The organism is Atopomonas hussainii, from assembly GCF_900109735.1.
GTDB classification, from domain to species: Bacteria; Pseudomonadota; Gammaproteobacteria; order Pseudomonadales; family Pseudomonadaceae; genus Atopomonas; species Atopomonas hussainii.
Genome location: NZ_FOAS01000006.1, coordinates 54,923 through 112,593, shown reverse-complemented (window position 1 = coordinate 112,593; position 57,671 = coordinate 54,923). Strand labels below are relative to the sequence as shown.

Genomic DNA, 57,671 nt, shown 5'->3' with positions numbered 1-57,671 from the left:
GCGGTATGGCTGATTTCATCCGACATGCTGGTGATGGTGGAAATCGTCGCACGCATCACGCTGTCGCCTTGCTGCGCCGCGCCATTGGCTTTTTCGGCGGCGCCTGCGGCGTCGCTGGCATGGCGTGCCACCTCTTGCGCGGTGGCGGACATTTCCTGCATGGCGGTGGCCACTTGATCGGTACGCGAGAATTGCTCTTCCGTGCCGTGGCGCATTTGTTGGGCGATGCGCGAGAGAACTTGGCTGTTTTCGCTCAGGCTGCGAGAACTGTTGTTCAGGCTCTCGGCGGTGTCGCTGAGGAACAGCCGCAATTTTTCTGCCGCTTGGGCGAGACGGCCCAGCTCGTCACTGCGCTCTAAGGTGAGGGTCTGGCTAAAGCGGCCTTCGCTTAAGTCGTGAATATGTTCGATCAGATCGCGGGTGGGGTCGATCACCCGACGGTTGATCAGCCACAGGCTAACCATGCCCACCAGTGCGCAGCCAAGAATCAGCGCTAGGCTGCCAATCCAGTTGGTCTTGCGGCTTTGTTGGGAAATGCTTGCGGCGCTGGTGGCTACTTGCTGATGCAGCTCGCTGACGATGGCCGAGAGTTGGTCGCTGGTGGCGCGGTCAATGCCTTTGACGGCAGCGTCACCGGCGGCGGCATCGAAATTGGCTTGCACGAAGGCTTGTTGGCCTTGGCGATAGGCCTGTCCCATGCTCGCATGTTCACGTTTGAGTGCTTGCGCCTGACTGGCCAGTTTAGGGTAGTTGCGCAGCGTGCTGCTTAGCGCCTCAAGACTGCGCTGAACTTCGGCTTCTTGTTTTTGGAAGGCGCCCCAGTACTTGTCCATGGCGCTGCTGTCGGCGCCGCGCAGGAGTACGTTTTTCCATTCCTGCACCTGAATTTTAAAGTTCAGGTTCGCTTCGTCGGCCAGGGTGGCGGCGGCGACTTCTTCGTCGAGCAAGGTGCGGTAGGCGCGCACATCGCCCGCTAGCAGGCTAAAGCAGAGTAGGGCGATGACAATGGCGGCGATCAGCCCGCCAGCAATTAAGGTCAGCAGCTGACCACGCAGAGACTGAAGCATGGGGGGAACCTCAAGGCAGACGTATCAGCAGTATAGGTCGGCTTGCTGAGTCTGCACTTGAGGGCTTATTTATGCGGTTAATCCAGCAGTGAGGCCGTGCTGGGGCTGATGCCGTTGTCTTCCACGCGCAAGCTAAGCTCGCCTTGGCCTAACCGTGCGCTTAGGCGTTGGCCGGGCTCGGTTTGGCTGGCACGCTGAATAGCGCGGCCTTGGCTGTCGAGCAAAATGCTGTAGCCCCGCCCCAAAGTGGCCAGTGGGCTGACCGCTTGCAGCGTGGCGGCCAGTACGTGCAGGCGCTCTGCGTGTTTATGCAGACGCCGCTCGATAGCGCTGGGTAGCCGTTGGCTGAGGTGCTGCAAACGTTCTTGCAGCGCTTGCAGTTGGCGAGCCGGGTGTTGCGCCTGCAAGCGCATCTGCTGGCGCTCGAACTGTTGCTGACTGCGTTGCAGTTGCTGTTGGATGGCGCGCTGCAGGCGCAGTTCAAGGTCATCCAAACGCTGGCCTTGGCGCTGCAATTGCTCGCGCGGGTGACGCAGGCGCTGGCTTAGGCTGGTTAAACGCAGTTGTTCGCGTTGTAGGCGCTGATTGATCTGTAGCCACAGTTGCCGGCGTAACTGATCAAGGCGCTGCTGGGCTTCGCGCTGATCGGGCGCCAGCAGCTCGGCGCCGGCCGAAGGCGTGGGCGCGCGTACGTCGGCCACAAAGTCGGCGATAGTGACATCGGTTTCGTGCCCCACGGCGCTGATGATCGGCGTTTGGCAGGCGGCAATAGCGCGGGCCACGGGTTCTTCGTTAAAGCACCAGAGGTCTTCCAGCGAACCACCACCACGGGCGAGGATCAGCGCATCAAAGCCTTGGCTGTCGGCCAGTTGTAAGGCACGCACGATCTGGCCAATCGCTTCGCGGCCTTGCACGGCGGTGGGGATTAAGGTCAGTTCAATACCCGGCGCGCGGCGGGCGAACACATGGATCATGTCTCGAATCACTGCGCCGCTGGACGAGGTGATCAAGCCCACCCGTTGCGGGCGGCTGGGCAGTGGCTGTTTGCGCTCGGCGCTGAACAAGCCTTCCGCGGCGAGTTTTTCTTTTAATGCCTCAAAGGCTAAGCGCAGAGCACCGTCACCGGCGGGCTCCAGCGAATCGACGATTAACTGATAGTCGCCACGGCCTTCAAACACCGACACCTTGCCGCGTACTTTTACCGCCAAACCATCGCGCAGCGCTTGGCGCACGCGGCTGGCGTGCTGGCGGAAGAACGCACAACGCACCTGCGCTTGGCTGTCTTTTAAGGTGAAGTACACGTGCCCAGAGGACGGCCGCGCAAGGTTAGAAATCTCGCCCTCGACCCAAACCTGCGGGAACACATCTTCCAGCAGGCTGCGCGCGCGCTGGTTGAGTTGGCTGACGCTCAGCACCTCACGTTCGAGGCCCAAGCGCTGAAAAGGATCGTTCATCATGCGCGCATCATACCTAAGCGCGTACCTGTGCGGCGCTGTTATCCCTGTGTGTTGCGCCTGCTAAGGGCAAGAAACCGCAATATCTAGTGGTTTTATCCGTCTGATTGCGTTGAGCGAGCGGCTTTGGCTGGGTATAATGCCGCGCTTCTTAATTTTCCCGCTTGGGAGCCCGCCATGCTGCGTATCAGCCAAGAAGCTCTTACCTTCGACGACGTTCTGTTGATCCCCGGTTATTCCGAAGTTCTGCCCAAAGATGTGTCATTAAAGACCCGTCTCACCCGTGGCATCGAGCTGAATATCCCGCTGTTATCCTCGGCCATGGATACCGTGACCGAAGCGCGCCTCGCCATCGCCATGGCGCAGGAAGGTGGCATCGGCATCATCCACAAGAACATGACCATCGAGCAGCAGGCTGGTGAAGTTCGCAAGGTGAAGAAGTTCGAAGCCGGCGTGGTGCGTGATCCGATCACCATCGAAGCCGAAGCCACCGTGCGTGATCTGCTGGAACTGACCCGTCAGCACAATATCTCGGGCGTACCGGTGCTGCTCAACGGCGATCTGGTCGGCATCGTCACCTCGCGTGATATCCGCTTTGAAAACCGCCTCGAAGCGAAAATCAGCGAAGTGATGACCCCTAAGGATCAGCTGGTCACCGTCAAAGAAGGTGCCGATCCGAAAGAGGTGCGCGAGCTGCTGCACAAGCACCGCATCGAAAAAGTGCTGATCGTCGATGACGCCTTTGCCTTAAAAGGCATGATGACGGTTAAAGACATCGAAAAAGCCAAGGCCTACCCCAATGCCAGCAAAGACGATCAAGGTCGTCTGCGTGTGGGCGCCGCCGTGGGCACAGGCGCGGAAACCGGTGACCGTATCACTGCGCTGGTCGCTGCCGGTGTGGACGTGATTGTGGTGGATACCGCCCACGGTCACTCCAAGGGCGTGATTGATCGCGTGCGTTGGACCAAAGAAAACTTCCCGCAGGTACAAGTGATTGGCGGCAACATCGCCACCGCAGAAGCCGCCATTGCTTTGGCTGAAGCCGGTGCCGATGCGGTGAAAGTCGGTATTGGCCCGGGCTCGATCTGCACCACGCGTATCGTTGCCGGTGTCGGCGTGCCGCAGATTTCTGCGATTGCTAACGTGGCTGCGGCGATGAACGAGCGCGGCGTACCGGTGATTGCCGACGGCGGCATTCGTTTCTCCGGCGATTTGGCCAAAGCCATCGTCGCCGGTGCTTCTACCGTGATGATGGGTTCGATGTTTGCCGGTACTGAAGAAGCGCCGGGCGAAGTCGAGCTGTTCCAAGGCCGCTCTTACAAGGCTTACCGTGGCATGGGGTCGTTGGGCGCCATGGCACAGAGCACGGGCTCTTCCGATCGTTATTTTCAAGACGCCTCCGCCGGTGCCGAGAAGCTGGTGCCGGAAGGTATCGAAGGCCGCGTGCCGTATAAAGGCTCGCTGGCGGCGATTATCCATCAGCTGATGGGCGGTCTGCGTTCTGCCATGGGTTACACCGGCAGCGCCAGTATCGAGGACATGCGCACCAAGCCGCAGTTTGTGCGCATCACTGGCGCCGGCATGGCTGAGTCGCATGTGCACGACGTGCAAATTACCAAGGAAGCTCCGAACTACCGCGTCGGTTAATGGGGGCTCACTAAGCCGGAAGTCAGGTTTCTTTGATTCAGGACTTCCGGCTTTGATTTATCTGGAGCGGGCCTAAGGCGCGCTTTCTTTACTTAGTCAGAGGCTGTTATGGCTCACAAAGACATTCACGCACACCGTCTGTTGATTCTCGACTTCGGCTCCCAGTACACCCAGCTGATCGCCCGCCGCGTGCGCGAAATTGGCGTTTACTGCGAAATCCACCCGTGGGATATGGAAGCCGAGGCGATTCGTGAGTTCGCCCCGCGTGGCGTGATCCTCGCTGGCGGCCCTGAGTCGGTGACTGAAGCCGGTTCGCCGCGTGCGCCGCAGCTGGTGTTTGAGCTGGGCGTGCCGGTGCTGGGCATTTGCTACGGCATGCAAACCATGGCCGAACAGCTGGGCGGCAAAGTGCAGGGCTCCGATCTGCGCGAGTTCGGCTATGCGCGTGTGGATGTGGTGGGTAAGAGCGCCTTTATTGACGGCATCGAAGACCACATGGGTGAAGACGGTGTGTTGGCCTTGGACGTGTGGATGAGCCACGGCGACAAGGTGGTGAGCATTCCAGAAGGCTTCCACGCTGTAGCCAGCACCCCGAGCTGCCCGATTGCTGCGATGAGCGACGAAAACCGTCGTTTCTACGGTGTGCAGTTCCATCCAGAAGTAACCCACACCAAGCAGGGCGGCCGTATTCTGTCGCGCTTCGTGGTAGATATCTGTGGCTGCGAAACCCTGTGGACGCCGTCCAATATCGTGGAAGACGCCATTGCCACCGTGCGTGCGCAAGTGGGCGACAAGAAAGTCCTGCTGGGCTTATCCGGTGGTGTGGATTCGTCGGTGGTGGCTGCGCTGTTGCACAAAGCCATTGGTGATCAGCTGACCTGCGTGTTTGTGGATAACGGCCTGCTGCGTCTGCACGAAGGCGATCAGGTGATGACCATGTTTGCGCAAAACATGGGCGTTAAAGTGATTCGCGCCAACGCTGAAGACAAGTTCTTAAGCCGTCTGGCAGGCGTGGCGGATCCTGAGCAAAAGCGCAAAATCATCGGCCGCACCTTCATCGAGGTGTTCGATGAAGAAGCTACCAAGCTCACCGAAGTGAAGTTTTTGGCACAAGGCACCATCTATCCGGACGTGATCGAATCTGCTGGGGCCAAGACGGGCAAAGCGCATGTGATCAAGAGCCACCACAACGTGGGCGGCCTGCCAGAAGACATGCAGTTCGAGCTGGTTGAGCCGCTGCGCGAGTTGTTTAAAGACGAAGTGCGCAAACTGGGTCTTGAGCTGGGGCTGCCCTATGACATGGTGTATCGCCACCCGTTCCCAGGCCCAGGCTTGGGTGTGCGTATCTTGGGTGAGGTGAAGAAAGAGTACGCCGATATCCTGCGCCAAGCCGACCATATCTTCTTGGAAGAACTGCACAAAGCCGATTGGTACCACAAGACCAGTCAGGCATTTGTCGTGTTCTTGCCAGTGAAGTCGGTCGGTGTGGTGGGCGATGGTCGCCGTTATGAGTGGGTGGTATCGCTGCGCGCGGTAGAAACCATCGACTTTATGACCGCACGCTGGGCGCACCTGCCGTACGAGTTGCTGGAAAAAGTCTCCAACCGCATCATCAACGAGATCAGTGGTATTTCCCGCGTGGCTTACGACGTGTCGAGCAAGCCGCCCGCGACGATCGAATGGGAATAAGAATGATCTGCGACAATAAGGGCAGCTGAGGCTGCCTTTATTGTTTGTGCGTTCGAATAATGGAGTGATGGCGGTGAGTATTTCGCGTCGGCAGTTACTGATGGGTGGGGCTGGTTTGGCCGGTTTAGCCGGGCTGGGTGCGGGTGTGGGGCAGTGGTTGCAACGGCCCTCGCTTGATCCGCGTTATGCCTATCAGTTGTCGGCAGCACCGCTGGATCTGCAACTGGTGCCCGGCTTTATCACCCAAGCTTTGGGTTATGGTGGGCAAGCGCCCGGCCAGTTGCTGCGTGCTAAACAGGGCGAGCGCCTGCGGGTGCGTTTTACTAATCAGCTAGAGCAAGCCACCACGATTCACTGGCACGGTATTCGGCTGCCTATTGAGATGGATGGCGTGCCGTATGTCTCGCAATTGCCCATGCTGCCTGGCGAAACCTTCGATTACGACTTCGTCGTGCCGGATGCCGGTAGCTATTGGTATCACCCGCACAAAGCCAGTGGCGAGCAGCTGGGGCGGGGCTTGGTCGGCCCGCTGATTGTTGATGAGGCCGAGCCGACCGAGTTTCAGCATGAACGCGTGCTGGTGCTAAAAAACTGGCACATCGATGAGCAGGGCGCCTTTACCGACTTCTCAGTGCCGCGCGAAGCAGCACGCGGCGGCACACGAGGCAGGCTGAGTACGGTCAATGGCCAGCATTTGCCGAGTATTGATCTGCCAGCCGGCGAGATCGTCCGGCTGCGGGTGCTTAATTTAGATAACACAGTGACTTACCGGCTTAAGTTAGCCGGTGCAGAAAGCCGTATTTACGCGCTAGATGGCAATCCCATCGTGCCAGTGCCGTTCAAAGAGTACTGGTTAGGCCCCGGTATGCGCATTGACTTGGCGGTCAGAGTGCCGCAAAACGGTGCGGCGGTGGTGCTGCGCGATGGTCTTTTCCGCTTGGCGGACTTTGTTGTGCATGGCTCAAGCACCGCTTTGGTGCAGGCGCCGTGGCCGCGCGCATTACCAGCCAACCCCGTGGCTGAGCCTGATCTGCAGCGTGCGGAGCGGCTTACCTTTAATTTTGAGTGGGTCGGTGGCTTGTCAAAAAGCGCCGGCAAGACGGGCGACTTTAGCTTCTGGCAGGTCAATGGTGTGGCGTGGGATGGCAACGATAGAAGCTGCTTAGATCGTCCCGCAGCGCGCTTACGCTTAGGGCAAAGCTATATTTTCGAAATGCGTAATCTGAGTCAGTACCAGCACCCGATTCATATCCATGGCATGACCTTTAAGGTGCTTTCCTCCAACCGTAAGGCGATTACGCCGTACTTCACCGACACTTACCTGCTGGGGCGCAATGAGAGCGCCAAGGTGGCGTTGGTGGCGGACAATCCGGGATTGTGGATGTTCCACTGCCATGTGATCGACCATATGGAAACAGGCCTGATGACGGCTATTGAGGTGGCCTGATGGCGAGACAGCCGCTAATTATCGACCGTAGCTGTGATGAGGCGTTCATGCGTCTTGCCATGGCGCAAGCCGAGCAGGGCGCCGCCTTGGGCGAGGTGCCGGTGGGTGCGGTGCTGGTACGCGATGGCGAGGTGCTTGGCGCAGGATTTAATCAGCCGATCTCGCTGCACGACCCGAGTGCTCACGCTGAAATGCTGGCGATTCGCCAAGCGGCACAATCGCAGGGAAACTACCGTCTGCCGGGTAGCACGCTGTATGTCACGTTAGAGCCGTGCCCTATGTGTGCCGGTTTGTTGGTGCATGCGCGTATCGCGCGGCTGGTGTATGCCGCCACCGAGCCTAAGGCAGGAGCGGTGATTAGTCGGGGCGAGTTTTTGCGCCAAGATCATCTTAATCACAAGGTGCTGGTTGAAGGTGGTTTGTTGGCTGAGGAGTGCAGTGCGCTGTTAAGTCGTTTCTTTGCCGAGCGCCGTAAAGCAAAAAGTTAAAGCCCAGAAAAGCAAATGCCCCGCCTAGGCGGGGCATTTGAACTGGAGAACCAGCAGCAATTACTTGCGGCTAGCTTTTTCCAGCATGCGCAGAGCGCGCTCGTTAGCTTCGTCAGCAGTCATCTGAGCTTTCTGAGCAGCAGACAGAGCTTCTTCAGCTTTGCCGTAAGCTTCGTCAGCACGAGCCTGAGCGCGAGCAGCAGCGTCTTCAGCAGAAGTCAGACGAGCTTCGGTTTCTTTGGACATGCTGGAGCAGCCAGTAGCCAGAACGGCAGCCAGAGCCAGAGCAGAGAATTTGATTACGTTGGTCATGATGTTCCCCTCTAAGGTGGTATTTCCACAAAAGCTATTCCCGCTCCGAGCGGGACATTCGCCGGCGTAAATAGTACCGATTACTTGTAGTAAGTAAACGGGGCTGATGCAAGTTTGCGCAAAAAAAAAGAGATTTATTGCAAGGTCTTAGCAGGGCTGGCTTGTTTTGGTTAAAAAATGAACAAGTGCGGTGTTCGAAAGCAGGTGTTTAGCTGGGTTGTGCCTGCTAAGGTTAATAACCAGTTTGCCGTAGGTAGTCGCTGCAATGAGTTTGACCCTGACAATAGAGCATGACCAAGAGGCGTGCCGCTTTGCCATTAACTGCGATGGCGTTGAGGCTTATTTGTCTTATATGAATTTGGGCCAAAATACGCTCGATATCTATCGCACCTTTGTGCCCACCGCTTTGCGCGGTAAGGGGTTGGCGAGTCGTTTGAGTCAGGCTGCCTTAGATTATGCGCATGACGCAGGTTTTCAGGTGATACCGTCGTGCTCTTACGTTGAGCGCTATATGCAGCGGCAGGCTAGGCATGCTGCGACTCGCTCTGAGCTGTAGGCTTTCAAGCTGCCGTAAAAACAACAAGCCCCGCATTGGCGGGGCTTGTTGTTTTTTGGCTTAGCGCTTGTCGATTTCGACGTAGTTGCGCTGTGCCTTGCCGGTGTACAGCTGGCGCGGGCGGCCAATCTTGTACGGGCCGGCGAGCATTTCTTTCCAGTGCGAGATCCAGCCGACGGTACGTGCCAGAGCAAAGATCACGGTGAACATGCTGGTCGGAATGCCGATTGCTTTCAGGATGATGCCTGAGTAGAAGTCGACGTTCGGGTACAGGTTGCGCTCTTTGAAGTAGGGATCGTTACGGGCGATCTCTTCCAGCTTCATAGCCAGTTCCAGCTGCGGGTCGTTGATGCCCAGCTCGGCCAGTACTTCGTCGCAAGTCTGCTTCATCACTTTGGCGCGCGGGTCAAAGTTCTTGTACACGCGGTGACCGAAGCCCATTAGCTTGAACGGGTCGTTCTTGTCTTTGGCCTTGGCGATGAACTTGTCGATGTTCGATACATCGCCAATTTCTTCCAGCATTGTCAGTACGGCTTCGTTGGCGCCGCCGTGTGCGGGGCCCCACAGTGCGGCGATACCTGCAGCGATACAGGCGAACGGGTTGGCACCCGAAGAGCCAGCCAGGCGCACGGTAGAAGTAGAGGCGTTCTGCTCGTGATCGGCGTGCAGGATGAAGATCTTGTCCATGGCCTTGGCCAGTACTGGGCTGATCTTCGGCGTTGGGCCGTCGCACGGAGTGGAGAACATCATGTGCAAGAAGTTTTCCGAGTAACCCAGGTCGTTACGCGGATAGATCATCGGCTCGCCTTTGGAGTACTTGAAGCACATGGCGGCGATGGTCGGGATCTTGGCGATCAAGCGAATCGCGGAGATTTCGCGGTGCTTGTAATCGTTGATGTCCAGCGAGTCGTGATAGAAGGCGGACAGTGCGCCCACCACGCCACACATGATGGCCATCGGGTGTGCGTCGCGACGGAAACCGTTGAAGAAGTTCTTCAGCTGCTCGTGAGCCATGGTGTGGCTCTTCACGGTGTTGACGAACTTTTCTTTCTGCTCGGCAGTCGGCAATTCGCCGTACAGCAGCAGGAAGCAGGTTTCTAGGTAATCGGAGTTTTCGGCAAGCTGCTCGATCGGGTAGCCGCGGTGCAGCAAAACGCCTTTTTCGCCATCGATAAAGGTGATAGCTGATTCGCAGGAGGCGGTGGACATGAAGCCCGGGTCAAAGGTATAGCGACCTTCGGCGGTCAGGGCGCGCACGTCGATAACATCAGGGCCCATAGTGCCGGATAGCACTGGTAGCTCGATAGGCGCAGCACCGTCAATGCTCAACTGCGCTTTCTTGTCAGCCATTGATGGCCTCCTTTATTTAATTCTTTAAACCTTGTGAACTGCCCCCCACGCAGGGCCGGCATCACTATAAGGTGATATGGCGGATTGTCAATTCGCCGTCTCTGCTCTCTGGAATGCCCGTTTGTGGGGCGAGAGGTTCCAAAAAAGAGCATAGTTTTCATTATTGGTTTGTCTAAGCAATTAGCCGTTTGGCGCAGGCGTTTTCATTGTTTTCAGCAAGTTAACTGACTATACTCTGCGACCGACTGAAAGACGGGTTTGCGCCTGTCTGGCTCGTCAACTTTCCGGTGTTGGGTGCCTGCCCGAGATATCCCGACAATTCCGCCTCCGCTAGAGAGGCATCTAAAGCGAAAGATAGCCGTGAATAGCCAAAGACCTGTCAATCTTGACCTTAGGACCATCAAACTCCCCATTACTGCCTATACCTCGATCCTGCATCGAATCAGTGGCGTGCTGCTGTTTATTGGCGTTGCCGTCCTGCTTTATGCGTTGGATTTGTCGCTGGCCTCTGAAGAAGGCTTTGCGCAGGTAAAAGAGTGCCTGCAAAGCCCATTGGCCAAGCTGGTGATCTGGGGCTTGTTGTCAGCGCTGCTGTATCACTTGGTCGCCGGTGTGCGCCACCTGGTGATGGATATGGGCGTTGGTGAAACGCTGGAAGGCGGTAAGCGCGGCTCGCAGATTGTGATTGTGGTTTCGGCCGTTCTGATCGTGCTTTTGGGGGTGTGGGTATGGTAACTAACGTCACTAACTTTTCCCGTTCAGGTCTGTATGACTGGATGGCGCAGCGTGTGTCGGCGGTGGTGCTGGCTGCGTACTTCCTGTTCCTGCTGGGCTTTTTGGTGTTCAACCCGAATTTGGGTTACGCCGAATGGCGCGAGCTGTTCTCGTGCAACTGGATGCGTATCTTCAGCCTGTTGGCGTTGGTAAGCATTGCTGTGCATGCATGGGTTGGCATGTGGACGATTTCCACTGACTACCTGACCCCAATGGCCTTTGGCGCTTGGGCGACCGCTATTCGTTTTCTGTTCCAGGCTGCGTGTGGCGTTGCCATGTTCGTATTCTTCGTCTGGGGCGTAATGATTTTCTGGGGTGCATGATCCATGGCTAATATCCGTACACTTTCTTTTGACGCCATCATTGTTGGTGGTGGTGGTGCGGGCATGCGTGCCGCACTGCAGTTGGCTCAGTCTGGTCACAAGACCGCTGTAGTTACCAAGGTTTTCCCGACGCGCTCGCACACAGTGTCTGCGCAGGGTGGTATCACCTGTGCCATCGCTTCGGCTGACCCGAATGATGATTGGCGCTGGCACATGTACGACACCGTTAAGGGCTCCGATTACATCGGTGACCAAGACGCGATCGAATACATGTGTTCCGTAGGCCCAGAAGCGGTGTTTGAGCTTGAGCACATGGGCTTGCCGTTCTCGCGTACCGAGCAGGGTCGTATTTACCAGCGTCCGTTCGGCGGCCAGTCGAAGGGCCCGGATAATCCGACTCAGGCAGCGCGTACTTGCGCCGCAGCTGACCGTACCGGTCACGCGCTGTTGCACACCCTGTACCAAGCCAACCTGAAGAACGGCACCGTATTCCTCAATGAGTGGTACGCCGTTGATCTGGTGAAGAACCAAGACGGCGCGGTAGTGGGTGTTATCGCCATCTGTATCGAAACCGGCGAAACCGTGTACATCCGCTCGAAGGCCACCGTATTGGCCACTGGCGGTGCAGGTCGTATCTACGCCTCGACCACTAACGCATTGATCAACACCGGTGACGGTGTCGGCATGGCGCTGCGTGCTGGCGTGCCGGTACAAGATATCGAAATGTGGCAGTTCCACCCGACCGGTATTGCCGGTGCCGGTGTGCTGGTGACCGAAGGTTGCCGTGGTGAAGGTGGCTACCTGATCAACGCCCATGGCGAGCGTTTCATGGAGCGCTACGCGCCGAACGCCAAAGACTTGGCCGGTCGTGACGTGGTAGCTCGTTCGATGGTTAAAGAGGTTATCGCCGGTAACGGTGTTGGCCCGAACAAAGACCACGTACTGCTGAAACTTGATCACCTGGGTGAAGAAGTGCTGCACAGCCGCCTGCCAGGCATCTGTGAGCTGTCCAAGACCTTCGCGCACGTTGATCCGGTTAAAGCACCGATCCCGGTTATCCCGACCTGTCACTACATGATGGGTGGTATCGCCACCAATATTCATGGTCAGGCGATCACTCAAGACGCAAACGGCAACGACACCGTTGTTGATGGCCTGTTCGCCGTGGGTGAAGTGGCTTGTGTATCAGTACACGGCGCTAACCGTCTGGGCGGCAACTCGCTGCTCGACTTGGTGGTGTTCGGTCGTGCGGCTGGTCTGCATCTCGAAAAAGCTCTTAAAGAAGGTATTGAGCGTCGCGACGCTAGCAATACCGATTTGGACGTTGCGCTGGCTCGCCTGTCGGGCCTGAACGAGCGCAGCAGTGGCGAAGACGTTGCGCCGCTGCGTAAAGAGCTGCAGCAGTGCATGCAGAACTACTTCGGTGTATTCCGTACTGGCGAATACATGCAGAAGGGTATTGCGCAATTGGCTGATCTGCGTGAGCGCATCGCCAAAGTAAAAATCGAAGACAAGAGTCAGGCCTTCAACACCGCGCGTATCGAAGCGCTGGAGTTGCAGAACCTGCTGGAAGTGGCCGAAGCCACCGCGATTGCCGCCGAAGAGCGCAAAGAGAGCCGTGGTGCTCACGCGCGTGAAGACTTCGAAGATCGCGATGACGATAACTGGTTGTGCCACAGCCTGTATTTCCCGGGGGAGAAGCGCGTTGCTAAGCGTGCTGTGAACTTTGCGCCTAAGACTGTGCCGGCCTTCGAGCCGAAAGTGCGTACTTACTAAGGGGAAATGACTATGTTGCAAGTCAGTGTTTATCGCTACAACCCGGAGCAGGACGCCGCCCCGTTCATGCAAGAGTTCCAGGTCGACACCGATGGCAAAGACATCATGGTGCTTGACGTACTGGCCTTGATCAAAGAACAGGACGTGACCTTCTCCTACCGTCGTTCCTGCCGTGAAGGCGTGTGTGGTTCTGACGGCATGAACATCAACGGCAAAAACGGTTTGGCGTGCGTCACACCGTTGTCCGAAGCTGGCCTTAAAGGCGGCAAGCTGGTGATTCGTCCGTTGCCGGGCCTGCCGGTCATTCGTGACCTGGTGGTGGATATGAGCATCTTCTACAAGCAATACGAGAAGGTGCAGCCGTATCTGCAAAACAACACGCCGGCGCCGGCTATCGAGCGTCTGCAATCGCCTGAAGATCGCGAGAAGCTAGATGGTCTGTACGAGTGCATTCTGTGCGCGTGCTGCTCCACCAGCTGCCCGTCCTTCTGGTGGAATCCTGACAAGTTCCTCGGTCCGGCAGCGCTGCTGCAGGCTTACCGTTTCTTGGCTGATAGCCGTGACAGTAAAACCGAAGAGCGTTTGGCAGCCATGGATGACCCGTTCAGTGTCTTCCGCTGCCGCGGCATCATGAACTGTGTGAACGTGTGCCCGAAGGGTTTGAACCCGACCAAGGCTATCGGTCATATCCGTAACATGCTGCTGCAAAGCGGAACTTGATAGTTCCGCTACACTGAAAAGCTGTACCTGCTGCGGGGGGCATACCCGCCTCTCGTAGCAGTTTGTTATCGAGCCGTAGCCCACAAAGCCACGGCTTTAGTTGAAAAAAGAAAGTAATAGCAGGGACTACCGGAAGTGACCGGACTATCTGCGTAACCGTGGTGGCTTTACCCAAGTCGCTGCACTTGACCAAAGCTTCCGATGCGGTCCACGCCAGGTGGTGTCCCCCGATCGAGGGTGACCAAGCATGCATCAAAGCGCTATGCAGCGCATGTGGAGCAGTTCCCACTTATCCGGTGGTAACGCTGCCTACGTCGAAGAGCTCTATGAGCTCTATCTGCACGATCCTAACTCTGTGCCTGAACAGTGGCGCAGCTTCTTCCAGCAACTCCCGATTGACGGGAGCGTCGCCCCCGATATTTCTCACTCGACGGTACGTGACCAGTTCCGCTTGTTGGCGAAGAATCAGCGTCGCGCACAACCGTTGGCGACCGGTTCGGTCAGCACCGAGCATGAGAAGAAGCAGGTTGAAGTCCTGCGTATGATTCAAGCCTTCCGGATGCGCGGCCATCAGCAGGCCAAGCTCGACCCGTTGGGTTTGTGGCAGCGTAATAAGCCGGCGGATCTTGAGGTTAACTACTACAACCTCACCAACGCAGATTTAGATTCCACCTTCCATGCCGGTGCTTTGTATATCGGCAAGGAAGAAGCTTCGCTGCGCGAAATTCGTGACGCGCTCAAAGCTACCTACTGCGGCTCCATCGGTGCCGAGTACATGCACATTGTCGATTCCGAGCAGCGCCAGTGGTTCCAGCAGCGCATGGAATCTGTGCGTGGTCGCCCAGCGTTCTCTAAGGAAGTGAAAGCTCACTTGCTGGAGCGCTTGAGCGCCGCAGAAGGCTTAGAAAAATACCTTGGCTCCAAGTATCCGGGCGTTAAGCGCTTTGGTCTTGAGGGCGGCGAAAGCTTGATCCCCATGCTGGATGAAATCATTCAGCGCGGTGGTGCTGGCGGTATTCGCGAAATGGTTATCGGCATGGCCCACCGTGGTCGCCTCAACGTGCTGGTCAACACGCTGGGTAAAAACCCGCGTGAATTGTTTGATGAGTTTGAAGGCAAGCATTTGTCTTCTACCTTGGGCTCTGGTGACGTTAAGTACCATCAAGGTTTCTCCTCCAACGTAATGACCGCCGGTGGCGAAGTGCACTTGGCGCTGGCGTTTAACCCGTCGCACCTTGAGATCGTTGCGCCAGTGGTCGAGGGTTCGGTACGGGCCCGTCAGGATCGTCGCGAAGACGTCGACGGCTCCTTGGTTATGCCGATCATTTGTCACGGTGACGCGGCTTTTGCCGGTCAAGGCGTGGTGATGGAAACCTTCCAGATGTCGCAAACGCGCGGCTTCAAGACAGGTGGCACCATCCACATCGTGATCAACAACCAAGTTGGTTTCACCATCAGCAAGCAAGAAGATGCGCGTTCGACAGAGTACTGCACCGACATCGCTAAGATGGTGCAGGCGCCGATTCTGCATGTGAATGCGGATGACCCGGAAGCCGTGCTGTTCGCTACGCAAATTGCGGTGGATTACCGCCAGCAGTTTAAGCGTGACGTGGTGATTGACTTGGTGTGTTACCGTCGCCGCGGCCACAACGAGGCCGATGAGCCGTCCGGTACTCAGCCTTTGATGTATCAGCAGATCTCCAAGCAGCGTACTTCCCGTGAGCTGTATGCCGAAGCGCTGATTGCTGAAGGCTCGTTAAGCGCTGAAGATGCGCAGGCGAAAGTCGACGAATACCGCAATGCGCTGGATAACGGTCTGCACGTCGTTAAGAGCTTGGTTAAAGAACCAAACTCAGAGATGTTCGTCGATTGGCGTCCATACCTGGGGCATGCGTGGACGGCGTATCACGACACGCGCTTCGACCTGAAAACCCTGCAGGAGCTTTCCCAGCGCCTGCTGAAAACCCCCGAAGGTTTCGTTATTCAGCGTCAAGTCGGCAAGATTTACGAAGACCGGCAGAAGATGACCGCCGGTGCGTTGCCGATTAACTGGGGCTTCGCTGAGACCATGGCTTACGCCACCCTGTTGCATGAAAAGCACTCGATTCGCTTGATTGGTCAGGACATTGGTCGCGGTACTTTCTCGCACCGCCACGCAGTACTGCATAACCAGAAAGACGCTTCGGTCTACGTGCCCCTGCAGCACTTGGCTGATGACCAGCCAGAATTCGATATTTACGACTCCTTCCTTTCGGAAGAAGCCGTGTTGGCTTTCGAATATGGCTATGCCACCACCACGCCGAATGCGCTGGTGATCTGGGAAGCGCAGTTCGGTGACTTTGCTAACGGCGCCCAGGTGGTGATCGACCAGTTCATTACCTCGGGTGAGCATAAGTGGGGTCGCCTGTGTGGTCTGACCATGCTGTTGCCGCACGGCTATGAGGGTCAGGGTCCTGAGCACAGCTCGGCGCGCCTTGAGCGCTACCTGCAGCTGTGTGCTGAGCACAATGTGCAAGTCTGTGTGCCGACCACCCCGGCGCAGGTTTACCACATGCTGCGTCGTCAGGTGATTCGCCCGCTGCGTAAGCCGCTCATCGCCCTAACGCCCAAGTCGTTGCTGCGTCATAAGTTGGCGATTTCGACCTTGGAAGAGCTGGCCGAAGGCGGCTTCCAGACTGTGATCCCTGAGATCGACACGCTGGATGCCAAGAAGGTTACCCGCGTCGTGATGTGTAGCGGCAAGGTCTACTATGATCTTCTGGAGAAGCGCCGCGCTGAGGAACGTGACGATATCGCCATCGTGCGCATCGAACAGCTTTACCCGTTCCCGGAAGAGGACTTGGCAGCGGTGATTGCGCCGTACAAGAACCTCAAGCATGCCGTGTGGTGCCAAGAAGAACCGATGAACCAAGGCGCTTGGTACTGCTCGCAGCACCATATGCGTCGTGTTCTGAGCGCCCACAACAGCAAGCTATTCCTCGAGTATGCAGGTCGCGAAGCTTCCGCCGCACCGGCTTGTGGTTACTCGCAGATGCACACCGAACAGCAAGAAAAACTCCTGCAAGACGCTTTCACCGTTTAAGCAAGCGCGCAGAAGACACAAGGATCATTATTTATGTCCATCGAAATCAAAGCCCCAACTTTTCCAGAATCGGTTGCTGACGGTACCGTTGCCACGTGGCACAAAAAGCCCGGCGAAGCGGTTAGCCGCGACGAGCTGATCGTCGATATCGAAACCGACAAAGTGGTTCTGGAAGTGGTGGCTCCGGTTGACGGCGTGCTGGCCAAAGTGATCAAAGGCGAGGGCGAAACCGTTCTTTCCGAAGAGTTGATCGCCATCATCGAAGAAGGCGCCGCTGCCGCTGCACCGGCTGCCAAAGCGGAAGCTGCACCGACCGCCGCTGCTGCTCCGGCTGCTGCTGGCGAAGAACCACTGCTGTCACCGGCGGCGCGCAAGCTGGCGGAAGAAGCCGGCCTGAACCCGGCGAGCATCGCTGGTACGGGCAAAGGCGGTCGCGTGACCAAAGAAGACGTGGTTGCTGCTGCCGCTGCCAAGCCTGCTGCTGCCGCTGCTGCACCGGTTCAAGCTGCTGCCCCGGTTGCGCCGATTCAGGCCACCGGCGACCGCACCGAGAAGCGCGTACCGATGACCCGCCTGCGTGCCAAAGTGGCTGAGCGTCTGGTTGAAGCACAGTCGAGCATGGCCATGCTGACCACCTTCAACGAAGTGAACATGAAGCCGGTCATGGAGCTGCGTTCGCGCTACAAAGACCTGTTCGAGAAGACTCACAACGGTGTGCGTCTGGGCTTTATGTCGTTCTTCGTTAAGGCCGCTACCGAAGCGCTGAAGCGCTACCCGGCAGTGAATGCCTCCATCGACGGTAACGACATTGTCTACCATGGCTACCAAGATATCGGCGTGGCCGTTTCTAGCGACCGTGGCTTGGTGGTACCGGTGCTGCGTAACGCCGAGTTCATGAGCTTGGCAGAAGTAGAAGGCACCATCAGCGACTTCGGCAAGAAAGCCAAAGCCGGCAAGTTGACCATCGAAGACATGACGGGCGGCACCTTCACCATCTCTAACGGTGGTGTGTTTGGTTCGCTGCTGTCGACCCCGATCGTCAACCCGCCGCAGACTGCGATTCTGGGTATGCACAAGATTCAGGAACGCCCCATGGCAGTGAACGGTCAGGTAGAAATCCTGCCGATGATGTACCTGGCACTGTCTTACGACCATCGTCTGATCGATGGCAAAGAAGCCGTAAGCTTCTTGGTTGCCATCAAAGACCTGCTGGAAGATCCGGCACGTATGCTGCTGGACATCTGATAGAGAACAAGGGCGGCCACAAGCCGCCCGACTCGTTGCACGATAAGGATTGATGAATGAGCCAGAAATTTGATGTGGTGGTGATCGGTGCGGGCCCAGGCGGCTACGTAGCGGCCATCCGTGCGGCCCAGTTGGGTCTGAAAACCGCCTGTATCGAAAAGTACATCGGCAAAGACGGCAAAGTAGCCCTAGGTGGCACTTGCTTGAACGTGGGCTGTATCCCGTCTAAGGCGCTGCTGGACAGCTCGTGGAAATACCACGAAGCGCATGACGGCGGCCTGGATGTACACGGTATCAGCGCCAAAGGCGTGAGCATCGACGTGCCGGCCATGGTCGGTCGTAAAGACCAGATCGTGAAGAACCTGACTGGCGGCGTCGCTACTCTGTTCAAAGCCAACGGCGTCACCCTGCTGGAAGGCCACGGCAAGCTGCTGGCCAACAAGCAAGTGGAAGTCACTAGCTCCGATGGCCAAGTGACTGTCTACGATGCTGAAAACGTGATCATCGCCAGTGGCTCGACGCCGATCGATATTCCGCCGGCTAAGCTGAACCACGACACCATCGTTGATTCCACCGGCGCGCTGGACTTCCAAACCGTACCGAAAAAACTCGGCGTGATTGGCGCTGGCGTGATCGGTCTGGAACTGGGCTCAGTGTGGGGCCGCTTGGGCTCTGAAGTGACTGTGCTGGAAGCGCAGGACAAGTTCCTCTCGCTGGTAGATGACCAGATCGCCAAAGACGCTCTGAAGACCTTCACCAAGCAAGGCCTGAGCATCCGTTTGGGTGCACGCGTGACCGGCTCTGAAGTGAAGAAAGGCAAAGTGACCGTGTTCTTCACCGACGCCGATGGCGAGCAGCAAATGACCTTCGACAAGCTGATTGTCGCTGTAGGTCGTCGCCCGGTGACCGACCAAGTATTGGGCGCCGACACAGGCGTATCCATTGATGAGCGCGGCTTTATTTTTGTTGATGACTATTGCGCCACCAGCGTGCCGGGAGTTTACGCCATTGGCGACATCGTGCGTGGCCCGATGTTGGCTCACAAAGCCTCGGAAGAGGGCATCATGGTTGCCGAGCGCATCGTTGGTCAGAAGCCGCAGATGAGCTACGACCTGATTCCTTCCGTGATCTACACCCACCCAGAAATCGCCTGGGTTGGTAAGAATGAGCAGCAGCTCAAGTCTGAAGGTGTTGAGTACAAAGTGGGCGTCTTCCCGTTCGCGGCCAGCGGCCGTGCGATGGCGGCCAACGACACCGGCGGTATGGTGAAGCTGATTGCTGATGCCAAGACTGACCGCGTACTGGGCGTGCATGTGATCGGCCCCAGTGCTGCCGAGTTGGTGCAGCAAGGCGTGATCGCCATGGAGTTTGGCTCCAGTGCCGAAGACCTTGGCCTGACTGTGTTCTCGCACCCGACCTTGTCCGAAGCCCTGCACGAAGCAGCGCTGGCGGCCAATGGTCACGCGATTCACATCGCCAACCGCAAGAAGCGTTAATCAAGAACCCGGGCGGGCCGCAGTTTGGCCCGCCAGACAGCCTTCGGGCAGTCATAGGTGGTGCGCCGGCCAAAAGCCCCGCACTAATCACGCAAGACCTACACGAAAGACGGTAGATAAAGCATGAATCTCCACGAGTATCAGGGTAAGCAGCTTTTCGCTGAATACGGCCTGCCTGTATCCAAAGGCTTCGCTGTAGACACCCCGGAAGACGCCGCAGCAGCCTGCGAAAAAATTGGTGGCAGTGAGTGGGTGGTTAAAGCCCAAGTTCACGCCGGTGGTCGCGGCAAGGCCGGTGGCGTAAAGCTGGTCAAGAGCGCCGAAGATGCCAAGGCGTTCGCCGCCAACTGGCTGGGCAAGAACCTGGTGACCTATCAGACCGATGCCAATGGTCAGCCGGTTTCCAAAATCCTGGTTGAGTCTTGCACCGACATCGCCAAAGAACTGTACCTGGGCGCGGTGGTAGACCGTTCGACCCGCCGTATTGTGTTCATGGCCTCCACCGAAGGTGGCGTGGAAATCGAAAAAGTCGCCCACGACACCCCGGAAAAAATCCTTAAGGCCACCGTTGACCCGCTGGTTGGCGCGCAGCCGTTCCAAGGTCGTGAGCTGGCTTTCCAACTGGGCCTGTCGGGCGACCAAGTTAAGCAGTTCACCAACATCTTCGTTGGCTTGGCTAAGCTGTTTGCCGACTACGATCTGGCCCTGCTGGAAATCAACCCGCTGGTGATCAAGGCCGACGGCAACCTGCACTGCCTGGATGCCAAGATCAACATCGACGGCAACGCTCTGTATCGCCAGCCCAAGCTGCGCGCGATGCATGACCCGTCGCAAGACGACGCCCGTGAAGCCCACGCCGCTAAGTTCGAACTGAACTACGTAGCGCTGGAAGGCAACATCGGCTGCATGGTCAACGGCGCTGGTCTGGCCATGGGCACCATGGACATCGTGAACCTGCACGGCGGCAAGCCGGCCAACTTCTTGGACGTTGGCGGCGGTGCCACCAAAGAGCGCGTTACCGAAGCGTTCAAAATCATTCTGTCTGACAGCAATGTGCAGGCCGTACTGGTTAACATCTTTGGCGGCATCGTGCGCTGCGACATGATTGCCGAAGGCATCATCGGCGCAGTGAAAGAAGTCGGCGTGAAAGTGCCGGTGGTCGTGCGTCTGGAAGGTAACAACGCTGAACTGGGCGCGAAAGTGCTGGCAGAAAGCGGCCTGAACATCATCGCAGCAACCAGCCTGACCGATGCGGCTCAGCAGGTTGTTAAGGCCGCGGAGGGTAAGTAATGAGCGTCCTGATCAATAAAGACACCAAAGTTATCTGCCAAGGCTTCACTGGCTCGCAGGGTACTTTCCACAGCGAACAAGCCATTGCTTACGGCACTAAGATGGTTGGCGGTGTAACCCCCGGTAAGGGCGGCACCACTCACCTGGGCCTGCCGGTGTTCAACACCGTTAAAGAAGCTGTAGAAACCACGGGCGCTGACGCCTCGGTGATCTACGTACCGGCTCCGTTCTGTAAGGACTCCATCCTTGAAGCAGCCAACGGCGGCATCAAGCTGATCGTCTGCATCACCGAAGGCATCCCGACGCTGGACATGCTCGACGCTAAAGTGAAGTGCGACGAGCTGGGCGTGCGCCTGATCGGCCCCAACTGCCCGGGCGTGATCACCCCCGGTGAGTGCAAGATCGGCATCATGCCCGGTCACATTCACCTGCCGGGCAAAGTCGGTATCGTGTCGCGCTCCGGCACCCTGACTTACGAAGCCGTGAAGCAGACCACTGACGCCGGCTTCGGCCAGTCCACTTGCGTGGGCATCGGTGGTGACCCGATTCCGGGTTCTAACTTCATCGACATCCTCAAGCTGTTCCAAGAAGACCCGAAGACCGAAGCGATCGTAATGATCGGTGAGATCGGCGGTTCTGCCGAGGAAGAAGCAGCCGCCTTCATCAAAGCCAACGTGACCAAGCCTGTGGTGTCTTACATTGCGGGCGTTACTGCGCCGGCTGGTAAGCGCATGGGCCACGCCGGTGCGATCATTTCTGGCGGTAAAGGTACTGCCGCTGAGAAGTTCGCCGCACTGGAAGACGCCGGTGTGAAGACTGTTCGCTCGCTGGCCGACATCGGCAAAGCGCTGGCGGAAATCACTGGTTGGGAAATGAAGAAGTAATTCTTCAGCCAACCTAAAAACCGCGCTTCGGCGCGGTTTTTTTATGCCTGTAATTGGCCATTAAGAAATCCGCAGCCCGGGCGATAAGCAAGAACAAGCGAGGTGTTAGCGGCTAACCCAGCATTGGCCGTCTACGCTGAATAAAAAGCCATGCCATGACCGCAGGATTGCTTATGCGACTGTTCGCCGATTTGGGGGTTGCCAAGAAAATTGCCATTGCGCCGGTGGTGTTGTGCGTCTTGTTGGTGGGTCTAGGGTTGTTTGCGGTGTGGTCATTGGCGGCGGTGTCCGAACGCATGCAGGTGGTCACACAGGAGCAAGTGCCGCGCCTGGAGTTAGTTCGCCAAGTCACCGATGGCATGGAGGTGTTGCAGCAGGCGGTGCGCCGCTATGTGCGCTCTGGTTCGGATAGCGCCTTAGAGCGGGTTAACAGCCAAGCGCAGGCGCTGGATGATTTACTCAATGCGGCGGTTAAAGACGCCAGTGAGTCGCGGCAGAAGAAGCTCCTCGAGCAAATGCTCAGCTTGAAACAAGCCTATTCGCAGCTGTTCTTGCAGTCGCTGGTGCCGCTGGGGCAAGAGCAAAACCGTTTGCAAACCGAAGGCTTAGAAGCCAATGGCCCGGCGGTCGAAAAGCAGCTCAGCCAAGTGCTGGAAAACGGCCAGATGGATTTCAACTTGGACGCGGTGTTTTATGCCAGCGCCGCCTTGCGGCATTTATTGCTGGGTAGCCAAGGGGTGTACCGCTACCTGCAAGACCCGGCCCCTCAGCTGGCAGATGATTTTCGCCGTGAGCTAGAAAACACCCGTAGTACCACCAGTGTGCTGATGGAACGCAGCTCCAGCAAAAGCACCAAGAGCAAGCTGGAAAAAACCTTGGCCAGTCTTGCCGCTTACCGTGCCGCCGCCGATCAGTTAGTCAGCACGCTGGAAAAGCGTGAAAGCGTGCTGCGCGAGATGGATGCTATCGAACCGAAGATTGCCGATTTGGCCACCCGCATGCAGCAGGACTTGCAGGAAAGCATGCAGCTGGCCGCGCAGGATGCCGAAACACAGGTGCGTGCCAGTCGCGGTGTGCTGTGGGCGGTGATTGCGCTGGCCTTGCTGTTGGGGGCCACGGTGGCTGTGGTGGTCAGTAGCTTTATCGTCCGGGGGCTGAACCGGATTAATCGTCGCTTGGCGGATATCGCCGAAGGCGAGGGCGACCTGACCAAGTTGTTGCCGGTGATTAGCCAAGACGATTTGGGGCGCTTGGCGCAGCGCTTTAACACCTTCGTCGGCAAGCTACATGGCACTGTGGTCGAAGTTTCTACCTCCACGGGTGAGCTTGATCAAGTGTCGGGGCAGCTCAATCACACCGTGACGCAAGTGCTTTATGAGGTTGAGCAACAAAAAGACGAGAGCAATCAAATTGCCTCGGCCATGACGCAGATGGCCGCCAGTGCGCAGGAAATGGCCAATAGCGCCCACCAAGCTGCGGATTTATCCGGCGAAGCGCATCGCTCGGGCGAAGCCGGCTTGAATGTCGTGCAGGGTAGCCGCCAAGCGATGAGCAGCTTAGCCGCCAAAGTTAAAGAGCAAGCGCAGGTGATCGACACCTTGCAGCAAGACAGTGCCCGCATTGGCTCGGTGCTGGATGTGATCCGCGCGATTGCCGAGCAAACCAACTTGTTGGCTTTAAATGCCGCGATTGAGGCCGCGCGCGCCGGTGAGCAAGGGCGCGGCTTTGCCGTGGTGGCCGATGAGGTGCGTTCGTTGGCGCAGCGCACGCAAACCTCCACGGCGGAGATCCAAGAGATCATTCAGGGCTTGCAGCAACGCAGCCGCACCGCCACAGAAATGATGCAAGCCAGCAGTGAGGCGGTGGATAAAACCCTCGACAGCGCGCGGCAAGCCGGTGAGGCGTTAAGCCAGATTGCCATGACCGTGCGTTCGATTGACCAAGCGGTGCATCAAATCGCCACGGCAGCTAACGAGCAAGCCAAGGTCGCCGAGGAGGTCAGTGCCAACGTAGTGCGCCTCTCCGACAGCGGCGAGCGTACCTTTACCGCCGTCGAGCAAGCGCGCGGTACAGCCGAGGCGATGGAGCGTTTGGGGCAGCGTTTATCTAAGCTGGTGGGGCAGTTCCGCATTTGATCGCCACAGGCGACAGCCAGTTATAGCCAGCGGACACATCGACCTGCTGCGCTCGTTTCCACAGCGGTTATCCGCTAAGGTCAGCGCGCCATTTTGCTCACAAGGCAAACTGGTCTGACCAATAGCCGCCAAGCGCGGCTATTTGCGTTTCCCACCACCCCTGGGGAAGCCTCTTGACGATTATTGGCTTGTGGATTCCTAGATGAACGCTTTAAAAAGCCAGGACATTCTGGCACTCGGTTTTATGACTTTTGCCCTGTTCTTGGGCGCTGGCAATATCATTTTCCCTCCTGCTGCAGGCTTGGCCGCCGGTGAAAATCTTTGGCAGGCCGCCTTTGGCTTCTTGCTTACCGCCGTGGGCTTACCGCTGATTACCTTGCTGGCCATTGCCCGAGTGGGCGGTGGTATGGAGCAGCTCACCGCGCCGCTGGGCAAAGTGGCGGCGGCAGTGTTTGGTGTGGCGGTGTACTTGGCCATTGGCCCGCTGTTCGCCACGCCGCGCACTGCGGTGGTGTCGTTCGAGATGGGCGTTGCCCCGTTTGTTGGTAATTCGGCGCTGAGCTTAGGTGTTTACACGCTGGTTTTCTTTGCCTTGGTGCTGTGGTTGTCGCTGCGCCCCGGCGAGCTGCTGGACCGCGTTGGTAAGTGGATTACCCCCTTATTGCTGCTCTCGCTGGTGCTGCTTGGCGGTGCTGCGTTGTTGTTTCCGGCAGGCGAGATCGCGGCGCCGGCGGAGGCCTATGCCACCCGCCCGGCGATTAAGGGCTTCTTGGAAGGCTATCTGACCATGGACACCTTAGGTGCCTTGGTGTTTGGCATTGTGATCACCACAGCGATTCGCGACCGAGGCATTCGAGACGATGCGCTGATCAGTCGCTACACCATCTTCGCTGGCGTGATCGCCGCCATCGGTTTGGCGTTGGTGTACTTGGCTTTCTTCTATCTAGGTGCGGCGAGCCACAGCATTGCGGCCGGTGCCGAGAATGGCGTGGCGGTGCTCACCGCCTATGTGCAGCACACCTTAGGGATGCCCGGCTTAGTGTTACTGGCCAGCGTGATTATTCTTGCCTGTTTGACCACGGCGGTGGGGTTGCTCACCGCCTGTGGCGAATACTTTGCCAGCCTCTTGCCAGTGAGCTATCGCACCTTGGTGATTGTCTTGGCGGTGTTCAGCTTGCTGGTGGCGAACCAAGGCTTGAGTCAGCTGATTGCCTTGTCGATTCCGGTACTGGTTGGCCTGTATCCGCTGGCGATTGTGCTGGTCGCGCTGAACCTGCTGAAGCCGTTGTGGCAGCGTCCGGAGTGGGTGTTCCGCCCGGTCATGCTCGGTGCCTTGGTATTTGGCGTGTTTGATGGCTTAGCTACCGCAGGCTTTGCCGTGCCTGCGCTGATCAAGCAACTGCCGCTGGCCGATAGCTCGTTGGGTTGGTTGCTGCCGGTCGCTGTGTTGTTACTCGCCTGTGCAGCGCTGGATCGTTTAGCGCCGAGTGCGAAGGTGGCGAAGGTGGTGGCCAACGCGTAACAAGCGTGAAGGCAGCAACAACAAAGCCCGCACGGTGATCCCGGCGGGCTTTGTTGTTGATGGTCGGGTTGGATTAAGCAGTGACGGTCAGCAGCACCGCGGCAAAGTGGCACACGCTGCCGGTGAGCACAAATAAGTGCCAAATGCCGTGACTAAACGGCAGGCGCTTCGAGAGGTAAAACACGCAGCCCAAGGTGTAGGCCAGGCCGCCGGCGACCAGCCAGTTCAGCGTCGCGCTGGAGAGTGCCTCCAGTAGCGGTTTGGCCGCCACCACGGCCAGCCAGCCCATGCCGATGTAGAGCAGGGTGGAAAGCAGCTTAAAGCGTCCGGTGAAAAACAATTTGAACACCACGCCGCTGATGGCCAGCGTCCAGATCAGGCCGAACAGTAGCCAGCCCCAGTCATCGCGCAAACTCACCAAGGTAAACGGTGTGTAGGTGCCGGCGATGAGTAGATAAATCGCACAGTGGTCGAAGATCTTTAGGCGTTTTTTCGCCGCCTCATGGGGGATGGCGTGATACAGCGTCGAGGCGCTGTAAAGCAGAATCAGCGTGGCCACAAAAATCGCCGCGCTGGTGATTTGCCAAGCATCGCCGTACAAGCTGGCGAGGGTAATCAACACCGCACCGGCCGCGACGCTGGCGAGCGCGCCAACCCCGTGGGTGATGGCATTGAAGGTTTCTTCGGCAAAGCTGTAATGACTCACGAGGTGTCCTTGCACTAAGGCTTTAAGGGAATGCAGGGCTAAAGCGGGTTGCCGCGCCATTATGCCCTGTTATGCGAAAACGGAATTGATCATCAGCGTTAAATGCCGGGTTATACCAGCGGATTTGATAATGCTGCGCATCGAGCTGACGAATGCCGAGATCAAAGCCTTGGTCGTCGACCAGTGCGCCATCGCGGCGCAGCGGTTGCCAGGCCGCTTGTTTGCCATGGCGGGTTTCGATGCTGATTAAAGGCTGATGCCAGTCGATAGGCGCTTCAGCCTGCCAGATGATTTGCCAGTAATCCTCTTGGCCAATGCTGGGGTCGTGATAGGTCGGTGTGCTCACGTTCGCTGCGCCTGAAGGGGCTGCGGCTTCTGGCCAGTAAAGGCCCGTGCGTAAGCGATAGTTGCTGGTCGGCGGTAGTTCTTGGAATGAGCCTTGCGCGAGCAATGTGCGGCTTTGCTGCTGAGCATGCGCGGCGAGAAAACGGGCGGTGTTGGGGCCGTAAAGGGTGTGGCCGCCTTCGTAGTACTGCAGGGCGTATTCGTCGGCGGTGGTCGCGTAGCCGGTATAGCCATTGGCCACGCTGCTAATCACTTGCCACGCCAGCGGGGCTTGTTGTGTGCGGAAGCTGTCTGCCACGGCGGCTTCTATCTCTCGTCCGGCTTGCACGGTCACTTCGAAGGGCAGCAGGGTCCACGCGGTATGGCCTAGGTGCAGGCTTTGAATCAGCCAGCGATGGGGGAATTCCTCTTGGGGCAATATCAGCGGCTGTAACCAGCGCGTGCCGAGCCAGTGTTTGCCGCCCTGGCAGGTGTCGGTAAAGAAGGTGCGTGGCTGGCCGGGGCGAATAAACGGCAAATGCCACAGCACCGGTGAGCGGTGCTCATGCGCGCCGGCGGCCAGCGCCGCACCCACAGCCGGTTCGCACAGGCTCACCGCGCCGAGGCTGGGCTCGCTAAGCACGTTCACTTCCGTGATGGCGCTACGCAGGGGCAGGTCGTCTTGCAGCTGGCTATCTAAGCGTTGAAACAAGGCGGCGGCCTGCTCGGCGATGCCTAGGCCAATCCGCCGTGCTTCGCCAAAGCCCAATAATCCCGGCACGGCATTGGGCGCGACGTCGGCATGGCTGGCTTCAAAGGCGCCCATGATTGGTGGCTGATCGAGGGCGTAATGCGCTTGCAGCAAGCGGCCGCTGCCGATGGCCAGATAGGCCCAGATGTCGGCATGGTAGTCGGGGCTGGCCGAGGGAATACCCGTGCCATGAATCGAAAAGCTCATAAACGCGCCAGCGGGTTTGAAGTGCCCATCGGCTTGTTGCTGGTCGATGCGCAACAGGCTGAGCTTAGGGTTGATGGCGCGGTATTTCCGCGCGGCATCGTCGCTGCGGCCGGTTATGCCGGGGTTATTCAGGTGTGGCGCTAGCGAGCGGTTACGGGTTAGTCCCCAGACCTCTTGTTGGCCGAGCGCCACTTTCGCGGGGCGCCGCGCGGCATAGGCTTGCTCGCTGGCTTTGCTCAGCTGCTCTAGTAAAAAGTTGAACCACCTCGGTTCAAGCCCGGCGGCATTGGCCGCGTGACCGTTATAAAAGTCATCACCCCAAAAGCCTCCGGGGGCCGCATGGGTGTGGGTGGCGGTAATGGCTAGGCTGTGGGCCGGTAGGTGAATGCTTTTAGCTAAACGTTCGCGCAGCGCTGCATGCAGTAACGGTGAGCCGGCTAACAGGTCGGTTTGCAGAATTAGCACACTAGCGCCGGCTGTATTGCGTAAAAAGTACGCGCGGGCTTTTAGGCGGGTACGAAAACCTTGGCCATCTTTTGCCCACGTGGCAAAACCGGCTTTAGGTAGCCCCGGTGGCGGGGTGATATCTACCTCGCTGATGCCGGCTTCGAAATGCGCTTGTGCAATCGGCTCCGGAGCAGGCGGGGTGAGATAGCGGGCGGTGAAGGCGGGGGCGTTGGCGCAAGCGCTAAGGCAGCAAGCGAGCAGGGTGATGGCGAGCAGGCGCAGCATGGGGTGTCCTTTTTTTCTGCCCATTGTGGCGTGTTCGCCGCTTTGCATGCCCCGCGCTTTGGTTGGGCAGGGCTATAATGCGCCCTAGTGAAGGGGGTGCAATGAACCTGATTGATTGGAGTCACTGGCCGCATGTGTTGGCCGTTGGTTGGTTTCTCACCTGCTGGCTGGGTTACACCCGTTACGCCGGGGTGAAAGCTAAAACAACCCCGTGCTTGGCGAGTGTGCTGCACCTCTATCGTGAGGACTGGATGCGCCGCATGCTGATGCGCGACAACCGCATCGCCGACACCAGTGTGATTGGCAACTTAGAGCGCAATGCCTCGTTTTTTGCCTCCAGCACGCTGATTATCTTGGCGGGTATCTTCACCGTGTTTGGCGCCTCGGAAAAAGCCCTCACGGCGCTATCGTCGCTGCCATTGGTGGAGCAAGCCGACCGCTCGGTGTCCGAGGTCAAGCTACTAGGTTTGGCGCTGGTGTTTGTGTACGCCTTCTTCACCTTTAGCTGGTGTATGCGCCAGTACAACTTTTCCGCCATTTTGCTGGGTTCGGCGCCTTTGGTGGCCGAGCGCAATGTCAGCGAGCAAGAGCGCAAACTGTTTGTGCAGCGTTCGGCGCGGGTGATTTCTTCGGCGGCTAACCAGTTCAACCAAGGCTTGCGCGCCTACTATTTTGGTTTGGCGATGATGGTGTGGTTTATCAATCCGTGGCTGTTCATGCTGGCATCGACCATCGTGTTGTTTGTGCTGTACCACCGCGAATTTCACTCCAGCGTGCTGGAAGTGATGATGGCCAGCCAAGCGCCGCAAACCGAGGTCAAGGCAGAAAACAGCGCAGAGCCCACCCCAGCAGAGCCTGAACCTAAGCAAAGCTAACGGCTCTGGCGGTTTAGCCGGCTAGTGTGGCAGGGGCGCCATGCCATTGGTCGCCAGCAAGTGCTGACAAGGCCGTATCATCGCCGCCTTTTTTATGGGAGAGCTAAGCATGAGTGAGGCGACTATCTTGCCCCGCGCCGAGCGTTTCTTGTCTGTGCTGCGGCATTGTCAGAACCTCGGCATGACGGTGGAGCAGGCCGACGCCAAGGGTTTGGTGCTGCGCCTGCCCTATAGCGACGGCATTGTTGGCGACCCGGAAACCGGCGTGGTGCACGGCGGCGCCATCACCACCTTGATGGACACCACCTGCGGCATCAGTACCGTGTGTGTGTTGCCGGAGTTTGAAATCTGCCCCACGCTGGATCTGCGCATTGACTACATGCACCCCGCTGAGCCGGGTAAAGCCATCTACGGCTTTGCCGAGTGCTACCGCGTGACCCCCAACGTGATCTTCACCCGTGGCGTGGCCTATCAGGATGATCGTGCCAACCCGATCGCCCATGTGGTTGGGGCTTTTATGCGCATGGGCAAAGTGACACAGGCCGCTGCACTGAATAAGGCCATCAATGAGGGCCGCGCATGAATCCTTTAAACCTCACGGAAAAAGCCCGTCAGGCGGCGCAGTCCGGTGATTACTCTGAGTTAATCAGTCTGGTGCCCTACGCCCGCATGATTGGCGTGGAGTGCATCAAATTAGGTGACGAGCTGGTGTTTCGCCTACCAGCGCTCGAAGGCAATGTGGGTAATCCGACCTTGCCTGCGCTGCATGGCGGAGTGATCGCCGGGTTTATGGAACACGCCGCACAGTTGCACTTGATTGCCGCCATGGGCGGGCAACATTTGCCGAAAATCATCGACTTCTCGATAGATTACCTGCGCGCAGGGTTATATCGTGACACCTTTGCCCAGTGTCAGGTTTGGCGGCAGGGCCGGCGGGTGGCTAACGTGGCCATCACCGCTTGGCAGGCTTCGCAGTCTGAACCCATCGCCACCGCACGCGCGCACTTTAAGGTGGACTGAAACAACGCCACCAAGACAGTCGTTATAAGGACCCGCAATGGATGCCCTGTTAATTCTTGGTGGCTTGTTACTGGTTGTGTTCAGCATGGTGTGGTTGTCCATGCAGGCGTTTTCTACCGGCCTGCTGTGGGGCTGGAGCACGTTGATTCCGCCGTTTAACCTCATCTATCTGTTGGCCCACTGGAAGCGTGGCAAGCGCGTGCTGCTGCTCACCGGCATGGGGCTGATTCTGCTGGTGGTCGGGGTCACTATGATGGCCCAGCGGAACCCTGAACGCCTCTCGCAGCTGCTTTCGTGGCAATGGCTGACGCCCGAGCCAGAGGCGCGCCCGGAGTTAGCCATTGAGCTACGCGGGCAAATCAACGGGCATGAGTTCCGCCCGCAGTTTGCCGAGTTACTCAATGGCGTGCTGAGCCTGCGTGAAGGCGGCGACTTCTTTGCCCGCCACGAAATCAGTCTGCATTTGCCCAAGGGCTATACCAGCGGGCCGCTGCGCATGGATGTGCTGCCCACCGACCCTGATCCACTGCCTTTGGTAGAAATCAGCTGGCAGAGCGAAGGCTCGCCTTTGCCGGAGTTTTGGCGCCTAAGCCGTGGTTACAGCCTGCATCTAGACATGCAGCCGGTGGCGCCGAATAAGTTGCAGGGCGACTTTCATTTGATACTGCCCAATGAATACCAAACCAGCATCAGTGGCCGACTGGAGCTGTACACCGACCAGTTGCGTTATGTGGATGGCCAGCTTGACCGCGGCCACGACTCGCTGGATACCTTGCAAGCCGTGGTGCTGGATTACCTGCAGCGCCGTTGGCAGCGCCGCGATATTCGTGTGGTGCCCATGCTGCCGCCAAGCGCGGCGCAGTGGCGCGATGGCGAAGTGACGCAAACCGTGCGTTATCACCAAGGTGATGAGCTGGCCGAGCTGCCGCTGACTTTAAAAAAGCACAGCATCAAAGGCTGGCGTGTGCTGGATGACAACTACGCGCCGTTACCCGCCGCGCCGTTAACGCCTGCGCCGGTGGTTGAGGCTAAGCCCGCGCCAGCACCGAGTGCCGCCAATGATCGTCGCGTGGGTTTTTCTTTGCCGCAATTGTTGGCCACCCCTGAGCGCTATCACGGCGCGCAAATGCGTGTGGTGAATGAGCGTGGCCGCGAGGCGAGCGGCTTGTTTGCCGGTATTAATGAGGAAGGCCAGCTGCAAATTCGCCAAGTGCGCGATGACGCCGGCGAGGTGCTGTTCTCTTTCAGTCGTCGTGAGATCGTTTTGCTCGAATTGCTCGAGCCTTGAAATGCCCTAAGGCCGTCCCCACTTCAGTAAGCACTGGTTTTGTTGTCACTGGAGTTTGGACATCCTATGGAATGCGCTCAAAAAGAAACATTAGGTTTTCAGACCGAAGTGAAGCAGCTGCTTCACCTGATGATTCACTCGTTGTACTCCAATCAGGAAATTTTCCTGCGCGAGTTAATTTCCAACGCCTCGGATGCCGCCGACAAGCTGCGTTTCGAGGCCTTGGCCAAGCCTGAACTGCTCGAAGAGTCACCGCAGTTAAAAATCCGCCTGAGCTTCGACAGCGCTGCACGCACGTTGACCATCGAAGACAACGGCATCGGCATGAGCCGTGAAGAAGTCATCGCCAACTTAGGCACTATCGCCAAGTCCGGCACGTCGGACTTCCTCAAGCAGCTCTCGGGCGATCAAAAGAAAGATGCCCACCTGATCGGTCAATTCGGCGTCGGTTTTTACAGCGCCTTTATCGTTGCCGATGAAGTGAGCGTAGAAACCCGTCGTGCTGGTGCGAGTGCCGACAGCGGCGTGCGCTGGGTGTCTAAAGGCGAGGGCGAATTCACCATCGAGGCCATCGAACGTGCCGAGCGTGGCACGCGTATCACGCTGCACTTAAAAGAAGCGTGCGCCGAATATGCCGATGGTTGGCGCCTGCGTAACCTGATCAAAAAATACTCAGACCATATCGCTTTGCCGATCGAGCTGCCCAAAGAAGCCAGCGGCGAAGACGACAAGCCGGCAGAGCCCGAGTGGGAAACCGCGAACCGCGCCAGCGCCCTGTGGACGCGTGCGCGCACCGAGGTGAAAGACGAAGAGTACGGCGAGTTCTACAAGCACATCGCCCATGACTTCGAAGACCCGCTGGCTTGGAGCCACAACAAGGTTGAAGGCAAGCTGGAATACACCTCGCTGCTCTATGTGCCGGGGCGTGCGCCGTTTGACTTGTACCACCGCGAAGCACCCAAGGGCTTAAAGCTCTATGTGCAGCGCGTGTTCATCATGGATCAGGCCGAGCAGTTCCTGCCCTTGTACCTGCGCTTTATCAAAGGCGTGGTGGATTCCAATGATCTGTCGTTGAACGTCTCACGCGAAATTCTGCAAAAAGACCCGAATATCGACGCTATGCGCGGCGCGCTGACTAAGCGCGTGCTGGACATGCTGGAGAAGCTAGCCAAGAACGATGGCGAGAAATACGCCAAGTTCTGGAAAGCCTTTGGCAGTGTGATCAAAGAAGGCCCGGCGGAAGATTTCGCCAACAAAGAGAAAATCGCCGGCCTGCTGCGTTTTGCCTCGACCCATGCGGGTAACGCGGAAGAAACCGTCAGCCTCGCCGATTACATCGCACGCATGGTGGAAGGGCAGGACAAGCTCTATTACCTCACTGGCGAAAGCTACGATCAGGTGAAAAACAGCCCGCACTTGGAAGTCTTCCGCAAGAAAGGTATCGAAGTCTTGTTGCTCACCGATCGTATCGATGAGTGGCTGATGAGCTACCTCACCGAGTTCGATGGCAAGCAGTTCGTTGACGTAGCGCGTGGCGATCTTGATCTTGGCGCATTGGATAGCGAAGAAGACAAGAAAGCCCAAGAAGAAGTCAGCAAAGCCAAAGAAGGCTTGCTGGAGCGCTTGAAAAAAGCCTTGAGCGAGCAGGTGAGCGAAGTGCGCGTGTCACACCGCTTAACCGACTCGCCGGCGATCTTGGCCATCGGCGAACAAGATATGGGCTTGCAGATGCGCCGTATCTTGGAAGCTAGCGGGCAGAAAGCGCCTGAGTCGAAGCCGATTTTCGAGATCAACCCGGCGCACCCGCTGGTGGGCAAACTCGAAGCCGAGCAAGGCGAGCAGCGCTTTAGCGATTTGGCCCTGGTGTTGTTCGATCAGGCAGCGCTGGCAGCGGGTAATTCGCTGAAAGATCCGGCCGCTTATGTGCGTCGTCTCAACCAATTGCTGGTCGAGTTAAGCGCGTAAGCTGTAGCGCTGGCTTAAAAAAACGCCCCCGCAGGCTGGTTCTGCGGGGGCGTTTTTTTGCGCTATAAGAAAGCTCGGCAGCCTTAAGTGTTTATCACTCTGGCCGAAACGCTATGGCAGTAGGAGAGGCGTATGACCCAAACCGGCGGTTTTCTCGGGCACTTTATGCCCAGTAGTGCGTGCGACGATGAAGCGCTGTGGCTGCAAAGCCGTACGGTGGCGTTTTGTGGCTTGTGTGGGGTGATTATTGGCCTCTACAGCGCCATCAAATGGGGGGGCATGGGCAATGCGGCGCTGGCGCAAGGCGCTTTTTTGCTGATTATCGGCATGCCATTAGCGCTGTTGATGCTGCGCCAAGCGTGGTTGCCAGTTCAGGCAGTGGCCAACCTAGCGCTGGCGTGCATGAGCAGCTACGCGATGATCTTGGTCTATCAGCTGGGTGGCTTGCAGTCGGCGCATGTCTATTGGCCGCTGGCGATGATCGTGTTTGCCTATTTGTTAGCGGGTAAACGCAGCGCCATGTTTTGGAGCTTAATCCAGCTAGTGTTTGTCTTTTGGCTGCTGCGCCTAGAGCGCAGTGGTGCCAGTTTGCCGCAGTTTGAGTTGAGCCCGCGCGATGCCATGGTGAACCAATACTCGGGTTATTTGTTGCCGGTGCTCACCGTGTGGCTGGCGCAGTGGTATAGCGCCGGCCTGCGCGAAAAGGCGCTCAAAGATGCCGAGCAGCACTGGCGCCAAGCCGAACAACAAAGCGCTGCCGCTGAGCGCAATCACGCGAGCTTGAGCCACCTGCTGACAGAAGTGCGCAGCAGCGTAGAGGGCTTGCAGAAGCTCTCCGGCCAGCTGCATGGTACGCTGATCACCGTGCGTGAGCGCTGCGTGAGTATCGATAACGATGTGCAGCAGCAAAGTGCCGATATGCAGTCGCTCGATGTGGCCTTGCAGTCGGTGTTAACCGGTTTGCAGCAAGGCGCCGAGCACATGCAAGGGCTCACCGCCAGCACCCAAGATAGTGCGGCACAAGTGGAGCAACGTGCTGCAGGCATGCAAGCGGCGCAGCACAGCATGCAGGCCATTGAACACAGCAATGCACAGATTGCCGAGGCCATGCAGGTGATCAGCGATATTGCCGCGCAAACCAACTTGCTGGCGTTAAACGCAGCCATTGAAGCGGCTCGCGCAGGCGAGCATGGGCGTGGCTTTGCGGTGGTGGCCGATGAGGTGCGCAGTTTGTCGCAGCGCAGTAATCGCACCGCCGATGAGGTGCAGGGGTTACTGGCGCAGGCGCAAAACTCGGTGGCGCGTGGCGTGCAGCAAGTCACCGGCGTGACTGAGGCGCTTCTGAGTAATGTGGGGCAAACCCGTCATGTGGCTGAGGGTATGGCTGAACACAGTCAGGTGCTTAGCGGCAGTCAGGCGCAGTTGCTAGAGCTGCAAAGCCATAGCCAAGTACAGCTGGCGGCGGTCGAGCGGCAGCGCGATGCCAGTGCGGCGTTGTTGAGTGCGCAGCTGGAGTTGGTGGCGATGAGTGAGTCGTTGGCGCAGGTCGCGCAACGCTTAAGTGCGCAGGTGACTCAGCCTTGATGCGGCGTGGTTAGTGCGGCTTGCAGCAGGCGCGCAGGCAGTCACCCATCGCAGTGGCGCCCGCTTGCAGCAAGCCTTCGCCCACCGCTTGAGCCGGTGCGGAGCTGAGCGGCAGCATCAGTAAGTCAGGGTGTTTGGGGTCGGTACTGAGCACCAAGCGGGCATACAGCACATGATGTTCGGCGAGCAGTTGCACGAGCGGCTTCTCGGCGAAGAGTTTTTTCTCCAGCAGCAGGCAAATGAACTGGGTTTCTAGCTCATTAAGCCCTTCATGGCTTAGCTGCAGCTGATGAATATTGGCCGGCACACTTTGTTCTAGCTCGTGAGTGCGGGCATAGGTGACGGCGCTGGCCATGGCCAAGCCGCCTTTACTAAAGCCCCAGAAGAGGCGGTCGCCTTGCCAGCTGGCTTGATACAGCTCCAAGAAGCTAGCGGTGCCGACGGCGCTAAAAGCGCGCCCGAGCACCTGCATAAAGTCGCCGTAAGAGTTCACCCGGTAGTCGGCAGCCAAGGGGCTATTGGCTAATTGCTCTAGGGTCGTGAAATCGTGATCGGCAAATTCGGCACTGTGTACCAAACCGCCCAAGCGGCGTAAGTCAAAATGCTCTTCATGCACGGTGTGCTCGCTGACTAAGCCGTTGAGCACTTGCCAGGCAGCATCTTTCACTTCTTTAACGGGGCCGCTAAGGCGCCGTTTCGGCATGTTAAGCAGGTTCTGCAGGGGTAGGGCCGATTCCCAAAAAACGCTGCCATTGCCCCAGCATGGGTCAACCGGCTGCACGGCCAAGGTGGCCGCAGCGCGAGCAATAGCGGTAGGCCGGTGGGCGGCCAAGGCTAAACGGTTGAAGAACGGCAAGTTTTCTAGCATTGCAGATCCGTCTGTACGGCGGCGCTGGTGAGTTCCAGCCTCAGCACGTTGTCTAACAATAGCCACACGATGACCGACGTTTTGGCGACATTTCGCCAAAAACATGCCGTATAACGGCCGGGAAGTGTGATCTTGTTGGCAAAAAAGGTCACATAGATGCCTTTTTTGGCACAGTCTAGCCCTTTTTGCGACAGGTTTTGCAAGCTTCTCAGGGATTTGCCGGTTTTTTTCGTGCACGGCCTCATCCGCAGAGGGCTTGTGCCGCGCGGTTCGAATGCTTGTTGGGCTTTGTCGACGGCGTGGCGCACTGCGGGTTATTCAGCGCGCCACGCGTCTAGGGCGAGCAATTAGTCGAAGGCAAAGTGCTCAATCGGCGTGCTCATTAGGCTTTGCGCGTTTTTCAGCATGCTCTGCGCGTGTGCTTTACCGCGCGGTAACAGGCGCTCGAAGTAAAAGTCGGCGCTGGCCAATTTAGTGCGATAGAAATCGGCGCTTTGTTCGCCGCCTTGCTCTAGGCGCTCGGCGGCTTTGGCAGCCATTTTTAGCCAGATAAAGGCCAGCGCGGCATAGCCGGAATACATCAAGAAGTCGTGGCAGGCGGTGGATACTACCTCACGTTCTTTGCGCGCTTTTAAGGCGATGCGCACGGTGAGCCAATTCCACTGCGCGGCCAGCTTGAGCACCGTCAGCGCATGACGGCGCAGGCGTGGCTGTTTGACCAGCGGCAGGGCTACCTTAAGCATGTCGCGGGTGTATTGGCGCACCGCCTTGCCTTGGGTGAGCAACAGCACTTTGCGGCCCAACAGGTCTAGCCCTTGAATGCCGGTAGTGCCCTCGTAAAGGGTGCTGATGCGGGCATCGCGAACGATTTGCTCCATGCCGTGTTCGCGGATATAGCCGTGCCCGCCAAATACCTGCATGCCGATATTGGCGCTCTCCAGACCGAGTTCCGTCAGGCAGCCCTTGAGGATCGGGGTGATAAAGCCCAGTTTGTCGTCCCAGGCTTCGTAAGTGCGCATGTCGCCGGCGAGCAGGCCTTCGATCATGAAGTCGGCTTTTTGCGCGGCTTCATACAGCAGGGCTCGGCCGCCTTCGGCGATCACCTTTTGCGTCAGCAGCATGCGTCGCACGTCGCCATGATGGTGCAGGCTATCGGCAATCTGCTCGCGCTCTTTGGTGCCAGACAACGCACGCATCGAGCGGCGCTCTTTGGCATACGCCAAGGCACCTTGATAAGCCCGCTCGGCGCTGCCAACGCCTTGGATGGCGGTGCCGATGCGCGCACTGTTCATAAAGGTGAACATGCACTCGAGGCCTTTGTTGGGCTCGCCGATTAAATAGCCCTCGGCACCATCGAAGTTCATCACGCAGGTGGAAGAGGCTTTGATGCCCATTTTCTTCTCCAGCGCGCCGCAGCTAACCGGGTTGCGCTCGCCGAGGCTGCCGTCAGCATTGACCGTGAACTTAGGCACGATAAATAAGCTGATGCCGCGGGTGCCTTTGGGCGCGTCCGGTAGGCGTGCCAGAACAATATGAATAATGTTCTCGGTCAGGTCGTGTTCACCGGAAGAGATAAAGATCTTCGTGCCGTTAAGCCGATAGCTGCCATCGTCTTGCGGAGTTGCGGTGGTTTTTACTTGGCCCAAATCGGTGCCGCACTGCGGCTCGGTGAGGCACATGGTGCCGGCCCAGCGGCCTTCCGTGAGGGGCACTAAATAGGTTTGCTTCTGCGCTTCGTCGCCGTGCATCAAGATAGTGTTCATCGCGCCCAGCGACAGGCCGGGGTACATCGAGAACGGCCAATTGGCGGTGCCAAGCATTTCTTGCTTGATCAGCCCCAGTGAGATGGGCAAGCCTTGGCCGCCGTACTCCACCGGGTGCGATAAGCCTTGCCAGCCACCGGCAACAAAGGCGTCGTAGGCTTCGCGAAAGCCTTGTGGGGTGGTCACTTCGCCGGCGTTAAATTGGCAGCCTTGTTCGTCACCGCTTTGATACAGCGGGGCGACCACTTCTTCGCAGAGTTTGGCGCACTCTTGCACGATGGCCTCGACGACATCTGGGGTGGCTTCGCTCCCTTGCGCTAAGCCGGCGTAATGCGCCGGGTAATCCAGCACTTCATTCATCAAAAAGCGCATTTCGCGCTGCGGAACCTTATAGGCAGGCATGCTCATCCTCGTGCAGTCATTGGCTGTGGCTTGCAGTTATAAGGGCAGGGCTCACGCAGGGCTTTGGCGCAGGCGCGGCGGGGCGATGGCAATCAGGTCAGTCACAACTTGGCGAGTGCGGCGCCGTTGTCATGCGTTGGTCAGCAAATTGTCATCACTCGGCGCTAGCGTGGCGGCTGATTTTCAGCAGTGATGGATGACGTATGCGACAGGTAATTTGGGCGGTGGGTTTGTGTTTGCCGGTGTTGGCACAGGCGCAAGTGAGCCTGCAGGGCGAGGTAGAAGCGGGCTTGTTTATTCACCAGCACACCGACCTTAAAGAAGGCGAGCGCGTGCTGCTGCGTAATGATCAGCCGATTGAGCCGACGCGCAGCATTCCGGCCCGCCTGGGCAGCAAGTTCGGGGTGCGTTTTTCGTTAGCGGGTAAGCAGCAAGGCGATCAGCCGCTGACCTTTTTGTACCTGACTCCGGGCGTGATTGATGGCCAAGGTCAGCGACTTGACCGCTTTGAAGTACAGCAAGCCTTGCAGCCGCACACGCGCCATGAAGTGATGGCGTTTGAGTTCAGCGAGCAAGGTGAAGTGGTGCCGGGGCAGTGGCGTTTTTTGGTGTTTCAGGGGCCGCGCAAGCTGCTCGAAGAGCATTTTGAGGTGCGCTGAGCGGCCCCCCAGGCTCTTATTCGGCGAGCAGGGCGTTACGCAGGGTTTCTACACGCTCGCGGTTAACGCCCAGATCGGAGTGCCCCAAGCGTGAGGCAGAGCGCACCTCGATGTGCTGCGGGGTGATGAAAAACTCCACGTCATCGACAAAGCGCATCAGTGCGCTGGTGAACGTGACATGCAGGTAGTTGTCACTTTGGCTAACGATCGCGGTGCGCGGTTGCGCTTCGATGACGTTTTTGAGCGCCGCCAGTGCGTCGCCTTTGGGTAACGGCAGCGGCGCAATGCGGTGCTCGTCGTCGCTGGCTTGCGAGTTCACACAATTGGGTTTGTCCGGGCAGGCGCTGAAGCGGCCATCTGCCACACCGAGGTTATTGGGCAGGCTGCCACTGCAGGCGGTCAGCAGTAGGGTGCTGACTATCAGGGTAAGAGCCTTGCCGTAGACGGCTTGCTTGCCTAGAGTGGCGTCTTTTCGTGCAGGGAAGATAATCATGATTACGCTCAGTGGCTTGTATCAGTTTCCGGTGAAATCTATGGCTGGTGTGGCGTTGCAGCACAGCACAGTAGATGCCTTGGGGCTCGCAGGCGACCGTCGTTGGATGGTAGTGGATGCGCAAACGGGCAAATTTATCACGCAACGGCAGGTTGCCAGCATGGGCTTGCTCAGTGCAGTCCATGCTGCTGAGGATAGCCTGTTGCTGCGTGACGCTCAGGGCCAGCAGCTGTCTATCGATGTGCCGAATGGCGCTCAATCAGAGCGCACAGTGCAAGTCTGGGGCGACACGTTACAGGCACTGGATGCCGGCGAGGCCGCTGCGCAGTGGCTAACCCATCGGCTGGGGCGTGATTGTCGCTTGGTATATGTCGATGAGCCACGCGCACGTCAGGTAGCCCTAGAGTACGCCGCAGCGGGTGACAAAGTCGGTTTTGCCGATGGTTTTTCTCTGCTGCTGATTGGCCAAGCGTCGTTGGATGACTTAAGCGCGCGGATTGGCCGGCCGATGTCGATGTTGCGCTTTCGTCCCAATCTGGTTGTTAGCGGTGCCGAGCCGTACGCCGAAGATACTTGGCAGCGTATCCGCATCGGCGATATTGAATTCTCGCTGGCTAAGCCGTGCAGCCGCTGCGTGATTCCTACCCGTGATCCGTTCACCTTGCTGGCAGAGCCTGATGGTGAACCGCTGACCACGTTAAAAACCTACCGCCGCCGCGATGGGCAGATCTTCTTTGGCCAGAACCTGGTTCACCACGCTGTGGGCCAATTGCAGCTGGGTATGCCGGTGGAAGTGCTCGCTTAAAAAGTAAGCCCCGCAATCGCGGGGCTTACTGTTTCTGTTATTGCACTTGATCAAAATACCGCTCGTGCCATTCCACAATGCGTTGTGGGGCGCCGAGTTTGTCGCCGTAGATTACCGAGTAGGTCAGTACGTTCTGCACATATTGGCGGGTTTCGTCGAAGGGGATGTTTTCCACCCAAACATCGAACGACAGCTTTTCCGCGCCACGCAGCCACTGACGCACACGCCCCGGGCCGGCGTTGTAAGCCGCTGAGGCGAGCACGCGGTTGCCTTTGAACTGATTCAGCACTTGGTGCAAGTAAGCGCTGCCAAGTTTGATGTTGGTTTCCGGCAGGTAGGCGTTTTGCACATTGCCCAAGGCAATGTTGTAGCGCCGCGCGGTTTCTTTGGCGGTGGCGGGCATCAGCTGCATCAGGCCCATGGCGCCAACGCCGGAGCGGGCATCGTTCATAAAGGCGCTTTCTTGCCGAGTGACGGCCACCACCCAGCTGGGATGCAGGTTGTGCTGGCGCGCGGCATTCACAAAGCTTGAGCGGTAGGGCATCGGGAAGCGCACTTCGAGGTCATCCCAATACTGCGCGGTGCTGATGGCACGAATCGCCGGGAAATACCATTCCAGCTCGTAGCCAAGGCGGGCTTGGGCGATCAGCTCCTCTTTATCGAACAGGTTGCTGATGTGATACCACTCGCGACGACCATTGATGATTTCGCCACGCGCGTGAAACTCCATGGCGCGGCGGATGCCGGCAGAGTTGCGCACGCGCTGAATGACTTGCGGCTTGAGCGGGTAGGGCTTGTGGTTGAGGTGGTAGGGCTTTTCCACTAAGTCAGCGGCGAGAAAGCCATAGAAATCACGCTCTTTGGCCAGCTCGTCGAGTTTCAGCAGCGCTTCGGCGTGCTGCGGGTTACCGCTTTGCAGGCTGCGCGCATACCAGTAACGCCAGCGCGGCTGCTTGGCTAAGTCTTCAGGGAACTGGCGCAGCAGTTGATTCAGCTCGGCCCAGCGACCGTGGCGCATTAACAGGCGCGCACGCCATTCGCTGACGGTGTTGTCTTTTAATTGCGGGTCGAAGCGATTCATCACTTCAAGGCCGCGGCTATCAAAACGCTTGGCGAAGGTCAGGCCAATGCTGCGCGCGATGGCGGTTTTTTCTTCGCGGGAAAACGGCAAGCTGCCTTCGTAGCGGTTGAGCAGGCTAAGGGCTAGCTCGGGATCTTGGCGGGCGAGGCGGCGTAGGCCCAAACCCACGGCATCCGCTTCGCGGGTGCTTTTGAGTCCGCTGGGTTTGGCCAGCTTGCGCGGGTTTTGCGCTAAGTCGACTAAGCGCTCGCCTTCGGCGGGGTTGTTCAGTTGCTTGCTTAAATAGGTGGCTAAACCGAACTGGCCGTTGTCGCCCGCTAGGCGTAAGCGTTTCCAGATCAGCGCGTCGGTTAGCCAGCCGCGGGCTTTGGCGGTATCAAACAGCGGGTCGCAGGCATTGGGCTGCGATTTGCCTACCGCCCAGAGTTGTTCGGCTTTAGCGCGGCCTTCGGCGGGTGCGGTTTTGATTAGGTACTCGGCGTGCAGGCAATCCAGCTCAGTGAAATTGAGCTTGGGCGAGTAGTACTTAAGAAATAACGGCCACTGCCCGCGCTCAGCCAATGCGCGTAACCAACGCAGCTTGAGCCAGCTGATCTGCGGCAAATCACCGTGTTCCAGCAAAAAGGCTTCGACTTCTGCATCGCTCGCCGACGGCAGACGGTTGGTTAGCTGTTGGTAGTCCAGATACGGCTGCAGCGGGTAGCCACGCAGGTTGCTGGCATAGCGTTGGTAGACGCTGCTGTCGCCACGTTCAAGGGCTTTTAGCGCTAAATCGTACTGCTGGCGCTGCTGACTTAGGTTGGCGGCAAAGCTGGTGGTGCACAACAAACTGGCACCTGCGGCGAACACAGCCAGCAGGCGAGAAAAGCGAGAGCGCGGAAGAATCATGATGCGGCATTAACCAGAAGAAGTAAGCGTCCCTGCGACGTGGCGTTAGCTTAACGGCTTGGCTGGCGCGACGAAAGCGCTGGGATGGCGCTAGGCCATGGCCTAGAATGCCGGCCCGCCTAGGAGATTGCCCATGACATTGCTGAAATTCACCGACGTTTCCTTAGCCTATGGCACCCATGTGCTGCTGGATAAGGCCAGTTTTCAGCTGGAAAAGGGCGATCGGCTGTGTTTGATCGGTCGTAATGGCGCGGGCAAATCCACCTTGATGAGCTTGCTGGCCGGACGTGCGCACGCTGACGATGGCGAAATCTGGCGCGCGCCGACGCTAAAAATCAGCGAGCTGCCACAAGAGCTGCCCGACGCCAACGAGCGCACGGTATATGACGTGGTGGCCGATGGCTTGGCCGAAGTAGGTCAGCTGATTGCTGAGTACCACCGCTTAAGCCAAAACATTCAGGGCGATGACGATCTCACCAAGCTAACCCGCGTGCAGCAGGCGCTGGAAGCCAAAGACGGCTGGCGACTGGAGCAGCAAGTGGGGCAAGTGATTAGCCGCTTGAATTTGCCGGCGGAAAAAACCATGGGCGAGCTGTCCGGTGGCTGGCGCCGGCGGGTGATTTTGGCCCAAGCCTTGGTTAGTGAGCCGGATGTGCTGTTGCTCGATGAGCCGACCAACCACTTGGATATCGGCGCTATCGACTGGCTGGAACAAGTCATTCTGAATTTCAGCGGCGCCGTGGTATTTATCACTCACGATCGGAGCTTTTTGCAGCGCTTAGCGACGCGCATTCTGGAGCTGGATCGCGGCTGGTTGCTGGACTGGAAGGGCGATTACGCCAGCTTCCTCATACATAAAGAAGAACAACTGGCGGCGGAAGAAACCGCCAACGCGCTGTTCGATAAAAAGCTCGCCCAAGAAGAAGTGTGGATTCGCCAAGGCATTAAAGCCCGCCGCACGCGTAATGAAGGCCGCGTACGGGCGCTGAAAGCCATGCGTGACGAGCGCGCGCAGCGGCGCAACCAGCAAGGCCGCGCTACGTTTCAAATGGAGTCGGCGGATAAAAGCGGTAAGCGGGTGATTGAGCTGCAGCAGATGGGCTTCCGCCATGCCGCTGGGCAGCCAGCACTGATTCGCAATCTATCGCTAACGGTGCAGCGTGGCGACCGCATTGGTCTGTTAGGCGCAAACGGCTGCGGTAAATCCACCTTGCTTGGCTTGCTCTTGGGTCGTTTGCAGCCCAGCGAAGGCAGTGTGGAACACGGCACGCGTCTTGAGGTGGCGTATTTTGACCAATTACGTCAGCAGTTAAACCCCGACGCGTCGGTGGTGGATAACCTCGCCGAAGGGCGCGAGTTTATTAGCATCAATGGCCAGAATCGCCACGTTTTAAGCTACCTCGGCGACTTTTTATTCAGCCCTGAGCGCGCGCGTACGCCGGTGAAAGCGCTGTCTGGTGGTGAGCGGGCACGCCTCTTGCTGGCCAAGCTCTTTAGCAAGCCAGCCAACGTTTTGGTGCTCGATGAGCCGACCAACGATCTCGATGTAGAAACCCTCGAATTATTGGAAGAGGTGCTGGCGGAGTTTGCTGGCACTGTGTTGCTGGTCAGCCACGATCGGGCCTTCCTCGATAACGTGGTCACCAGCGTGTTGGTGTTTGAAGGTCAGGGCGTGGTGCGTGAGTTTTTCGGTGGTTATCACGACTGGTTGCGCCAAGGTGGCGACGTGGCTTTGTTGGGTGACCGGGGGGCAGCAGAAGAGACTACTGCGTCATCTGCCAACGGTGTCACAATGCCACTATCTTCACCCGCTCAGGTGAGCGAACCAGCGAAGAAAAACAAACTAAGCTACAAACTGCAGCGTGAGTTGGATGCGTTGCCGGCGCAGATTGAAGCGCTGGAGAGTGAGTTGGCTGAAGTTCAGGCAGAAGTCAGTAGTCATGATTTCTACCAGCGTGACCATGCCGATGTGCAGGGGCGCCTAGCGCACTTGCAAGGCTTGCAGGAGCAATTGGACCAGTGCCTAGAGCGTTGGGCTGAGTTGGAGGATATGCAGGGCTGAGCCCTGGTGGTCGTAGACGTGTAAGGAGCTTAGATGGCCATCGAGTACCGTTTTAACCTAGGTGACGATATTGAGCTTTTGTACAGCATTGAGCTGGACCGAGAGTTCGACCCTGAGCAAGGCAATGGTGCGCCGGCTTGGACGCGTCTAGCGAACAATCAATGCAGCAATTGCCCGCTGAAAAGTGAAGAGCACAAGCATTGCCCCGCTGCTTTAGATCTGTACCCGGTGATCGAGGATTTCAAAGGCTTGCCGGCTTTTAAGAAGTCCACCGTTAAGGTCATCACCCCTGAGCGTGAATACGTCAAACTGGTGGGCTTGGAAGAGGGGCTGCGCGCGTTGATGGGCGTGATTATGGCGACCAGCGCCTGCCCGCATATGTCGGTGCTCAAGCCGATGGCCATCCAGCATTTGCCGTTTGCCAATAACCAAGAGTTCGTCATGCGTGCGGTATCGCTATACCTGACGCGGCAGTACTTTAATCAGCGCGACGGCTTAACTCCGGATTGGGAGCTAAAAGGCTTGGTGAAAGTCTTCCAGCAATTACAGCTGGTCAATCAGGCGTTTTGGCACCGGATACATGACGAGTGCGCCGGTGACTCCAACCTTAAGGCCTTCCTGAACTTCTTCTCCATGGCCTCCAGTGTGTCTTACTCACTAGAGACGCAACTGCAGAAAATCCGCCCGCTGATCATGGGGCGTGAAGGCTTGTAAAAAAACGGGCCGGGGTGTTTTCCGGCCCGTTGTTTTGCGTTGCTTAGTTTTGCTGAGAGTTGCTTGGCTCAGGTGTTTAGCCGCTTGGCCAGCACATCGCACGGGGCACCATGCAGCAAGTCATTGGCGGTAGAGCCTAAAAGTAGCGCTAGGCCGTGCCGGCCATGACTGCCTACCACGATCAAGTCGCAATCCAGTTCGGCCACCAAGCGGTGAATTTCCGCGCGTGGCTGGCCGTAGGTTAAATGCCAAGCGCTGCGCTCGACACTGGGGTAGTGCTTACTAAAAGTGCCCAGTAGTTCTTCCGCTTGCTGTTGTTGCTGTTGCTGCAGCAGCGATAGATCCATCGGCACTTCACCGCTAAACGCCATGGCGATCGGTTCGACCGCGTGGCACAGCGACAAGCGCGCTTTGTGGGTTTGCGCAAGGGCAATGGCGTGCTCCACCACGTCATGACACTCTTCGCTTAAATCGACAGCCACCAGGATGTGTTGGTAGGGCATGCGGCGCCTCATAATGTTGCCTAACGATTAACTTAAGGATACGCCATGAATCTCACTTGGCTATGGGTGGCCTTGGGCTTGTTTTTAATTATTAGCCCGGCTTTTTGGTTGTTGCCCTCGCGCAGGCAGCAGGCGCAGATGCAGTTGCGTTTGGCTGCTGGCAGGCTAGGGCTGCGCGTCACTATGGTGCGCCCGGATTGGCCGCACTGGATGCAAGACCTCGTCGCTAAAGAGGTGGCGCAGTACCTGTGGCTGCGCAAAAACACTGCGTGTAAAGACTGGCAATACTGGCAAGTAGCGCCGGGTGTTTGGCATAACCAGTGGCGTGAGCCGTTAGAAGAGCCCGCACTGCTAGCGCATTTGGCGCATTTGCCCGCCGATGTGTGGAGCATCAGCGCCGGTCCTGCAGCCGTGCAGGTCACCTGGGCTGAGCGCGGCAGCGAGGCCGAATTGGCGCAAATTGGCCAATGCCTGAAAAGCCTTTGATCGATAAATGCAGGCACCTGAGCAAGCCCAGCTACACTGTGTAACGCCTGTTTGGCGGCGCATTGGCAACACGAATCGGCGAATATCGCTTTGACAAGGTCAAGATTGACATTTGCAGGCTTTTCCCCGAAGGTGTGCGCACCCAAATCAAACAAGCGTATGAATCGGGCGTTTGGTATGCGCCATGAGATTCATCGACGCTAGGGTAAGCGAGCACTGGCTGTGCTGACTCTGTCAGTAGTGCCGTAGGACCATATAACACAGGGATGAACCTGGGTTTCACTCTTCCAACGCGTGGAGATCTGTTGATGATTTACGAAGGTAAAGCCATCACGGTAAAGCCTCTTGAGAACGGTATCGTCGAACTGACCTTCGACCTCAAGGGCGAGTCCGTCAACAAATTCAACCGCCTGACGCTGTCTGAACTGCGTGCCGCGGTTGACGCCGTCAAGTCTGACAGCTCGGTTAAGGGCCTGATTGTCACCAGTGGTAAAGACGTCTTTATCGTTGGCGCCGACATCACTGAGTTCGTCGACAACTTCCAGCAGCCCGATGAAGAGCTGTTGGCTGGCAACCTCGAAGCCAACCAGATCTTCAATGATTTCGAAGACCTGCCGTTCCCGACCGTAGTGGCCATCAATGGCATCGCTCTGGGTGGTGGTTTTGAAATGTGTCTGGCCGGTGACTTCCGTGTCATGTCTGCCAAGGCCAAAGTTGGTCTGCCAGAAGTTAAGCTGGGTATCTACCCGGGCTTCGGCGGTACCGTACGTCTGCCGCGCGTGATCGGTGCCGATAACGCCATCGAGTGGATCGCTTCCGGTAAAGAAAACCGTGCTGACGACGCTCTGAAAGCAGGCGCTGTTGACGCTGTGGTAGCCCCTGAGCTGCTCAAAGACGCGGCCATTGATCTGGTCAAGCGCGCTATTTCTGGCGAGCTGAACTATCAAGCCAAGCGTCAGCCGAAGCTGGAAAAGCTCAAGCTCAACGCCATCGAACAAATGATGTGCTTCGAAACCGCCAAAGGTTATGTGGCTGGCCAAGCTGGCCCGAACTACCCGGCGCCGGTTGAAGCGATCAAGACCATCCAGAAAGCTGCCAACTTTGGCCGCGACAAGGCTCTGGAAGCGGAAGCTAAAGGCTTCGTTAAGCTGGCCAAGACCACTGTGGCGTCTAGCCTGATCGGTCTGTTCCTCAACGACCAAGAGCTGAAGAAAAAGGCCAAGGTTTACGACGAACAAGCTGGCGACGTGAAACTGGCTGCTGTATTGGGCGCCGGTATCATGGGCGGCGGTATTGCTTACCAGTCGGCTGTTAAAGGCACTCCGATCCTGATGAAGGATATCCGTGAGGAAGCCCTGCAGCTGGGTCTGAACGAAGCGACCAAACTGCTGGACAAGCGTGTTTCTAAGGGCAAGCTGAGCGCCGTGAAAATGGCCGAAGCCCTGAACGCGATTCGTCCGACCCTGTCTTACGGCGATTTCGGCAATGTCGACATCATTGTTGAAGCCGTGGTTGAGAATCCGAAGATCAAGCAGGCTGTACTGTCTGAGGTCGAAGGTCTGGTGAAGGAAGACGCCGTTCTGACGTCCAACACTTCTACCATCTCCATCTCGCTGCTGGCCCAAGCGCTGAAGCGTCCGGAAAACTTCTGCGGTATGCACTTCTTCAACCCGGTACACATGATGCCGCTGGTGGAAGTGATCCGTGGTGAGAAGTCCAGTGAGAAAGCCGTTGCTACCACTGTGGCTTACGCCAAGAAGATGGGTAAGACTCCGGTTGTTGTGAACGACTGCCCGGGCTTCCTGGTTAACCGCGTACTGTTCCCGTACTTCGGTGGCTTTGCCAAGCTGGTTAGCATGGGCATCGACTTCCAGCGCGTTGACAAGATCATGGAGAAATTCGGTTGGCCCATGGGCCCAGCGTACCTGATGGACGTTGTGGGCATGGACACCGCTCACCATGCGCGTGACGTGATGGCCGAAGGCTTCCCGGATCGCATGAAAGAAGACAAGAAGACCGCTGTTGACGCTATGTACGAAGCTGAGCGCTTCGGCCAGAAGAACAACAAGGGCTTCTACTCTTACGAAATGGACAAGCGTGGCAAGCCGAAGAAAGTTTCTGACGCTCAGGCTTACGAAATCCTCAAGCCGGTGGTTTACGAGCAGCGCGAGCTGAGCGATGAAGAAATCATCGAAATGATGATGGTTCCGCTGTGCCTGGAAACTGTTCGCTGCCTGGAAGAAGGCATCGTAGACAGTGCTGCCGATGCCGATATGGGCTTGATCTACGGTATTGGTTTCCCTCCCTTCCGCGGCGGCGCGCTGCGCTACATCGACACCCTGGGTGTGGCTGAGTTCGTAGCAATCGCCGACAAGTACGCCGACTTTGGTGCCCTCTACCATCCGACCGCCAAGCTGCGTGAGATGGCTGAGAAGGGCCAGAAGTTCTTCGGTTAATGCGGACCTCAAGAGAGCGAGATTAGATTTATGAGCTTCAATCCGAGAGACGTTGTCATTGTTGACTTCGGTCGTACCCCGATGGGTCGTTCCAAGGGTGGTATGCACCGCAACACCCGTGCTGAAGACATGTCCGCCCACCTGATCAGCGGCGTGCTGGCGCGCAACCCTAAGGTTGACCCGGCTGAAGTCGAAGACGTGATCTGGGGCTGTGTAAACCAGACTCTGGAGCAGGGCTGGAACATCGCGCGCATGGCGTCGCTGATGACCCAAATCCCGCACACTGCCGCTGGCCAGACTGTTAGCCGTCTGTGTGGTTCTTCCATGAGCGCCCTGCACACTGCAGCGCAAGCCATCATGACCGGCAACGGTGATGTGTTTGTGGTCGGTGGTGTTGAGCACATGGGCCACGTTGGCATGATGCACGGCGTAGATCCGAACCCGCACATGTCGCTGTACGCTGCTAAAGCGTCGGGCATGATGGGTCTGACCGCTGAAATGCTGGGCAAAATGCACGGCATCAGCCGTGAAGCCCAAGACCAGTTCGGCTACCGCTCGCACAAGCTGGCTCACGAAGCCACGCTGAAGGGCTGGTTCAAGAACGAAATCATCCCGATGGAAGGCTACGACGAGAACGGCTTCCTGAAGGTGTTCGACTTCGACGAAACCATCCGTCCGGAAACCACCGTGGAAAGCCTGGGCGCTCTGAAGCCTGTGTTTAACCCCAAAGGTGGTACCGTGACTGCCGGTACTTCTTCGCAGATCACCGACGGTGCCTCGTGCATGCTGGTGATGTCTGCTCAGCGTGCTAAAGACTTGGGTCTGGAGCCGCTGGCGAAGATCCGTTCCATGGCGGTTGCTGGTGTTGATCCGGCGATCATGGGTTACGGCCCAGTACCGTCTACTCAGAAGGCCCTGAAGCGCGCTGGTCTGACCATCGCTGACGTGGACCACGTTGAGCTGAACGAAGCTTTCGCTGCTCAAGCACTGCCGGTTCTGAAGGACCTGAAGCTGCTGGACCAGATGGAAGCCAAAGTGAACCTGCACGGCGGCGCGATCGCCCTGGGTCACCCCTTCGGCTGCTCGGGTGCACGTATCTCCGGTACCCTGCTGAACGTGATGAAGCAACATGGCGGCACCATCGGTGTGTCCACCATGTGCGTAGGCCTCGGCCAAGGCATCACCACCATCTTCGAGCGCATGTAAGCACTCGTTAGACGGTAAGAAAAACCCGCATCCTTGGATGCGGGTTTTTTTATGCCTGAGAAATAAGGAAGCGCTGCTTTAATCGGCGAACGACTCAAGCACAAGGCGCCCGGAGCGCAGCAAACGAGACATACCGTCTGGTAGGCGAGTTTGCGAGTACCGCGCAACGCAGTGATTGTGGTGTACAGGCATTAAATCAACGTTGCCTTAGCGGGCCTGAACGATGACCACAGTGTCGTCACCCAGCTTGCGCATAAAGCTGTAAGGGCTGCTGGAAAGCTGCTCATGTTGCCCTGCGCCAATAGCCGGATGATGGGCGCGAAACTGGCCAAGCGCCTGCCAGTGCTTGAGCAGCGCGCTGTGTAGCGGCTGATCTATTTCGGCCCAGTTCATCGACGAGCGCGTGCCTTGCTGCGGGTCAGAGCCTGACGGCCCCATAGGCCGCGCCGTTTCATCGCCGTAATAGATTTGCACCGCGCCGGGGGCGAGCAATAGGGCGGCGGCTAAGCCTTGCTGGCGGGCCAGATCATCGCCGGTGGTCTTATAGAACAGCGAGGTATCGTGACTGGAGGCATAGCTTAAAAAGTTGTGCTCGGTATTTTTGGCTAACAGTGCGCTGTAGTGTTGGTAGCTGGGCTCGGCTTTACGCAGGCATTCGCTGGCTTGGCCGGCGGCGTCTTTTTGGAAGGCAAAGTTAATCAGCGCATCGAAGCCGTGGTCTTGGTAGAGGTTTTCCTCGGGGCCGTGACCAAACACTTCACCGACCATCCAGAAATCCGTGCCGGCCAATGGATCGTCGGGGTTAGCGGCTGACCACTGAGCGCGTGCTTTATCGGCAGCTTGGCGCAGTGCGGCCCAGGCCTCGGGCTCAACGTGCTTAACCGTGTCGGCGCGAAAACCATCGACACCGTATTCCGCCACCCACTCGCTCAGCCATTCCACTAAGTAATCGCGCACGCTATAGCCTTCGCGCGCTACAGCGCCGGTATCGGCTTTGTTTTTAAGAAAGGCGGGCAGAGTGACAGGCTGGTTGCTCTCGGTTTTAAAGTCCGGCAGAAACGCCAGTGAGCCTTTCACTGGGTCGACCACCACGCTAGGTGCGTTGTCGTAGTCGGCAATGCCGGCGCGTACCCAGTCTTTGCCCCACCACTGCGCCCAGCCAGCGTGATCGTAGTCGAGCAGGTTGTGATAAGCGTGCAGGTTTTCGTAGCTCTCTGGTTGCCAGTCGCTCCACTGGTTGGGCAGGTATTGCTGCATGCCGCTGCGTAGGCCGCCAAAATTAAATTTTTGCATGTCGGCCAAGGTGGAATAGCCGGGGTGGTTCATCACCACATCAAACAGCACACGAATGCCGCGTTGGTGAGCGCCTTTGATCAGCGCACGGAGGTCATCAGGGGTGCCCATATTGGCATCCAGCCGGGTGTAATCCAGTGCGTAATAGCCGTGATAGGCGTAGTGCCGAAAATCGCCTTTATCGCCGCCGCCTACCCAGCCGTGGATTTGCTCATACGGCGCGCTGATCCACAGCGCATTCACGCCAAGCTCGGCTAAATAATCGAGCTTGTTGGTCAGGCCTTTAAGGTCGCCGCCGTGAAAGGTGCCGATTTCCTCTTGGCCATCGCTTTGCCGGCCATAGCTGTGGTCGTTATCCGGGTTGCCGTTGGAAAAACGGTCGGTAAGGGCGAAATACACGGTGGCGTTTCGCCAGTTGAATGGCGCGGCGGCCGGTTGTGCTTCGGCGCGCTCCAGCAGCAATAAGCCTTGGCTACCGGCAGCCGGTGTGAGGGTAATGCTGCCATTAGCCACCGTGGCGGTTTGTTGGCTGAGTGCATCGCGCAGCACAGTGCCGTCGGCAAAGGCCTTGCTGACGTTCACCGTCAGCGGCGCGCCGGTATCGGCTTGGCAGTCTTGTGGGCCGCTGGCCTGTGCTTGGCGGGGCTCTGGCAGCAGGCGCAGATGGCTGTCGTCACCGGCGAACCACAGCACGCGGTATTGCCCGCCTTCATGCAGTTTCATGCTCAGGTGGCTATTAGGTTGCCAGGCTTGTTTGCGATACGGCGCCAGCGGGGTGCTGGTAGCTTGTGCGTTCTCGCCGCGCACATGCAGCTGGCCGGGGGTTAAACTCACCAACCCTTCAAACCCGGCGCCGCGCTTTTGCCAGCTCACCGCCAGCGGCGTGTTATCCAGCCACAAGGTTAAGGGTGGGTTGGCGTAGGCGCTGCCGCTGATAAGGCAGCCGAGCAGGGCGAGACGCTGCAAAACCGGGGTGAAGGCGGGCATGACAAGTCCTTGGCGTTGTTGTTTTAGTGCGCTCATTGTTGGCCTTGGCAAACAGGCTTGTGCAGGCGTAGAGGGTCTTTTGACTTGGGGGATCAGGCAAGGCTACGCCCTAATGCTACGCCCCAGGGGTAGGGGGCGGGGATGATGCTGGGCTGGCGGCGCTGTTTGAGTATCCCTAAACGCGAAATCCGCCAGGGTAGTAAAGCTGGCTGTCGCGCCAGTGTTGTGGATCAACAATAAGAAGCCACGAGGACAAACGAATGAACAAGAAGTTGTTGGCAGCTGCCGCCATTGGCCTTGCCGCCACCATGAACCTGCCGATGACCGCCTATGCGGCCATTGAAGAAGGCAAGCTGGTTATTTGGATTAACGGCGACAAGGGCTACAACGGCCTGGCTAAAGTCGGCGAGAAGTTTACCGCCGAGACCGGCATTAAAGTGGAAGTGGCGCACCCCGATAGCGCTACCGATAAATTCCAGCAGGCAGCTGCTACCGGCAACGGTCCAGATATCTTCATCTGGGCGCACGACCGTTTTGGCGAGTGGGCGCAGAGTGGTTTGATCACCCCGATCAACCCTAGTGTGGCGACCAAAAACAGCATCGCCGACTTCGCTTGGGATGCGGTGAGCTTTAAAGGCAAAACCTGGGGCTACCCGATTGCCGTTGAAGCTGTCGGCCTGATCTACAACAAGGCGCTGGTGCCAACCCCGCCGAAAACCTTTGATGACGTCATTGCGCTCAACGCCGAGCTTTCGAAAGAAGGCAAGCGCGCCATTTTGTGGGACTACAACAACACCTACTTCACTTGGCCGCTCATGGCTGCCAACGGTGGCTATGTGTTTGAAACCACCGAGCAAGGCTACAACGTGAAAAACACCGGGGTGAACACCGCCGGTGCCAAGCAAGGCGCCGAAGTGCTGAAGGCGCTGGTGGATAAAGGTGTAATGCCCAAGGGCGCCGATTACAGCGTTTCTGAAGCGGCCTTTAACAAGGGCGAGTCGGCCATGATGATCAACGGCCCGTGGGCGTGGTCGAACATCAAGAAAAGCGGCATCGACTTTGGTGTGGCCGCCATTCCGGCAGTGGGCGATGCGATTAGCCGTCCGTTTACCGGCGTGATGGCCGCCACCTTAAACGCGGCAAGCCCCAACCAAGCGTTGGCGGTGGAGTTCCTCGAGAGCTACCTGCTGCAAGTCGACGGTCTGAAAACCGTGAACGCCGATGTACCGCTGGGCGCGGTAGCCAACAAGGCCTATATGGAAGAGCTGTCCGCCGATCCGTACATCAAAGCCACCTTTGAAAACGCCCAGCTAGGCCGCCCGATGCCCAACGTGCCGGAAATGGGCGCCTTCTGGTCGGCCATGGGCCCGGCGTTGTCGAACATCACCTCTGGTCGCCAGAGTGTGCAAGAAGCGCTGGACGACGCCGCCAAGCGCATCGCCAAGTAAACCTGCCAACCGTCAGGGCCGGCCAGCCACGCTGCCCTGACGGTGCTCTTTTATGAGGCTATAACAAGATGTCTGCCGTGAATGCCGCTGAAGCCTATACCCCCGCCATGACTGATTTTCGATCGAACGCTGTACTGAAGTCTGTGTTGAAGTGGGGCCTGTGGGCAGCCTTCAATGCCTTTGCGCTGTATCTGGTGGTGGTGCTCTATGCCCAGCAACAGACGGCCTTTGCCCTGTTGGGGTTAGTGGTAACCGGCATTGCCAGTTACGTGTTTATCAGTAAGCGTGCTTACGCTCACCGCTATATTTACCCAGCGGTAGCGGGCATGCTGATCTTTGTGATTTTTCCGCTGCTGTACACGGTAGGCATTGGCTTTACCAACTACAGCGGCAGCAACCTGCTGAGCCTGCAACAAGCGCAGACTTATCACCTGCAGCAAACCTATGTCAGCGGCGCGCGTTTGCCGTTTACCGTGCATCGCAACGATGGCGGCTTGCGCCTGCAAGTCGCCCAGCCTGATGGCAGCGTGTTAGTCAGCGAGGTGCTGGCTCAAGGTGCTGAACCCGCGCAAATAGAGCTATCGCTCAGCACAGCAGACAGCTCGCTGGGTGAAGCCCTGCCGCTGCGCGAAGTGATTGCCCTGCGTAAGCAGTTGGAGCAATGGGTATTTGTCGAGCCCAATGGCGAGTTACTGCGCTTGTATGGCCTGCGTGAAGTGGCCGCGGTGCGCCCGCTGTATCGCCTGCTAGAAAATGGCGACTTGCTGAATAACCGCTCCAGCGAGCGTTTAACCCTCGACACTCAGCAAGGCTTCTATGTGGACAGTCGTGGCAACACCATGGCGCCGGGTTTTACCGTGTACACCGGCTGGGACAACTTCTCCCGCGTCTTGACCGATCCAAGCATTCGCGGCCCGTTCTTACAGATTTTCGCCTGGACGGTGGCCTTCGCCGCCTTGACTGTGGTGTTTACCTTGGCCGTGGGGCTAGTGCTGGCCAGCTTGCTGCAGTGGGAGCTAGTCCGCGGTAAAGCCTTCTACCGCATGATGCTGATCCTGCCGTATGCGGTGCCGGCGTTTATCTCGATTCTGGTGTTCAAGGGTTTGTTCAACCAGAACTTTGGTGAGATCAACCTAGTGCTCGACAGTCTATTTGGCGTGCGCCCGGACTGGTTTAGCGACCCCACATTGGCGCGCAGCATGATTCTGATCGTCAATACCTGGCTGGGTTACCCCTACATGCTGCTGTTGTGCATGGGCTTGTTGCAGGCGATTCCGCGTGACTTGTACGAAGCCTCGGCGATTGATGGAGCCAGCCCGGTGGATAACCTGCTGCGCATTACCTTGCCGCTGCTGATCAAGCCGCTGATGCCGCTGCTGATCGCCAGCTTCGCCTTTAACTTCAATAACTTTGTGCTGATTACCCTGCTGACTAGCGGTGCGCCGGACATCATTGGCGCCACCACGCCCGCCGGCACCACCGACTTGCTGGTGAGCTACACCTACCGCATTGCCTTCCAAGATTCGGGGCAGAACTTCGCCTTGGCGGCGGCCATTGCCACGCTGATCTTCATTCTGGTCGGCGCTATGGCGTGGCTGAACCTCAAGCTCACCAAGGTTAAGGTTTAAGGAGTACGACAATGGCTATGGTTTATCCCAAGTCGACCCGTTATCGGGTGTGGCTCACCCACTTAAGCTTGCTGGGCTTTGTGCTGCTGATTATGTTCCCGCTGCTGATGGTGGTGTCGATTTCCTTCCGTGAAGGTAACTTCGCCACCGGTAGCTTGTTCCCCGATCAACCCACGCTCGAGCACTGGTCGCTGGCGCTGGGCATCCCGTACACCTTGGCCGATGGCACTGTGGTTAAGCCGCCGTTCCCTGTGGTGACTTGGCTGTGGAACTCGCTGAAGATCGCCTTTATCAGCTCGGTGCTGATTCTGTTGCTGTCCACCACCAGCGCCTATGCCTTTGCGCGCATGCGCTTTGCCGGCAAGGGGCCGATCTTAAAGGCCATGCTGATTTTTCAGATGTTCCCGCCGGTGCTCACCTTAGTAGCCATCTATGCGTTGTTTGACCGCTTGGGCCAGCATGTCAGTTGGTTGGGCGTGAACAGCCACGGCGCGGTGATTGTGGCCTCGCTCGGTGGCATGGCGCTGCATATCTGGACGATCAAGGGCTACTTCGAAAGCATCGACGCCTCGCTAGAAGAGGCCGCGATTGTCGACGGCGCCACCACCTGGCAAGCCTTTGTGCACATTCTGCTACCGATGAGCGTGCCGATTTTGGCCGTGGTGTTCATCCTCGCGTTTATCACCAGCATCACCGAATACCCGATGGCCTCGGTGCTGCTGATGGATATCGACAAGCTCACCTTGTCGGTCGGCGCGCAGCAATACCTCTATGAGCAGAACTACCTGTGGGGCGACTTCGCCGCCGCGGCAGTGCTCTCAGGCTTGCCGATCACCTTAGTGTTCCTCTATTGCCAGAAGTGGATCGTCGGTGGGTTAACCGCCGGTGGGGTAAAGGGCTAGTTACCGCTAATCCGATTGCCGCCCGCTGCACGCCAAACCGCGAGGTTGTGGCGTGCAGCTGTTTAAAAATTCCGTACACTCCAGCCACCCACGCCGGCACGCATCCAACTTTTTGCCGGCGATATAACAAAAAAGGGGAGATGGATATGACGTCAGCCGTGCCGACGGCTTTACCGCTGATACCCGCCAAACTCAGCTTGCCTTACCTGCCCGACGGAGTGATTCGTCGCCCACGTTTTGATGAATACCTAAGCCGCCTCGGGCATGTCCGCCTGTTGGTGCTGCAAGCGGCTAGCGGCTTTGGCAAAACCACCTTGGCCTGCCAATGGGCACAAGACTACGACGGCGCCACCGCATGGCTAACCCTCGATAGCAGCGATAACGACGCTGCGCAGTTAGGCCGCTATCTGGTCAACGCGCTGCACAACGAGTTGGATGGCGGCTGCCCGCGCAGCCAAGCTTTGGCCGAGCAGGGCGCTATGCCCTTAGAGGCGTTGCTCACCCATTTGCTGGCCGAATTACCGCCCAGCCACGGCCCGTTGCTGTTGGTGCTGGATGAGTTCGAGTGCGTACACAACCGCGAGGCCATTCAAGGCTTGCGGCTATTTTTGCGCCATATGCCGGTGTGGATGACCTTGTTGGTATGCAGTCGTGGCCTGCCGGATTTGGGCGTTGCCGAGCTGCGCGTAAAACATCAACTGTTAGCGCTGGATGCCAGCCAGCTGGCCTTTGAAGACAACGAAGTGCAAGCGTTGATGGAAGATGGGCTCAACTTTGCCGTGAACCGCGAGCAAGTGGAGCGCCTCAATCGCCGCATCGGTGGTTGGCCTTGTGCACTGCAACTGGCCCTGCAAGAGGCGCACAGTGGCCGGGCTATGGATATCTTTCTCGACAGCTTGCAGCTCGGCCATCCGTTTATTCGCGATTATTTGCGCGAGCAAGTAATGGCCGGCTTAGATGCCGCCACCCAAGACTTTTTGTTTTCGACCTGCCTGCTGGAGCGCTTTAGTGCGCCCTTGGCGGATCGCCTCACGGCCAGCTGTAACGGCCGCGAGCGCCTAGAAATGCTCGAGCGCGCTGGCTTGTTTATTCAGCCTGCCGACAGCCTGCGCCAGTGGTTTACCTACCACCCCTTGTTTGCCACCTTCTTGCAAGGTGAGCTGCGCACCCATCAACCGGGGCGTATTCAAGAGCTGCACTTGGCCGCTGCCGAAGCGCTGCTGGAAGAACAGATGCCCGACGAGGCGGCCCGCCATGCAGTGCAGGCCAAGGCGCCGGAGCAAATCAAAGCGATTTTGGACCAGTACGGCCGGCAGTTTTATCGCCAGGGGCTGCTCAGCCTGCTGCAAAGCTGCTTAGAGCATGTCAGCGATGACATGATTGCCGACTCCACCTTGCTCACCTTGCTGCAAGCTTGGGTGATGCAGGCGCAGTTCCGTTTCGATGAGGTGGAGCGCTGGCTTAAAGCCGGTGAAGCGGCGCAGCAGGCGCGTTATTCGCCGCATGAGTGGCAGCGCGTCGAGGCCGAATTTAAAGCTGTGCGTGCACAAGTGGCGATGAACCAAGGCCAACACCAAAAAGCCACCGAACTGGTGCGCGAGGCATTGCCGTTCGAGCCCATGACCATGCGCACCTCGCGCGTGGCGGCGATGTCGGTATTGGCCGAAGCGCACTTTGTGCAGGGCGAATTGCTCGAAGCGCAAGCTGAACACGAACAAGCCGAGCGCCGCGCGCGGGAAATTCATGCCTCGCAACCGGTGCTGTGGAGCTTGGGCCAGCTGTCGGAAATCGCCATGGCGCGCGGCCAGCTGCAAAAGGCCTACAACCTGCAAGAACGGGCGTTGCAATACATCGACCAAGAGCACCTGCCGGTCACCCCGATCATGGAGTTTATCCACCGTGTGCGCGGCCAGTTACTGTGGGAATGGCACCACTTAGATGCCGCCGAACACGCCGCGCTGCAAGGCATTGCGATTCTCGACCAAGTCGGTCAGCGCTGGTTCTTGCAGTGTTATGCGCTGCTGGCGCGGGTGGCGTTTGCTCGTGGTCAGCAAGAAGTGTGCGCCGATTACATCGGCAAAATGCAGAGCATGCTCGCCGATGACAACTACCACATCGACTGGTTGGCCAATGCCCACGCGGTGATGCTCAATTATTGGGAGTCCACCAGCGACACCGAGGCCGTGCGCCGTTGGCTGACCAGTGCGCCGCCGCTGCGCCCCGGCACCAACCACTTCACCCAATGCAACGCGCGCAACCATGCCCGTGCCCATGTGGCATTGGGGCAAATGGATAAAGCCCTGCCGATTCTGCGTCAG

Annotated in this window: 46 protein-coding genes (2 of these 46 running past the window's edge); 33 read left to right on the top strand and 13 right to left on the bottom strand. The window is 57.9% G+C overall.

Features of this window, described 5'->3' with window-relative positions:
• Positions 1 to 1,067, bottom strand: partial view of a methyl-accepting chemotaxis protein gene (locus tag BMX80_RS07325; RefSeq protein ID WP_074866870.1) — the 5' portion only. 556 nt of this gene lie to the left of the window's left edge; 1,067 of the gene's 1,623 nt are visible here — the first part of the coding sequence; the start codon lies at positions 1,065 to 1,067; the stop codon falls past the left edge of the window.
• Between the two features lie 77 nt (positions 1,068 to 1,144).
• The gene (gene xseA / locus BMX80_RS07320) at positions 1,145 to 2,524 is read right to left on the bottom strand and encodes an exodeoxyribonuclease VII large subunit (protein WP_074866867.1); all 1,380 of its coding nucleotides are present in this window, start codon (positions 2,522 to 2,524) and stop codon (positions 1,145 to 1,147) included.
• Between the two features lie 174 nt (positions 2,525 to 2,698).
• On the opposite strand from xseA, the gene guaB reads away from it, so the two are divergent.
• The 4 genes from guaB to tadA all read left to right on the top strand — a co-directional run bounded on the left by guaB (position 2,699) and on the right by tadA (position 7,792).
• Positions 2,699 to 4,168 (top strand): IMP dehydrogenase, encoded by a 1,470-nt coding sequence (gene guaB / locus BMX80_RS07315; protein WP_074866864.1) that lies wholly within the window; start codon positions 2,699 to 2,701, stop codon positions 4,166 to 4,168.
• Between the two features lie 108 nt (positions 4,169 to 4,276).
• Entirely contained in the window at positions 4,277 to 5,857 is a 1,581-nt protein-coding gene (guaA, locus tag BMX80_RS07310; protein ID WP_074866861.1) for a glutamine-hydrolyzing GMP synthase, read from the top strand.
• Between the two features lie 73 nt (positions 5,858 to 5,930).
• Complete coding sequence (locus BMX80_RS07305; protein ID WP_074867053.1) at positions 5,931 to 7,304, top strand: multicopper oxidase family protein; 1,374 nt, start codon at positions 5,931 to 5,933, stop codon at positions 7,302 to 7,304.
• Entirely contained in the window at positions 7,304 to 7,792 is a 489-nt protein-coding gene (tadA, locus tag BMX80_RS07300; RefSeq protein WP_074866858.1) for a tRNA adenosine(34) deaminase TadA, read from the top strand. Before BMX80_RS07305 ends, tadA begins: the two co-directional genes overlap by 1 nt.
• A 60-nt stretch (positions 7,793 to 7,852) precedes the next feature.
• Here the strand turns inward: tadA and BMX80_RS07295 are convergent, their stop codons facing one another.
• Positions 7,853 to 8,104, bottom strand: coding sequence for an Lpp/OprI family alanine-zipper lipoprotein (locus BMX80_RS07295; protein ID WP_071870348.1), 252 nt, complete (start codon positions 8,102 to 8,104; stop codon positions 7,853 to 7,855).
• Between the two features lie 265 nt (positions 8,105 to 8,369).
• Between BMX80_RS07295 and BMX80_RS07290 the strand changes: the two genes are divergently transcribed.
• Complete coding sequence (locus BMX80_RS07290; protein WP_074866856.1) at positions 8,370 to 8,660, top strand: GNAT family N-acetyltransferase; 291 nt, start codon at positions 8,370 to 8,372, stop codon at positions 8,658 to 8,660.
• Between the two features lie 60 nt (positions 8,661 to 8,720).
• Here the strand turns inward: BMX80_RS07290 and gltA are convergent, their stop codons facing one another.
• Positions 8,721 to 10,010 carry a citrate synthase gene (gene gltA, locus BMX80_RS07285; RefSeq protein ID WP_071870346.1) on the bottom strand — a complete coding sequence of 430 codons (1,290 nt, stop codon included), beginning with the start codon at positions 10,008 to 10,010 and terminating at the stop codon, positions 8,721 to 8,723.
• A 360-nt stretch (positions 10,011 to 10,370) separates the two neighbouring features.
• On the opposite strand from gltA, the gene sdhC reads away from it, so the two are divergent.
• The 11 genes from sdhC to brnQ all read left to right on the top strand — a co-directional run bounded on the left by sdhC (position 10,371) and on the right by brnQ (position 25,257).
• Complete coding sequence (sdhC, locus tag BMX80_RS07280) at positions 10,371 to 10,745, top strand: succinate dehydrogenase, cytochrome b556 subunit (protein ID WP_071870345.1); 375 nt, start codon at positions 10,371 to 10,373, stop codon at positions 10,743 to 10,745.
• A complete protein-coding gene (gene sdhD / locus BMX80_RS07275) occupies positions 10,739 to 11,107 on the top strand; it encodes a succinate dehydrogenase, hydrophobic membrane anchor protein (protein WP_071870344.1) in 369 nt (122 codons plus the stop codon). Before sdhC ends, sdhD begins: the two co-directional genes overlap by 7 nt.
• Positions 11,108 to 11,110: 3 nt before the next feature.
• Positions 11,111 to 12,883, top strand: coding sequence for a succinate dehydrogenase flavoprotein subunit (gene sdhA, locus BMX80_RS07270; protein WP_071870343.1), 1,773 nt, complete (start codon positions 11,111 to 11,113; stop codon positions 12,881 to 12,883).
• Between the two features lie 12 nt (positions 12,884 to 12,895).
• Complete coding sequence (locus tag BMX80_RS07265) at positions 12,896 to 13,603, top strand: succinate dehydrogenase iron-sulfur subunit (RefSeq protein WP_071870342.1); 708 nt, start codon at positions 12,896 to 12,898, stop codon at positions 13,601 to 13,603.
• Between the two features lie 247 nt (positions 13,604 to 13,850).
• Entirely contained in the window at positions 13,851 to 16,685 is a 2,835-nt protein-coding gene (locus BMX80_RS07260) for a 2-oxoglutarate dehydrogenase E1 component (RefSeq protein ID WP_074866854.1), read from the top strand.
• A gap of 33 nt (positions 16,686 to 16,718) precedes the next feature.
• Positions 16,719 to 17,930, top strand: a complete 1,212-nt coding sequence (gene odhB / locus BMX80_RS07255) for a 2-oxoglutarate dehydrogenase complex dihydrolipoyllysine-residue succinyltransferase (protein WP_071870340.1) — start codon at positions 16,719 to 16,721, stop codon at positions 17,928 to 17,930.
• Between the two features lie 56 nt (positions 17,931 to 17,986).
• Positions 17,987 to 19,426, top strand: coding sequence for a dihydrolipoyl dehydrogenase (gene lpdA / locus BMX80_RS07250; protein WP_071870339.1), 1,440 nt, complete (start codon positions 17,987 to 17,989; stop codon positions 19,424 to 19,426).
• Positions 19,427 to 19,549: 123 nt separating this feature from the next.
• Positions 19,550 to 20,716, top strand: coding sequence for an ADP-forming succinate--CoA ligase subunit beta (gene sucC, locus BMX80_RS07245; RefSeq protein WP_071870338.1), 1,167 nt, complete (start codon positions 19,550 to 19,552; stop codon positions 20,714 to 20,716).
• Positions 20,716 to 21,600, top strand: coding sequence for a succinate--CoA ligase subunit alpha (sucD, locus tag BMX80_RS07240; RefSeq protein WP_074866852.1), 885 nt, complete (start codon positions 20,716 to 20,718; stop codon positions 21,598 to 21,600). Before sucC ends, sucD begins: the two co-directional genes overlap by 1 nt.
• 173 nt (positions 21,601 to 21,773) lie before the next feature.
• Positions 21,774 to 23,735 carry a methyl-accepting chemotaxis protein gene (locus tag BMX80_RS07235; RefSeq protein WP_074866849.1) on the top strand — a complete coding sequence of 654 codons (1,962 nt, stop codon included), beginning with the start codon at positions 21,774 to 21,776 and terminating at the stop codon, positions 23,733 to 23,735.
• Between the two features lie 202 nt (positions 23,736 to 23,937).
• Positions 23,938 to 25,257 (top strand): branched-chain amino acid transport system II carrier protein, encoded by a 1,320-nt coding sequence (brnQ, locus tag BMX80_RS07230; RefSeq protein WP_074866846.1) that lies wholly within the window; start codon positions 23,938 to 23,940, stop codon positions 25,255 to 25,257.
• Positions 25,258 to 25,330: 73 nt separating this feature from the next.
• Here the strand turns inward: brnQ and trhA are convergent, their stop codons facing one another.
• Positions 25,331 to 25,963, bottom strand: coding sequence for a PAQR family membrane homeostasis protein TrhA (trhA, locus tag BMX80_RS07225; protein ID WP_071870728.1), 633 nt, complete (start codon positions 25,961 to 25,963; stop codon positions 25,331 to 25,333).
• Between the two features lie 22 nt (positions 25,964 to 25,985).
• Entirely contained in the window at positions 25,986 to 27,977 is a 1,992-nt protein-coding gene (locus tag BMX80_RS07220; protein ID WP_175474887.1) for a neutral/alkaline non-lysosomal ceramidase N-terminal domain-containing protein, read from the bottom strand.
• A gap of 101 nt (positions 27,978 to 28,078) precedes the next feature.
• Here BMX80_RS07220 and BMX80_RS07215 point away from each other — a divergent pair, with 101 nt between their 5' ends.
• From BMX80_RS07215 to BMX80_RS18035, 6 genes are all read left to right on the top strand, one after another.
• Positions 28,079 to 28,852: a DUF599 domain-containing protein gene (locus BMX80_RS07215; protein ID WP_071870334.1), complete on the top strand. Its 774-nt coding sequence runs from the start codon at positions 28,079 to 28,081 to the stop codon at positions 28,850 to 28,852.
• A gap of 109 nt (positions 28,853 to 28,961) precedes the next feature.
• The gene (locus tag BMX80_RS07210) at positions 28,962 to 29,435 is read left to right on the top strand and encodes a PaaI family thioesterase (protein WP_071870333.1); all 474 of its coding nucleotides are present in this window, start codon (positions 28,962 to 28,964) and stop codon (positions 29,433 to 29,435) included.
• Complete coding sequence (locus BMX80_RS07205; protein WP_071870332.1) at positions 29,432 to 29,872, top strand: PaaI family thioesterase; 441 nt, start codon at positions 29,432 to 29,434, stop codon at positions 29,870 to 29,872. The genes BMX80_RS07210 and BMX80_RS07205 overlap by 4 nt, the downstream gene beginning before the upstream one ends.
• Positions 29,873 to 29,909: 37 nt before the next feature.
• Positions 29,910 to 31,160 carry a hypothetical protein gene (locus tag BMX80_RS07200; RefSeq protein ID WP_074866844.1) on the top strand — a complete coding sequence of 417 codons (1,251 nt, stop codon included), beginning with the start codon at positions 29,910 to 29,912 and terminating at the stop codon, positions 31,158 to 31,160.
• Between the two features lie 66 nt (positions 31,161 to 31,226).
• Positions 31,227 to 33,125: a molecular chaperone HtpG gene (htpG, locus tag BMX80_RS07195; protein WP_074866842.1), complete on the top strand. Its 1,899-nt coding sequence runs from the start codon at positions 31,227 to 31,229 to the stop codon at positions 33,123 to 33,125.
• Positions 33,126 to 33,257: 132 nt separating this feature from the next.
• On the top strand, positions 33,258 to 34,709 hold the full coding sequence (locus BMX80_RS18035; protein WP_074866839.1) for a methyl-accepting chemotaxis protein: 1,452 nt from the start codon (positions 33,258 to 33,260) through the stop codon (positions 34,707 to 34,709).
• A gap of 10 nt (positions 34,710 to 34,719) precedes the next feature.
• Here the strand turns inward: BMX80_RS18035 and BMX80_RS07185 are convergent, their stop codons facing one another.
• From BMX80_RS07185 to BMX80_RS07175, 3 genes are read right to left on the bottom strand one after another with little or no spacing between them, the layout of a single operon-like run.
• Positions 34,720 to 35,577 (bottom strand): DUF6685 family protein, encoded by an 858-nt coding sequence (locus BMX80_RS07185; RefSeq protein WP_074866836.1) that lies wholly within the window; start codon positions 35,575 to 35,577, stop codon positions 34,720 to 34,722.
• A complete protein-coding gene (locus BMX80_RS07180) occupies positions 35,571 to 35,885 on the bottom strand; it encodes a hypothetical protein (protein WP_139214040.1) in 315 nt (104 codons plus the stop codon). The genes BMX80_RS07185 and BMX80_RS07180 overlap by 7 nt, the downstream gene beginning before the upstream one ends.
• A gap of 39 nt (positions 35,886 to 35,924) precedes the next feature.
• Positions 35,925 to 37,742 carry an acyl-CoA dehydrogenase C-terminal domain-containing protein gene (locus tag BMX80_RS07175; protein ID WP_074867047.1) on the bottom strand — a complete coding sequence of 606 codons (1,818 nt, stop codon included), beginning with the start codon at positions 37,740 to 37,742 and terminating at the stop codon, positions 35,925 to 35,927.
• Between the two features lie 203 nt (positions 37,743 to 37,945).
• Between BMX80_RS07175 and BMX80_RS07170 the strand changes: the two genes are divergently transcribed.
• A complete protein-coding gene (locus tag BMX80_RS07170; protein ID WP_074866830.1) occupies positions 37,946 to 38,401 on the top strand; it encodes a DUF3859 domain-containing protein in 456 nt (151 codons plus the stop codon).
• Between the two features lie 16 nt (positions 38,402 to 38,417).
• Here the strand turns inward: BMX80_RS07170 and BMX80_RS07165 are convergent, their stop codons facing one another.
• Positions 38,418 to 38,894 carry a DUF1499 domain-containing protein gene (locus BMX80_RS07165; RefSeq protein WP_083394268.1) on the bottom strand — a complete coding sequence of 159 codons (477 nt, stop codon included), beginning with the start codon at positions 38,892 to 38,894 and terminating at the stop codon, positions 38,418 to 38,420.
• On the opposite strand from BMX80_RS07165, the gene BMX80_RS07160 reads away from it, so the two are divergent.
• Complete coding sequence (locus BMX80_RS07160; protein WP_074866828.1) at positions 38,893 to 39,699, top strand: MOSC domain-containing protein; 807 nt, start codon at positions 38,893 to 38,895, stop codon at positions 39,697 to 39,699. The two genes, BMX80_RS07165 and BMX80_RS07160, sit on opposite strands and share 2 nt — an antisense overlap.
• Before the next feature lie 37 nt (positions 39,700 to 39,736).
• Here the strand turns inward: BMX80_RS07160 and BMX80_RS07155 are convergent, their stop codons facing one another.
• A complete protein-coding gene (locus BMX80_RS07155) occupies positions 39,737 to 41,668 on the bottom strand; it encodes a transglycosylase SLT domain-containing protein (protein WP_083394267.1) in 1,932 nt (643 codons plus the stop codon).
• Between the two features lie 133 nt (positions 41,669 to 41,801).
• Here BMX80_RS07155 and BMX80_RS07150 point away from each other — a divergent pair, with 133 nt between their 5' ends.
• Both BMX80_RS07150 and BMX80_RS07145 read left to right on the top strand, forming a co-directional pair.
• Positions 41,802 to 43,730 carry an ATP-binding cassette domain-containing protein gene (locus BMX80_RS07150; protein WP_074866826.1) on the top strand — a complete coding sequence of 643 codons (1,929 nt, stop codon included), beginning with the start codon at positions 41,802 to 41,804 and terminating at the stop codon, positions 43,728 to 43,730.
• A 33-nt stretch (positions 43,731 to 43,763) separates the two neighbouring features.
• Entirely contained in the window at positions 43,764 to 44,444 is a 681-nt protein-coding gene (locus BMX80_RS07145) for a DUF6901 family protein (RefSeq protein ID WP_071870322.1), read from the top strand.
• A 68-nt stretch (positions 44,445 to 44,512) separates the two neighbouring features.
• Here the strand turns inward: BMX80_RS07145 and BMX80_RS07140 are convergent, their stop codons facing one another.
• Complete coding sequence (locus BMX80_RS07140; protein WP_074866823.1) at positions 44,513 to 44,947, bottom strand: universal stress protein; 435 nt, start codon at positions 44,945 to 44,947, stop codon at positions 44,513 to 44,515.
• A gap of 45 nt (positions 44,948 to 44,992) precedes the next feature.
• On the opposite strand from BMX80_RS07140, the gene BMX80_RS07135 reads away from it, so the two are divergent.
• From BMX80_RS07135 to fadA, 3 genes are all read left to right on the top strand, one after another.
• Entirely contained in the window at positions 44,993 to 45,433 is a 441-nt protein-coding gene (locus tag BMX80_RS07135; RefSeq protein WP_071870320.1) for a hypothetical protein, read from the top strand.
• 308 nt (positions 45,434 to 45,741) lie between these two features.
• Positions 45,742 to 47,889, top strand: a complete 2,148-nt coding sequence (gene fadB / locus BMX80_RS07130; RefSeq protein WP_074866820.1) for a fatty acid oxidation complex subunit alpha FadB — start codon at positions 45,742 to 45,744, stop codon at positions 47,887 to 47,889.
• 30 nt (positions 47,890 to 47,919) lie between these two features.
• Entirely contained in the window at positions 47,920 to 49,095 is a 1,176-nt protein-coding gene (gene fadA, locus BMX80_RS07125; RefSeq protein WP_071870318.1) for an acetyl-CoA C-acyltransferase FadA, read from the top strand.
• A gap of 207 nt (positions 49,096 to 49,302) precedes the next feature.
• Here the strand turns inward: fadA and BMX80_RS07120 are convergent, their stop codons facing one another.
• Positions 49,303 to 51,375, bottom strand: a complete 2,073-nt coding sequence (locus BMX80_RS07120) for an alpha-amylase (RefSeq protein WP_074866817.1) — start codon at positions 51,373 to 51,375, stop codon at positions 49,303 to 49,305.
• A 260-nt stretch (positions 51,376 to 51,635) separates the two neighbouring features.
• On the opposite strand from BMX80_RS07120, the gene malE reads away from it, so the two are divergent.
• From malE to malT, 4 genes are all read left to right on the top strand, one after another.
• Positions 51,636 to 52,823 carry a maltose/maltodextrin ABC transporter substrate-binding protein MalE gene (gene malE / locus BMX80_RS07115; protein ID WP_071870316.1) on the top strand — a complete coding sequence of 396 codons (1,188 nt, stop codon included), beginning with the start codon at positions 51,636 to 51,638 and terminating at the stop codon, positions 52,821 to 52,823.
• Positions 52,824 to 52,900: 77 nt separating this feature from the next.
• On the top strand, positions 52,901 to 54,451 hold the full coding sequence (gene malF, locus BMX80_RS07110; RefSeq protein WP_217641966.1) for a maltose ABC transporter permease MalF: 1,551 nt from the start codon (positions 52,901 to 52,903) through the stop codon (positions 54,449 to 54,451).
• Between the two features lie 11 nt (positions 54,452 to 54,462).
• A complete protein-coding gene (gene malG / locus BMX80_RS07105; protein WP_071870315.1) occupies positions 54,463 to 55,353 on the top strand; it encodes a maltose ABC transporter permease MalG in 891 nt (296 codons plus the stop codon).
• Between the two features lie 146 nt (positions 55,354 to 55,499).
• Positions 55,500 to 57,671, top strand: partial view of an HTH-type transcriptional regulator MalT gene (gene malT, locus BMX80_RS07100; RefSeq protein ID WP_074866814.1) — the 5' portion only. Its footprint extends 573 nt past the window's final position; only the first 2,172 of its 2,745 coding nucleotides appear in the window; the start codon lies at positions 55,500 to 55,502; its stop codon lies off the right edge, out of view.

Bases quoted from the DNA above. Each gene is read 5' to 3' on its own strand.
- xseA (WP_074866867.1), bottom strand. From the start codon at position 2,524: ATGATGAACGATCCTTTTCAGCGCTTGGGCCTCGAACGTGAGGTGCTG.
- guaB (WP_074866864.1), top strand. From the start codon at position 2,699: ATGCTGCGTATCAGCCAAGAAGCTCTTACCTTCGACGACGTTCTGTTG.
- guaA (WP_074866861.1), top strand. From the start codon at position 4,277: ATGGCTCACAAAGACATTCACGCACACCGTCTGTTGATTCTCGACTTC.
- tadA (WP_074866858.1), top strand. From the start codon at position 7,304: ATGGCGAGACAGCCGCTAATTATCGACCGTAGCTGTGATGAGGCGTTC.
- BMX80_RS07295 (WP_071870348.1), bottom strand. From the start codon at position 8,104: ATGACCAACGTAATCAAATTCTCTGCTCTGGCTCTGGCTGCCGTTCTG.
- BMX80_RS07290 (WP_074866856.1), top strand. From the start codon at position 8,370: ATGAGTTTGACCCTGACAATAGAGCATGACCAAGAGGCGTGCCGCTTT.
- gltA (WP_071870346.1), bottom strand. From the start codon at position 10,010: ATGGCTGACAAGAAAGCGCAGTTGAGCATTGACGGTGCTGCGCCTATC.
- sdhD (WP_071870344.1), top strand. From the start codon at position 10,739: ATGGTAACTAACGTCACTAACTTTTCCCGTTCAGGTCTGTATGACTGG.
- sdhA (WP_071870343.1), top strand. From the start codon at position 11,111: ATGGCTAATATCCGTACACTTTCTTTTGACGCCATCATTGTTGGTGGT.
- BMX80_RS07265 (WP_071870342.1), top strand. From the start codon at position 12,896: ATGTTGCAAGTCAGTGTTTATCGCTACAACCCGGAGCAGGACGCCGCC.
- BMX80_RS07260 (WP_074866854.1), top strand. From the start codon at position 13,851: ATGCATCAAAGCGCTATGCAGCGCATGTGGAGCAGTTCCCACTTATCC.
- odhB (WP_071870340.1), top strand. From the start codon at position 16,719: ATGTCCATCGAAATCAAAGCCCCAACTTTTCCAGAATCGGTTGCTGAC.
- lpdA (WP_071870339.1), top strand. From the start codon at position 17,987: ATGAGCCAGAAATTTGATGTGGTGGTGATCGGTGCGGGCCCAGGCGGC.
- sucC (WP_071870338.1), top strand. From the start codon at position 19,550: ATGAATCTCCACGAGTATCAGGGTAAGCAGCTTTTCGCTGAATACGGC.
- sucD (WP_074866852.1), top strand. From the start codon at position 20,716: ATGAGCGTCCTGATCAATAAAGACACCAAAGTTATCTGCCAAGGCTTC.
- BMX80_RS07235 (WP_074866849.1), top strand. From the start codon at position 21,774: ATGCGACTGTTCGCCGATTTGGGGGTTGCCAAGAAAATTGCCATTGCG.
- brnQ (WP_074866846.1), top strand. From the start codon at position 23,938: ATGAACGCTTTAAAAAGCCAGGACATTCTGGCACTCGGTTTTATGACT.
- BMX80_RS07220 (WP_175474887.1), bottom strand. From the start codon at position 27,977: ATGCTGCGCCTGCTCGCCATCACCCTGCTCGCTTGCTGCCTTAGCGCT.
- BMX80_RS07215 (WP_071870334.1), top strand. From the start codon at position 28,079: ATGAACCTGATTGATTGGAGTCACTGGCCGCATGTGTTGGCCGTTGGT.
- BMX80_RS07210 (WP_071870333.1), top strand. From the start codon at position 28,962: ATGAGTGAGGCGACTATCTTGCCCCGCGCCGAGCGTTTCTTGTCTGTG.
- BMX80_RS07205 (WP_071870332.1), top strand. From the start codon at position 29,432: ATGAATCCTTTAAACCTCACGGAAAAAGCCCGTCAGGCGGCGCAGTCC.
- BMX80_RS07200 (WP_074866844.1), top strand. From the start codon at position 29,910: ATGGATGCCCTGTTAATTCTTGGTGGCTTGTTACTGGTTGTGTTCAGC.
- htpG (WP_074866842.1), top strand. From the start codon at position 31,227: ATGGAATGCGCTCAAAAAGAAACATTAGGTTTTCAGACCGAAGTGAAG.
- BMX80_RS18035 (WP_074866839.1), top strand. From the start codon at position 33,258: ATGACCCAAACCGGCGGTTTTCTCGGGCACTTTATGCCCAGTAGTGCG.
- BMX80_RS07185 (WP_074866836.1), bottom strand. From the start codon at position 35,577: ATGCTAGAAAACTTGCCGTTCTTCAACCGTTTAGCCTTGGCCGCCCAC.
- BMX80_RS07175 (WP_074867047.1), bottom strand. From the start codon at position 37,742: ATGCCTGCCTATAAGGTTCCGCAGCGCGAAATGCGCTTTTTGATGAAT.
- BMX80_RS07170 (WP_074866830.1), top strand. From the start codon at position 37,946: ATGCGACAGGTAATTTGGGCGGTGGGTTTGTGTTTGCCGGTGTTGGCA.
- BMX80_RS07160 (WP_074866828.1), top strand. From the start codon at position 38,893: ATGATTACGCTCAGTGGCTTGTATCAGTTTCCGGTGAAATCTATGGCT.
- BMX80_RS07165 (WP_083394268.1), bottom strand. From the start codon at position 38,894: ATGATTATCTTCCCTGCACGAAAAGACGCCACTCTAGGCAAGCAAGCC.
- BMX80_RS07155 (WP_083394267.1), bottom strand. From the start codon at position 41,668: ATGATTCTTCCGCGCTCTCGCTTTTCTCGCCTGCTGGCTGTGTTCGCC.
- BMX80_RS07150 (WP_074866826.1), top strand. From the start codon at position 41,802: ATGACATTGCTGAAATTCACCGACGTTTCCTTAGCCTATGGCACCCAT.
- BMX80_RS07145 (WP_071870322.1), top strand. From the start codon at position 43,764: ATGGCCATCGAGTACCGTTTTAACCTAGGTGACGATATTGAGCTTTTG.
- BMX80_RS07140 (WP_074866823.1), bottom strand. From the start codon at position 44,947: ATGCCCTACCAACACATCCTGGTGGCTGTCGATTTAAGCGAAGAGTGT.
- BMX80_RS07135 (WP_071870320.1), top strand. From the start codon at position 44,993: ATGAATCTCACTTGGCTATGGGTGGCCTTGGGCTTGTTTTTAATTATT.
- fadB (WP_074866820.1), top strand. From the start codon at position 45,742: ATGATTTACGAAGGTAAAGCCATCACGGTAAAGCCTCTTGAGAACGGT.
- fadA (WP_071870318.1), top strand. From the start codon at position 47,920: ATGAGCTTCAATCCGAGAGACGTTGTCATTGTTGACTTCGGTCGTACC.
- BMX80_RS07120 (WP_074866817.1), bottom strand. From the start codon at position 51,375: ATGCCCGCCTTCACCCCGGTTTTGCAGCGTCTCGCCCTGCTCGGCTGC.
- malE (WP_071870316.1), top strand. From the start codon at position 51,636: ATGAACAAGAAGTTGTTGGCAGCTGCCGCCATTGGCCTTGCCGCCACC.
- malG (WP_071870315.1), top strand. From the start codon at position 54,463: ATGGCTATGGTTTATCCCAAGTCGACCCGTTATCGGGTGTGGCTCACC.